58 protein-coding genes (2 of these 58 cut by a window edge) are annotated in these 54,604 nt (G+C 73.2%); 32 read left to right on the top strand and 26 right to left on the bottom strand.

Annotation, left to right across the window (positions count from 1 at the left end; genetic code table 11):
- The 5 genes from EMA17_RS11430 to EMA17_RS11410 form a co-directional block, all read right to left on the bottom strand.
- Positions 1 to 814: the 5' portion of an ADP-ribosylglycohydrolase family protein gene (locus tag EMA17_RS11430; protein ID WP_126636827.1), read on the bottom strand. Its footprint begins 164 nt before the window's first position; 814 of the gene's 978 nt are visible here — the first part of the coding sequence; the start codon lies at positions 812 to 814; its stop codon lies beyond the left edge, outside the window.
- A gap of 84 nt (positions 815 to 898) precedes the next feature.
- Positions 899 to 1,588 (bottom strand): haloacid dehalogenase-like hydrolase, encoded by a 690-nt coding sequence (locus EMA17_RS11425; protein ID WP_160161367.1) that lies wholly within the window; start codon positions 1,586 to 1,588, stop codon positions 899 to 901.
- A 133-nt stretch (positions 1,589 to 1,721) separates the two neighbouring features.
- A complete protein-coding gene (locus EMA17_RS11420) occupies positions 1,722 to 2,690 on the bottom strand; it encodes a LysR family transcriptional regulator (RefSeq protein ID WP_126636825.1) in 969 nt (322 codons plus the stop codon).
- 168 nt (positions 2,691 to 2,858) lie between these two features.
- Positions 2,859 to 3,224, bottom strand: coding sequence for a hypothetical protein (locus EMA17_RS11415; protein WP_126636824.1), 366 nt, complete (start codon positions 3,222 to 3,224; stop codon positions 2,859 to 2,861).
- A gap of 324 nt (positions 3,225 to 3,548) precedes the next feature.
- Positions 3,549 to 4,406: an alpha/beta fold hydrolase gene (locus EMA17_RS11410; RefSeq protein WP_126636823.1), complete on the bottom strand. Its 858-nt coding sequence runs from the start codon at positions 4,404 to 4,406 to the stop codon at positions 3,549 to 3,551.
- Between the two features lie 100 nt (positions 4,407 to 4,506).
- Between EMA17_RS11410 and EMA17_RS11405 the strand changes: the two genes are divergently transcribed.
- Positions 4,507 to 4,905: a winged helix-turn-helix transcriptional regulator gene (locus EMA17_RS11405; protein WP_126636822.1), complete on the top strand. Its 399-nt coding sequence runs from the start codon at positions 4,507 to 4,509 to the stop codon at positions 4,903 to 4,905.
- A gap of 115 nt (positions 4,906 to 5,020) precedes the next feature.
- Here EMA17_RS11405 and EMA17_RS11400 read toward each other — a convergent pair whose 3' ends face one another.
- On the bottom strand, positions 5,021 to 5,755 hold the full coding sequence (locus tag EMA17_RS11400) for an SDR family oxidoreductase (RefSeq protein ID WP_126636821.1): 735 nt from the start codon (positions 5,753 to 5,755) through the stop codon (positions 5,021 to 5,023).
- Positions 5,756 to 5,826: 71 nt separating this feature from the next.
- Here EMA17_RS11400 and EMA17_RS11395 point away from each other — a divergent pair, with 71 nt between their 5' ends.
- The 3 genes from EMA17_RS11395 (at position 5,827) to EMA17_RS11385 (ending at position 8,900) form a co-directional block, all read left to right on the top strand.
- The gene (locus EMA17_RS11395; RefSeq protein WP_126636820.1) at positions 5,827 to 6,771 is read left to right on the top strand and encodes a LysR family transcriptional regulator; all 945 of its coding nucleotides are present in this window, start codon (positions 5,827 to 5,829) and stop codon (positions 6,769 to 6,771) included.
- A gap of 183 nt (positions 6,772 to 6,954) precedes the next feature.
- Positions 6,955 to 8,304 carry an MFS transporter gene (locus tag EMA17_RS11390; RefSeq protein ID WP_126636819.1) on the top strand — a complete coding sequence of 450 codons (1,350 nt, stop codon included), beginning with the start codon at positions 6,955 to 6,957 and terminating at the stop codon, positions 8,302 to 8,304.
- A 2-nt stretch (positions 8,305 to 8,306) separates the two neighbouring features.
- A complete protein-coding gene (locus EMA17_RS11385) occupies positions 8,307 to 8,900 on the top strand; it encodes a cysteine hydrolase family protein (protein WP_126637171.1) in 594 nt (197 codons plus the stop codon).
- A 118-nt stretch (positions 8,901 to 9,018) separates the two neighbouring features.
- On the opposite strand, the gene EMA17_RS53265 is transcribed toward EMA17_RS11385, so the two are convergent.
- Positions 9,019 to 9,240 carry an NAD(P)H-binding protein gene (locus EMA17_RS53265; protein ID WP_218042803.1) on the bottom strand — a complete coding sequence of 74 codons (222 nt, stop codon included), beginning with the start codon at positions 9,238 to 9,240 and terminating at the stop codon, positions 9,019 to 9,021.
- A 138-nt stretch (positions 9,241 to 9,378) separates the two neighbouring features.
- Here EMA17_RS53265 and EMA17_RS11375 point away from each other — a divergent pair, with 138 nt between their 5' ends.
- From EMA17_RS11375 to EMA17_RS11340, 8 genes are all read left to right on the top strand, one after another.
- A complete protein-coding gene (locus EMA17_RS11375; RefSeq protein WP_126636818.1) occupies positions 9,379 to 9,876 on the top strand; it encodes a MarR family winged helix-turn-helix transcriptional regulator in 498 nt (165 codons plus the stop codon).
- A gap of 227 nt (positions 9,877 to 10,103) precedes the next feature.
- The gene (locus tag EMA17_RS11370; protein WP_126636817.1) at positions 10,104 to 10,628 is read left to right on the top strand and encodes an SRPBCC family protein; all 525 of its coding nucleotides are present in this window, start codon (positions 10,104 to 10,106) and stop codon (positions 10,626 to 10,628) included.
- Between the two features lie 200 nt (positions 10,629 to 10,828).
- Entirely contained in the window at positions 10,829 to 12,043 is a 1,215-nt protein-coding gene (locus EMA17_RS11365) for an ROK family transcriptional regulator (protein ID WP_126637170.1), read from the top strand.
- Between the two features lie 124 nt (positions 12,044 to 12,167).
- On the top strand, positions 12,168 to 13,712 hold the full coding sequence (locus tag EMA17_RS11360; protein WP_246126587.1) for an APC family permease: 1,545 nt from the start codon (positions 12,168 to 12,170) through the stop codon (positions 13,710 to 13,712).
- A gap of 60 nt (positions 13,713 to 13,772) precedes the next feature.
- A complete protein-coding gene (locus EMA17_RS11355; protein ID WP_126636816.1) occupies positions 13,773 to 14,987 on the top strand; it encodes an alanine racemase in 1,215 nt (404 codons plus the stop codon).
- 103 nt (positions 14,988 to 15,090) lie between these two features.
- Positions 15,091 to 16,071: an ROK family protein gene (locus EMA17_RS11350; protein WP_126636815.1), complete on the top strand. Its 981-nt coding sequence runs from the start codon at positions 15,091 to 15,093 to the stop codon at positions 16,069 to 16,071.
- Between the two features lie 94 nt (positions 16,072 to 16,165).
- Positions 16,166 to 17,236 carry an SIS domain-containing protein gene (locus EMA17_RS11345; protein ID WP_218042751.1) on the top strand — a complete coding sequence of 357 codons (1,071 nt, stop codon included), beginning with the start codon at positions 16,166 to 16,168 and terminating at the stop codon, positions 17,234 to 17,236.
- 203 nt (positions 17,237 to 17,439) lie between these two features.
- Positions 17,440 to 17,712: a hypothetical protein gene (locus EMA17_RS11340; protein WP_126636814.1), complete on the top strand. Its 273-nt coding sequence runs from the start codon at positions 17,440 to 17,442 to the stop codon at positions 17,710 to 17,712.
- Here EMA17_RS11340 and EMA17_RS11335 read toward each other — a convergent pair.
- On the bottom strand, positions 17,707 to 18,321 hold the full coding sequence (locus EMA17_RS11335) for a GNAT family N-acetyltransferase (RefSeq protein WP_126636813.1): 615 nt from the start codon (positions 18,319 to 18,321) through the stop codon (positions 17,707 to 17,709). The genes EMA17_RS11340 and EMA17_RS11335 overlap by 6 nt on opposite strands.
- A 14-nt stretch (positions 18,322 to 18,335) precedes the next feature.
- Positions 18,336 to 18,515 (bottom strand): hypothetical protein, encoded by a 180-nt coding sequence (locus tag EMA17_RS11330; protein ID WP_174861345.1) that lies wholly within the window; start codon positions 18,513 to 18,515, stop codon positions 18,336 to 18,338.
- 153 nt (positions 18,516 to 18,668) lie between these two features.
- Here EMA17_RS11330 and EMA17_RS11325 point away from each other — a divergent pair, with 153 nt between their 5' ends.
- The 6 genes from EMA17_RS11325 to EMA17_RS11300 all read left to right on the top strand — a co-directional run bounded on the left by EMA17_RS11325 (position 18,669) and on the right by EMA17_RS11300 (position 23,619).
- Positions 18,669 to 19,184, top strand: a complete 516-nt coding sequence (locus EMA17_RS11325) for a winged helix-turn-helix transcriptional regulator (protein WP_126636812.1) — start codon at positions 18,669 to 18,671, stop codon at positions 19,182 to 19,184.
- A 219-nt stretch (positions 19,185 to 19,403) separates the two neighbouring features.
- Positions 19,404 to 19,973: a metallophosphoesterase family protein gene (locus EMA17_RS11320; protein ID WP_126636811.1), complete on the top strand. Its 570-nt coding sequence runs from the start codon at positions 19,404 to 19,406 to the stop codon at positions 19,971 to 19,973.
- Between the two features lie 14 nt (positions 19,974 to 19,987).
- On the top strand, positions 19,988 to 20,269 hold the full coding sequence (locus EMA17_RS11315; protein WP_126636810.1) for a hypothetical protein: 282 nt from the start codon (positions 19,988 to 19,990) through the stop codon (positions 20,267 to 20,269).
- 174 nt (positions 20,270 to 20,443) lie between these two features.
- A complete protein-coding gene (locus EMA17_RS11310; RefSeq protein WP_126636809.1) occupies positions 20,444 to 21,772 on the top strand; it encodes a sensor histidine kinase in 1,329 nt (442 codons plus the stop codon).
- 38 nt (positions 21,773 to 21,810) lie between these two features.
- Positions 21,811 to 22,479, top strand: coding sequence for a LuxR C-terminal-related transcriptional regulator (locus EMA17_RS11305; RefSeq protein WP_170222155.1), 669 nt, complete (start codon positions 21,811 to 21,813; stop codon positions 22,477 to 22,479).
- A gap of 249 nt (positions 22,480 to 22,728) precedes the next feature.
- Positions 22,729 to 23,619 carry a hypothetical protein gene (locus EMA17_RS11300; RefSeq protein WP_246126586.1) on the top strand — a complete coding sequence of 297 codons (891 nt, stop codon included), beginning with the start codon at positions 22,729 to 22,731 and terminating at the stop codon, positions 23,617 to 23,619.
- Positions 23,620 to 23,625: 6 nt separating this feature from the next.
- Here the strand turns inward: EMA17_RS11300 and EMA17_RS53260 are convergent, their stop codons facing one another.
- Positions 23,626 to 23,991 carry a winged helix-turn-helix transcriptional regulator gene (locus EMA17_RS53260; RefSeq protein WP_443093112.1) on the bottom strand — a complete coding sequence of 122 codons (366 nt, stop codon included), beginning with the start codon at positions 23,989 to 23,991 and terminating at the stop codon, positions 23,626 to 23,628.
- A 118-nt stretch (positions 23,992 to 24,109) separates the two neighbouring features.
- On the opposite strand from EMA17_RS53260, the gene EMA17_RS11290 reads away from it, so the two are divergent.
- The gene (locus EMA17_RS11290) at positions 24,110 to 24,661 is read left to right on the top strand and encodes a carboxymuconolactone decarboxylase family protein (protein WP_126636807.1); all 552 of its coding nucleotides are present in this window, start codon (positions 24,110 to 24,112) and stop codon (positions 24,659 to 24,661) included.
- 37 nt (positions 24,662 to 24,698) lie between these two features.
- Here EMA17_RS11290 and EMA17_RS11285 read toward each other — a convergent pair whose 3' ends face one another.
- The gene (locus EMA17_RS11285; protein ID WP_126636806.1) at positions 24,699 to 25,511 is read right to left on the bottom strand and encodes an alpha/beta fold hydrolase; all 813 of its coding nucleotides are present in this window, start codon (positions 25,509 to 25,511) and stop codon (positions 24,699 to 24,701) included.
- A 105-nt stretch (positions 25,512 to 25,616) separates the two neighbouring features.
- Between EMA17_RS11285 and EMA17_RS11280 the strand changes: the two genes are divergently transcribed.
- Positions 25,617 to 26,222, top strand: coding sequence for a TetR/AcrR family transcriptional regulator (locus tag EMA17_RS11280; protein ID WP_126636805.1), 606 nt, complete (start codon positions 25,617 to 25,619; stop codon positions 26,220 to 26,222).
- A gap of 103 nt (positions 26,223 to 26,325) precedes the next feature.
- On the opposite strand, the gene EMA17_RS11275 is transcribed toward EMA17_RS11280, so the two are convergent.
- On the bottom strand, positions 26,326 to 27,339 hold the full coding sequence (locus EMA17_RS11275) for an ArsR/SmtB family transcription factor (RefSeq protein WP_126636804.1): 1,014 nt from the start codon (positions 27,337 to 27,339) through the stop codon (positions 26,326 to 26,328).
- Between the two features lie 97 nt (positions 27,340 to 27,436).
- Here EMA17_RS11275 and EMA17_RS11270 point away from each other — a divergent pair, with 97 nt between their 5' ends.
- A complete protein-coding gene (locus EMA17_RS11270; RefSeq protein ID WP_126636803.1) occupies positions 27,437 to 28,762 on the top strand; it encodes an MFS transporter in 1,326 nt (441 codons plus the stop codon).
- 29 nt (positions 28,763 to 28,791) lie between these two features.
- Here EMA17_RS11270 and EMA17_RS11265 read toward each other — a convergent pair whose 3' ends face one another.
- Positions 28,792 to 30,798, bottom strand: a complete 2,007-nt coding sequence (locus tag EMA17_RS11265; RefSeq protein ID WP_126636802.1) for a lipase/acyltransferase domain-containing protein — start codon at positions 30,796 to 30,798, stop codon at positions 28,792 to 28,794.
- Between the two features lie 217 nt (positions 30,799 to 31,015).
- Here EMA17_RS11265 and EMA17_RS11260 point away from each other — a divergent pair, with 217 nt between their 5' ends.
- Positions 31,016 to 31,531 carry a methylglyoxal synthase gene (locus tag EMA17_RS11260; protein ID WP_246126585.1) on the top strand — a complete coding sequence of 172 codons (516 nt, stop codon included), beginning with the start codon at positions 31,016 to 31,018 and terminating at the stop codon, positions 31,529 to 31,531.
- A 48-nt stretch (positions 31,532 to 31,579) separates the two neighbouring features.
- Here EMA17_RS11260 and EMA17_RS11255 read toward each other — a convergent pair whose 3' ends face one another.
- The 3 genes from EMA17_RS11255 to EMA17_RS11245 all read right to left on the bottom strand — a co-directional run bounded on the left by EMA17_RS11255 (position 31,580) and on the right by EMA17_RS11245 (position 34,758).
- Positions 31,580 to 32,269 carry a helix-turn-helix transcriptional regulator gene (locus tag EMA17_RS11255; RefSeq protein ID WP_126636801.1) on the bottom strand — a complete coding sequence of 230 codons (690 nt, stop codon included), beginning with the start codon at positions 32,267 to 32,269 and terminating at the stop codon, positions 31,580 to 31,582.
- A gap of 218 nt (positions 32,270 to 32,487) precedes the next feature.
- Entirely contained in the window at positions 32,488 to 33,633 is a 1,146-nt protein-coding gene (locus tag EMA17_RS11250; protein WP_126636800.1) for a polyprenyl synthetase family protein, read from the bottom strand.
- 237 nt (positions 33,634 to 33,870) lie between these two features.
- On the bottom strand, positions 33,871 to 34,758 hold the full coding sequence (locus EMA17_RS11245) for a phosphotransferase family protein (RefSeq protein WP_126636799.1): 888 nt from the start codon (positions 34,756 to 34,758) through the stop codon (positions 33,871 to 33,873).
- 219 nt (positions 34,759 to 34,977) lie between these two features.
- Here EMA17_RS11245 and EMA17_RS11240 point away from each other — a divergent pair, with 219 nt between their 5' ends.
- On the top strand, positions 34,978 to 35,622 hold the full coding sequence (locus EMA17_RS11240) for a class I SAM-dependent methyltransferase (RefSeq protein ID WP_126636798.1): 645 nt from the start codon (positions 34,978 to 34,980) through the stop codon (positions 35,620 to 35,622).
- A gap of 146 nt (positions 35,623 to 35,768) precedes the next feature.
- Here EMA17_RS11240 and EMA17_RS11235 read toward each other — a convergent pair whose 3' ends face one another.
- Entirely contained in the window at positions 35,769 to 36,380 is a 612-nt protein-coding gene (locus EMA17_RS11235; protein ID WP_126636797.1) for a TetR/AcrR family transcriptional regulator, read from the bottom strand.
- Between the two features lie 127 nt (positions 36,381 to 36,507).
- Between EMA17_RS11235 and EMA17_RS11230 the strand changes: the two genes are divergently transcribed.
- Entirely contained in the window at positions 36,508 to 38,088 is a 1,581-nt protein-coding gene (locus tag EMA17_RS11230) for an FAD-dependent oxidoreductase (protein ID WP_126636796.1), read from the top strand.
- 73 nt (positions 38,089 to 38,161) lie between these two features.
- Here the strand turns inward: EMA17_RS11230 and EMA17_RS11225 are convergent, their stop codons facing one another.
- On the bottom strand, positions 38,162 to 39,667 hold the full coding sequence (locus tag EMA17_RS11225) for an MDR family MFS transporter (protein ID WP_126636795.1): 1,506 nt from the start codon (positions 39,665 to 39,667) through the stop codon (positions 38,162 to 38,164).
- Between the two features lie 100 nt (positions 39,668 to 39,767).
- Here EMA17_RS11225 and EMA17_RS11220 point away from each other — a divergent pair, with 100 nt between their 5' ends.
- A complete protein-coding gene (locus tag EMA17_RS11220; RefSeq protein ID WP_126636794.1) occupies positions 39,768 to 40,373 on the top strand; it encodes a TetR/AcrR family transcriptional regulator in 606 nt (201 codons plus the stop codon).
- Here the strand turns inward: EMA17_RS11220 and EMA17_RS11215 are convergent.
- Positions 40,326 to 41,027, bottom strand: a complete 702-nt coding sequence (locus EMA17_RS11215) for a TetR/AcrR family transcriptional regulator (RefSeq protein WP_174861344.1) — start codon at positions 41,025 to 41,027, stop codon at positions 40,326 to 40,328. The two genes, EMA17_RS11220 and EMA17_RS11215, sit on opposite strands and share 48 nt — an antisense overlap.
- 94 nt (positions 41,028 to 41,121) lie before the next feature.
- Here EMA17_RS11215 and EMA17_RS11210 point away from each other — a divergent pair, with 94 nt between their 5' ends.
- Positions 41,122 to 41,838 carry an NAD(P)-dependent oxidoreductase gene (locus tag EMA17_RS11210; protein ID WP_126636793.1) on the top strand — a complete coding sequence of 239 codons (717 nt, stop codon included), beginning with the start codon at positions 41,122 to 41,124 and terminating at the stop codon, positions 41,836 to 41,838.
- A gap of 56 nt (positions 41,839 to 41,894) precedes the next feature.
- Here the strand turns inward: EMA17_RS11210 and EMA17_RS11205 are convergent, their stop codons facing one another.
- Positions 41,895 to 43,247 carry a cytochrome P450 gene (locus EMA17_RS11205; protein WP_160161366.1) on the bottom strand — a complete coding sequence of 451 codons (1,353 nt, stop codon included), beginning with the start codon at positions 43,245 to 43,247 and terminating at the stop codon, positions 41,895 to 41,897.
- Between the two features lie 287 nt (positions 43,248 to 43,534).
- Here EMA17_RS11205 and EMA17_RS11200 point away from each other — a divergent pair, with 287 nt between their 5' ends.
- Both EMA17_RS11200 and EMA17_RS11195 read left to right on the top strand, forming a co-directional pair.
- Positions 43,535 to 44,995, top strand: a complete 1,461-nt coding sequence (locus EMA17_RS11200) for a cytochrome P450 (protein ID WP_126636791.1) — start codon at positions 43,535 to 43,537, stop codon at positions 44,993 to 44,995.
- An 82-nt stretch (positions 44,996 to 45,077) separates the two neighbouring features.
- Positions 45,078 to 45,992: a terpene synthase family protein gene (locus EMA17_RS11195; protein WP_126636790.1), complete on the top strand. Its 915-nt coding sequence runs from the start codon at positions 45,078 to 45,080 to the stop codon at positions 45,990 to 45,992.
- Between the two features lie 189 nt (positions 45,993 to 46,181).
- Here EMA17_RS11195 and EMA17_RS11190 read toward each other — a convergent pair whose 3' ends face one another.
- A complete protein-coding gene (locus EMA17_RS11190; RefSeq protein WP_126636789.1) occupies positions 46,182 to 46,784 on the bottom strand; it encodes an NADPH-dependent FMN reductase family protein in 603 nt (200 codons plus the stop codon).
- A 672-nt stretch (positions 46,785 to 47,456) separates the two neighbouring features.
- On the opposite strand from EMA17_RS11190, the gene EMA17_RS11185 reads away from it, so the two are divergent.
- From EMA17_RS11185 to EMA17_RS11175, 3 genes are all read left to right on the top strand, one after another.
- Complete coding sequence (locus EMA17_RS11185; RefSeq protein WP_126636788.1) at positions 47,457 to 47,924, top strand: Lrp/AsnC family transcriptional regulator; 468 nt, start codon at positions 47,457 to 47,459, stop codon at positions 47,922 to 47,924.
- Between the two features lie 193 nt (positions 47,925 to 48,117).
- Entirely contained in the window at positions 48,118 to 49,473 is a 1,356-nt protein-coding gene (locus EMA17_RS11180; RefSeq protein ID WP_126636787.1) for a pyridoxal phosphate-dependent decarboxylase family protein, read from the top strand.
- Between the two features lie 113 nt (positions 49,474 to 49,586).
- Positions 49,587 to 51,380, top strand: coding sequence for a SpoIIE family protein phosphatase (locus EMA17_RS11175; protein WP_246126584.1), 1,794 nt, complete (start codon positions 49,587 to 49,589; stop codon positions 51,378 to 51,380).
- 37 nt (positions 51,381 to 51,417) lie between these two features.
- On the opposite strand, the gene EMA17_RS11170 is transcribed toward EMA17_RS11175, so the two are convergent.
- Positions 51,418 to 52,278: a hypothetical protein gene (locus EMA17_RS11170; protein WP_371862987.1), complete on the bottom strand. Its 861-nt coding sequence runs from the start codon at positions 52,276 to 52,278 to the stop codon at positions 51,418 to 51,420.
- 130 nt (positions 52,279 to 52,408) lie between these two features.
- Between EMA17_RS11170 and EMA17_RS11165 the strand changes: the two genes are divergently transcribed.
- Positions 52,409 to 52,600 carry a hypothetical protein gene (locus EMA17_RS11165; protein WP_126636786.1) on the top strand — a complete coding sequence of 64 codons (192 nt, stop codon included), beginning with the start codon at positions 52,409 to 52,411 and terminating at the stop codon, positions 52,598 to 52,600.
- Positions 52,601 to 52,681: 81 nt separating this feature from the next.
- Here the strand turns inward: EMA17_RS11165 and EMA17_RS11160 are convergent, their stop codons facing one another.
- The 4 genes from EMA17_RS11160 to EMA17_RS55290 form a co-directional block, all read right to left on the bottom strand.
- Positions 52,682 to 52,879: a hypothetical protein gene (locus EMA17_RS11160; RefSeq protein ID WP_126636785.1), complete on the bottom strand. Its 198-nt coding sequence runs from the start codon at positions 52,877 to 52,879 to the stop codon at positions 52,682 to 52,684.
- Between the two features lie 97 nt (positions 52,880 to 52,976).
- Positions 52,977 to 53,846: an NAD(P)H-binding protein gene (locus EMA17_RS11155; RefSeq protein ID WP_126636784.1), complete on the bottom strand. Its 870-nt coding sequence runs from the start codon at positions 53,844 to 53,846 to the stop codon at positions 52,977 to 52,979.
- 113 nt (positions 53,847 to 53,959) lie between these two features.
- Positions 53,960 to 54,244: a hypothetical protein gene (locus EMA17_RS11150; protein WP_126636783.1), complete on the bottom strand. Its 285-nt coding sequence runs from the start codon at positions 54,242 to 54,244 to the stop codon at positions 53,960 to 53,962.
- 127 nt (positions 54,245 to 54,371) lie between these two features.
- On the bottom strand, positions 54,372 to 54,604 hold the 3' portion of the coding sequence (locus EMA17_RS55290; protein WP_281290476.1) for a DUF3099 domain-containing protein. The gene runs 28 nt beyond the window's last position; the window shows 233 of its 261 coding nt (coding positions 29–261); its start codon lies beyond the right edge, outside the window; its stop codon occupies positions 54,372 to 54,374.

The raw sequence follows: 54,604 nt of genomic DNA, 5'->3' as shown, positions 1-54,604 counted from the left end.
CGGTGACCGCGCCGACCGTATCGGTGTCGCCGCCGAGGTCGACGGCGGCGCGCAGGGCGTACTCGTACGACGTCGTCGTCCGCAGCGCCCAAACCGCCGAGCCGAGGCAGGGCCAGACCGCGCCGTTGAACTCGGTGGCGTCGGTGGGGTGCCAGGTCGGGGACAGCACGACGGCGTAGCGGTCGCGATGGTCGGGGTGTACCTCGTCGAGGGTGCGGGGCAGCGCGACCACCGGGTCGTCGCCGTTCAGGGCCACCCGCAGCAACTCGTGGAGGATCGCGGTGCCCTCCCACGCCGCCCGGTCGCCGTGGGTCAGCGCGGCGATGCGGCGGGCGGCGGCCATGGTGGCCGTACGGCCGTCGGCCGCGAACCAGACCGCGGGGGTGGTGGCGCGCATCAGCGAGCCGTTGCCGGCCGCGCGTCCGGTCGTTTGGAAGTGCACGCTCGCGGCGAGGTCCCAGGGCAGGCCGTTGGTGAGTACGTCCTCGGTCTGCAGACCGATGTCCTTGGGTTCGGAGCGGGCCCAGCGGCGGAAGCGGTCGAAGATGTCGGGCAGGTCCGATGCACCGCGTTCCAGGAGGGAGTACGCCACGTGCACGGCCATCTGGGTGTCGTCGGTGGCCTCGCCCGGGTCCCAACCGCCGCCACCGCACATCTCGTTCGCGTAGCGCGCCTCGGTCCGGGATCTTCCGGGCGGTGCCTCGGGAAACCGCGTGCCGAAGCCGCCCGGAAGCCCGAACTCGAAGGGCGCTCCCAGCGCGTCCCCGACCGCCGAGCCGACGACGGCCCCGGCGGCGCGCCGTGTGATGTCCATGTGGGCAGCGTAGAGGGCGGGGCGTGGGGCGGGTTCGAGGGTGTGTATGACGAGGCCGGGTGGGTGGGGGCGCCGTGGTTCGGGCTACGGCGTGGACGGTTCGGTGGAGCGAAGGACCACGTAGGTGGGGCCGAGGCGGGTGTGGATCCGGGTGAGGTGGGTGGGGGAGGGGTCGATCAGATAGCGGTGGGCGGCGGCGGTGAGCAGGGGGAGGTCGACGGAACTGTCCGTGTAGGCATGGGTGATCGGGCCGGTGATGCCGGCCGCGCGGATCCGCTCGACCTTGCGGACGCCCCGGCACGCCGGCAGCGGCCGCATGCCGGTTCGGCTCGCGGTCAGCCGGGAGGCGATCACGTCCACCGGGGCCAGTCCGAGTTCGCGGCAGATGGCGGCGGCGAGGGGCTCGGCGCAGGACGTCGCGACCACGACGCGGTCGCCGGCGGCGAGGTGGGCTCGGGCGCGGTCGACGGTGTGCGGGATTCGGTTGCCCTCGGATGTGCGTTCGGCGGCGAACTCCGTTGCGAGGGCCGCGAATCGGTGTGGGGGGAGGCCGATGGTGGCGAGTCGGAGGAGCAGCGCGAAGGCGCGGCGACGGGTGGGGTGGAGGGCGTACAGGGGGGCGAGTACCGGTACGCACAGGATCGCGGCGACGGCGCGCCAGGGGGATCGGCGCAGCAGGGCGCGGGTGAAGTGGGTGAAGGAGTCGCCTCGGACGAGGGTGCCGTCGAGGTCGAAGACGGCGATGGGGCGGGGGGCTGGTGGGGGCTGAGGCACGGTGCGCTCCTTAGGTGCTGGGCGGGCCGGCGTGGGCGACTCGTGGCGCGGAGCGGGTGGTGGTCGGCGGTCGGCGAAGAAGGAGAGCCGAGCGCGTGTCGACGCCGCTCGCGGGTCGGCCGGATCTTCCCGTTCATCCCGTGGTCGAGGCCGGGTTCCCCGGTCGGCGCGGCCACCTCGCCCACCTCGGGGCCCAGGTCTCGGTATCGGTGTCGGTGCGTCGGCGGGTGTGGAGGTGTGTACGGAGCATCGTGACCGTCGGGTGTGGGCTGTCGCGGTGGGAGAGCAGGGAGTGGGGGTAGATCGGGGTCGGCGCCCGTACGGGGACGCGGCGCAGGCCCTGGTCCGCGGGCCAGACCAGGCGGGTCTGTTCGCCGACGAAGGTGGCCAGGGTCCGGGAGTCGGCGATCGTGTCGAGCAGCGGCTCGGTGCCGAAGTCGGGGCCGGTGACCTCGATGGTGAGGCCGAACGTCGCGGCGAGCGCGTCGTAGTACGCGGCCCACTCGGTGCCGGCCACGATGCCGGGCATCCAGATCCGGTGTCCGGCGAGTTCGGCGGGGGTGACCGCGCGGGCGCCGGCGAGTTCGTGGTCCGGTCCCGTGAGCAGTTCGATGGGTTCGGCGAAGGCCCGGGTGGCCCGGATGTCGTCGGGGAGTCGCCGGCCCGGCATGGTGACGGCGCGGAAGGACGCGTCGATCGTCCCGGCCCGGATGCCGGCGATGGCCGCGTCGGCGTCGAAGAGCGTCACCACGTCGAGTTCGAGCCCGGGGTGCGCCCGATGGAATTCGCCCAGCCGCCCGGCCGGGGCGAGTCGCCGACCGATCACGTCGATACGCAGCGGGCGGCGACCGGGAGCCACCGAGGCCACCGCCCGCGCCTCGGCCCGAACGACATCGCGGGCGTGCGCCAGGAACGCCTGCCCGTCGACGGTGAGCTTCGCGCCGCGCGCGGTGCGGGTGAACAGCCGTACGCCCAGGGACTTCTCCAGCGCGGCGACCCGCTTCGACACGGCCTGCTGGGTGAGCGACAACTCGGCGGCGGCGTCCCGAAACCTCCCCGCGTCCACGACGGCGACGAAGGTCCGAACAGCATCGAGATCCACCCGGCGCATGTTAGGGCCTGTCCGGCACGTCGGTGCCGCTCGGCGCGACACGACGCGACCCACCGGGAACCGCCGAACATGCCCCGGCCGCCCGAGCGGTGGTGCGGTCCGGTCACGCGGACGGACGAGTTCGCTGTCACCCGTCGAGGATGAGGGTGGCCACGGGATCTACAGGCCCAACCTCGTGGCGAAGGTCGAGAAAGCGGGTGCCACGACCCGCCACTGGCACTCGTGAGGGTTCGTCCGGAAGTCACTGCCTACAACGCGGGGATCGGTTGGGTCGGTTCGATAGTCGAGTGCCAGCGCAACGTCGTCCCCAGGGTTGCGATTGACGGCAATCAACACTGCCTGTTCGACGTCGAGCCAAGGGAGTTCGAGGGGGCTGGTGGTGGTGCTTCCGCGTGCCTCGCGAAAGAAGGCGCAGCGGGCATCGTCCGCGAACATGTCCATCGATCGGGACTCGAACTCCATTTGCTCCGCGTTCGATACGAAGACGAGCGGATCCTCGAACCACGGGATGACCTCCGCCAACACGGCATCACCGGGGTGTCGCCAACGGCCGCGATCGATGAGAGAGGTCAAGGGGGTGGGGAGGGCGAGTCCACGGACTGTCGAAGGCGCCATGGTGTGCAGTTTCGCACGGCAGGACGGCTCGACGGCCCATCGGTTCGAGCGGTCCCCGTGCGGCGATTCGTAGTCATCGACCGCGTGCCGTCACACTGTTGAGCCGCAGGTATGGAGCCGGCACCAGTGCGCGGTCGGCGTGCTTGAGAGTGCGCGGCCACGTGGGGACCGGCCGGTTTCACCCTCGGGACGAACGTCCGTGCCGCCGATCGTGATCCTTCGGCTCGTTTCGGCTCAGTCGGGCAGGTCGGGGGAGAGGAAGGGGGTGAGGAGGTCGAGCAATGCGTCGGGGCGGTCGAGGGGGATGATGTGGCCACAGTCCGGGAGTTGGTGTGCGACCAGGTCGTCGGTGACGGGACGGAGTTGGCGTTCGAGCCCGGGGCCCACGGGGTGGGAGCCGACGGCCATGGTGGGCATGGTCAGCCGAGCCGTCGCGACGGCGTCCCGGATCTGGCGCGCGCTGGTGGGCAGGGCCCGGTAGTAGGAGAACGCGCAACGCAGGGCCTCGCTCCCGGTGTACGCGTGGACGAAGGCCGCGCGGATGTCGTCGGGTACTCCTCGCCCGAGTGTTCCCGAGTCGAGGAAGAAGTCGATGTACGCGGCCTCGTTGCCGGCCAGCACGGTCTCGGCGAGGCCGGGGACGGCGTGGAAGCCGAACCACCACGGGGCGCCGTTCGCGACGACGTGTTCGGCTCCGGGCAGGCGGCCGAGCAGTGCCTCCATCACGACCAGGCGCCGGACGAGGTCGGGCCGGCGCAGCGCGAGCAGGACGGCGGGGGCGGTGCCCGCGTCGATGCCGACCACCGCCGCGGAGGGCTCGCCGAGTGCGTCGAGCAGCCCTTCGGCGTCGGCGGCGAGGGTACCCGCGTCGTAACCCTCGACGGCACGCGTACTGGCGCCGAAGCCCCGCAGGTCCGGGGCGATGACCCGGTACTGCCCGGCCAGTCGGTCCATGACGGTGCTCCACAGTCGCCAGGTGTGCGGGAAGCCGTGCAGCAGGAGTACCGCGGGTCCGTCCCCGGCGATCGCGACGTTGAGCTGGACGCCGTTCGTCGCGATGCGACGCTGTCGGTGTGCGGCGGTGGCGGGCATGATGGCTCCTCCGTCTGGTTACCATTGGTGACCATAGAACGATAGGAAACCGTCCGGCCGCTTCCCAGACGGCACTTTCACGGAACGTGGTGAGCCACAGGTGACCACCGGAGGAACCCGGGCCGCCGGTCGCGGGACACGCGGTGACGTGTTCGATCCCCGATGCCCTACGCGGCAGTTGCTGGACCGCATCGGTACGAAGTGGACGTCCATGGCCGTCAAGACGCTCGCCGACGCCGCACCGGACGAGGTGCGCTTCGCGGAGCTGCGACGCCGGATTCCCGGTGTCTCGCAGAAGATGTTGTCCGTGACGCTGCGCAGCCTGACCCGCGACGGACTGGTGTCGCGCCGGGTCGAACCGACCGTGCCGCCGCAGGTCTTCTACCGACTCACCGCACTCGGACTGTCCCTGGAAACCGCGCTCGCGGGGCTGCGGACGTGGGCGGAGGAGCACATGGCCGAGATCGACAGCGCCAACGAAACCGCCGACCGGGCCTGAACGTCAAAGCACGCGGCTCCGCTCGCCGTGACCCGGCTGCGCCGGCCACCGGCGGGGGCACCGCCGAAGGCCGAGGTGGTGAACAGGCTTCGGGTGGAGACGGTGCGGCATGGTCCTACCAGGGAATCGGCCCGTCCTCGGCCAGAAAGGCGCCCGTCGGGCCGTCCTCGCCCGCCGTCGCCAGGGCGACCGCGACGGCCGCGCCCTCCTCCGGCGTGCGTATCCCGGTGTGGCGGTTGAGGTCGGTCGCGCAGTAGCCGGGACTCACCGCGTTGACCAGGATCCCTTCGGCGCGCAGTTCGTCGGCGTAGAGCGCGGTGATCGCGTTCAGCGCGCTCTTCGAGGTGCAGTAGGGGAGAAGGATCGAGGAGTGGGCGGACCACGGGCTGCCCGGGTCGGCCAGGTGGGTGAGGGAGCCGAGTTCGCTGGACATGTTGACGATGCGCGCGGCGGCGGAGCGCCGGAGCAGGGGGAGCATGGCGTGGGTCACCGCGATGACGCCGAACACGTTGGTCTCGTAGACCTGTCGGACGGTGGCGGCGGGGGTTTCACTCGGCTTTCGCGGTCCGGCGGCGATCGCGGCGTTGTTGACGAGGATGTCGAGGCGGTCGAACGTGGCGTCGATGTGCTCGGCGGCGGCCCGGACCGAGGTCTCGTCGGTGACGTCCAGCGTGACGAACCGTACGTCGGCGCCGTCGGCGCGAAGCTCCTCGGCCGCCGCCTCGCCACGCTCGGCGTCGCGGGCGCCGATCAGCACGGTGATGCCGAGCGCCGCGAGTCCGCGCGCCGTTTCCTTCCCGATGCCCTTGTTCGCGCCGGTGATCAGAGCGGTCCTGTGCGAAGTCGTCATGGCGCTCAGCCTCCCTTCACCCATGGGCGGCGGGGAAAGACCGGATGACTCTGGATCTATAGTCCACGGATATGAGTGAGCTGGAGGTGCGGGAGCTGCGGTACTTCATCGCGGTCGCCGAGGAGCTGAACTTCAGCCGGGCCGCGCAACGCCTGGGGATGGCGCAGCCCCCGCTGTCGAAGGCGATCGCTCGGATGGAATCCCGGCTCGGGGTACGCCTGTTCGAGCGCACCACCCGGCAGGTGAGGCTGACCGACGCCGGTCGAGTGCTGCTCGACCAGGCCCGGATCGCGGTCGACGCGGTGCACGCGGCGGCCCGGCGAGCACGCCGGGCGGGTCAGCCGACACCCCGGCTCGTCGTGGCGGTCAAACCGGGAGGCGATGCCGGGCTGCTGCGGGAGATCCTCGCCGGCTACCGGGGAACGGGTTCGCATCCGGCGCCCGAAGTCGTGGTCGGCGGCAGCGGACAGCCGATCGCCATGCTGCGCGACGGCCGTGCCGACGTGGCGCTGCTGCGCAGCCCGTTCGACGGTCGCGGATTGGATTCCCAGACGCTCGTGGTCGAGCCGCGACTGGCGGTTCTCCCCGCCGCGCACCGCCTGGCCGGACGTCGGCGACTGCGGCCGGCCGACCTCGAGGGCGAACCGATCCCGCGCTGGAAGGGGGCCGCCCCCTCCGCCACCGCCTACTACGCCGGACGCGACGGAGCGGAAGCGGGCGACGGCGACCCGGGCTCGGCGCCGGCCGACCCTCCCGAAGGGCCGCTCGTGGCCAGTGTCGAGCAACTTCTGGAGGTGGTGGCGCTGGGACAGGCGGTGGCGTTCCTGTCCCTCTCCACCACCGAGCGGCATCGGCGCCCCGACATCGTGTACCGGCCGGTCACCGGCCTCAGCCCCAGCGCGGTCATGGTCGCCTGGCCGGAGACCTCACGATCCGCGGCCGTCGCCGCCTTCGTCCGAGCCGCCCACGACGTCGCCGCCCACCACCGCGACCGCATGACCGCACTGGCCCACTGACCGGGGCACCGCCCCCGGGGACCCGATCGACTCGATCGGCGAACTCCGCCTCCGGGTGGAGCCTGAAGTACAACTCTTGGTTGTGCGGTGGGTGCCGGCTCGTTGTTTGAAGTCGGGGATCGTCGGTCGCTTTGATGGCTGCGGTCGGTGCTTGGGAGTTCGGGTGGTGAGGGGTGGGCGCGGATGGTGGGTGGGCGGGATCCGGGGCGCGGGTTCGGGTGGCTCTGGGGGGCGTATGCCGTCAGTGCGTATGGGACGGCCTTCGGGTTCGGGGCGTTTCCGCTGATCGCGGTGCTGGTGTTGCACTCGGGGCCGGCTCAGGTGGCGGTGTTGGCGGCCGCGGGGCGGGTGGTGGGTGCGGTGATCGCGGTGCCGCTCGGGCCCTGGGTGGAGTTTCGTCGCAAGCGGTCGGTGATGGTGGCGATGGACCTGGTTCGGTTCGCGGCGCTGACGAGTATTCCGGTCGCGTTCGCGTTCGGCCGGCTGAGCTTTGTACAACTTCTCGTGGTTTCGGTGGTCGTGGCCGCCGCCGACATCGCGTTCAAGGCGGCGAGCGGGGCGTATCTGAAGGCGCTGTTGCCGCCGGCCGACCTGCTCGTTGCGAACAGCCGGTTCGAGTCCACGAGTTGGACCGCCATCACGGTCGGGCCGCCGCTCGGTGGGGCCGCGATCGGCTACTTCGGTCCGGTGACGACCGTGATGGCCGACGCGGTCAGCTATGTGTTGTCGGCGCTGGGCATTCGCGCCATCGGCGGTACCGAGTCGCCGCCCGATCGCACCGGTGCGCCCCGGTTGCGGGCCGGTGATCTGCTCGACGGGTGGCGCTACATCCTCGGTCACCCCGGCTTGCGGCCGTTGTTCTTCAATACGGTCGTGGTCAACGGGTTGATCATGGCCGGTGAGCCGCTGCTCGCCGTACTCCTGTTGGGTCCCCTCGGGTTCGAACCGTGGCAGTACGGGCTGATGTTCGCGGCTCCGTGTGTGGGTGGGCTGGTCGGTTCGCGGTCGGCGCGGCGACTCGTGGCGCGGTTCGGGCGGCGTGAGGTGTTGCTCGTGTCCGGGGTGCTGCGCGCGTGTTGGCCGCTGGGGCTGGCGTTCGTCCGGCCCGGGGTTTCCGGGATGGTGCTCGTCATCGTTCTTCAGTTCGGCCTGGTGCTTTGTTGCGGTGTGTTCAATCCCGTACAGGCCACCTATCGACTGGACCACACCGATCCCGATCGGGTCGCCCGCACGCTGACCGCGTGGTCGGTCAGCAGTACCGCCTCCATCGCGGTGCTGACCGCGCTGGCCGGCCTGCTGGCCGCCGCCGCAGGCACCCGCACCGCGATCGCCGTCGCCGGGATGCTGCTTCTGGCCACTCCGCTGCTGCTTCCGGGGCGCGACGAGCAGCCGGCCGGCGAGGCCATCGATCCGGCGCCTCGCGAAACCGCCGATCAGGCGTCCCACGAAGCCGCCGATCGGGAGCCGAGTGGCAAGGCTCCCGATCGGGCGCACAGCGACCACGCACCATCGGAAGGGAAGACCCCCGCGTGACCATGCTCAACCCCGTACACACCGCCCTGCTCGTGCTGGACTACCAGCCCGCCATCCTCGCCGCGTTGCCCGACGGGGAGGAGCACGGGCATCGCGCCGCCCTCCTGGCTCGCGTGGAAGGGATCGTCTCCGACGTGCGGGCCATCGGCGGTACCGTCGCCCATGTCCGGGTCGGCTTCACCGCGGCCGACTGGGACACGATTCCGGCCGCCAACAAGTCCTTCGCGCCGGTCGCCCGACACCGGCTCATGCACCACGAGGACCCCGCCGTCGCCATCCACGAACGGCTGGCTCCGCGCGACGGCGACATCGTGGTCCGCAAGGTGCGCTACGGCGCGATGTCCACCACCGACCTGGACCGGCGCCTACGCGAGCGCGGTATCGACACCCTGGTCGTGGCCGGCGTCAGTACCGGCGGCGCCGTGTTGTCCACCGTCGTCGACGCGGCCGACCGCGACTATCGGCTGTACGTGCTCTCCGACGGCGTCGCCGACCCGGATCCCGAGGTCCATCGCGCCCTGCTCGACCATGTGTTCCCGACCCGGGCCCACGTCATCGACACCGCCGAGTTGCGCGCCCTGCTGCGGGCCGGCTGAGCCCGCCGCCGACGCGGTCCGCGGTCGGGAGGGTCGCGCCGCGGCGATCCTCCCGGCCGGGGCGGGCGAGGCCCCCGTTTCGCTCCGCCGGCGCCGGCGTACCGTTCCGCCGCCCATGTCAGTACGCCACCGTGAAGCGCGCACGGCGGTGGCGGGGGTGCTCCGCCTCGTCGACCGGGAGTTCGTCGCCCCCGACGCGGAAGGTTCCGGCGCGGGGATCCGGGTCGGGGAGGCGGGCCGGGTCGCGGACCACGGCGGTGACCTCGTGGCCCCGGCACGGGGCCTCGGAGACCGCGCGGCCGGCTACGCCGCCGGCCGCTCCGAATACGGTGATGCGCATGGTGGGGCAATCCTTCCCGGGGTGCGGTCGACCGGACGGTCGATTTCTTAGCGCTAAGGGAAATGTACCTCAGCGTTAAGGTAAATGCGAGGGGCGTCGCGACCCGCTTCGACGGGTGGATTCGGCTAGCCTGACGCCGTGGCAGATCACGTCGACCTTGTGCTGGAGCAATGGGGTACGCAGCGCCCCGATCTGGACGCGTCACCCATGGCGGTGCTCGCCCGACTGTCCCGCGCCGCGCGTCTGGTCGGCACCGAGCTGACCCGGACATTCACCGAACACGGGCTCGACGCCTCGTCGTTCGACGTACTGGCGACCCTGCGCCGCAACCCGCCGCCGCATCGGCTGAGCCCCACCGAGCTGATGCGGTCGTCCATGGTCACCTCGGGCGCGATCACCCAGCGGCTGGACCGCCTCGAGGCGCGCGGCCTGGTGTCCCGCGGCGCCGACGAGTCGGACGGCCGCAGCGTGTTGGTCGCCCTCACGGACGCGGGCCGGGAACTGATCGACGAGGTGCTGCCGGCGCACATCGACACCGAACAGCGCCTGCTCGCCGCGCTCACCCCCAGGCAACGGACCGCCATCGCGGACGGCCTGCGGGTGTTGCTGGAATCGCTCGGCGACGCGAGGGCGTGAGCGCGGGCCGGGGGGTGGGCGCGGGCCGAGGGTGAGCGCGGGTCAAGGGTGAGCGCGGGCCGGAGGTGGGCGTCGGCGGTGGACGGCGGGTCGAACGCCGACCCGACCCGTGACGCCGCGCCGATCCCGTCGGCCGCGCCGCGCCCGGCCGTGCCGCCGCCCGGCCCCGGCTCTCGCCCCGGCGCGATCGCGAATGGAACGCCGTTTGAACGGATAGCAGTACGCGCATGGTTCTTCACACGCGTTCCGTGCAGGTCGCAGCGTCCACCGACCAGGCGTACATGGTGCTGTCGGACACCGACAGGCTCCCCGAATACTTCCCGCCGGTGACCGCCGTCCGGACCACCTCGGCCCACGCGGTCGTGGTGACCGCCGGCGAGGCCGCGCAGTCCGTCGCGGCCGAGGTCGACCTGGATCGGGACGGCCCCGGCACCCGGATCGAGTGGGCCGTGCGCGGTACGCCGTACACCGGCATCGTGATCGTCCAGGACGGCCCCAGCGACATCGACAGCATCGTCACCGTCATGGTCGACGACGGCCGGGATCCGCTCGACCCGGCCGCGGTCGAGCGCGAGCGCGTCCACGACTCGGCGCAGTTCGGCGGCAAGAAGGGCGGCGAGTCGTTGTCGGTCGACGCCCTGACCCGACACCGGGCGGTCGGCACGGACACCGACCTCGCCGTCGGCGACATCCTCGAACGCGGCCTCGACCACCTGCGGATCTACCTCGAGACCGGCCGGCGGCAGGGCTGACGCCCCGCTCGCCCCGCCCCGCGCCCGTCCCCCACCCGCCCCGAGCGAGACCCGGCCCACCGGCCGCCGCTCGGGGCGCACGCGTGTCCGGCCGATCCGGTTCTCCGACGTTCGGCGTCGTCTTGACGGACTCTTGACACCTCCCTCCTCCAGGCTTAATTTTCTCTCACTCTGAAATATTTTCACTCTGAGAGGTGAACATGGCGGAGACGGCGGACGCCCGGTGGGCCAACCGTTCCAGCCTGCTCGCGGTGTTGCTGGCCGGTGGGCGGCACAGTCGCGCGGGCCTCACCCAGCAGACCGGACTCAGCGCCGCCACCGTGTCCCGGGTGGTCGAGGGGCTGCTGGACGAGGGCCTGGTCCGTGAGGGCGCCGTGCTCCAGACCGGCCGGCGGGGTCGTCAGGGCGTGGTGATCGAGGTCGCCGCGGAGCGCGGTGTCGCGGTCGGTGTCGACCTCGGCGGCACGACCTGCCGGTTCCTGGCCACCGACCTGCTCGGCCGCTCGCCGCGCTACCACGAGGAGCCGACGCCCCGACACCTCGCCGCCGACCACCTCGCGGACTGGCTCGCCGAGCGGGTTCGCGCGCTGTACGCCGCCGCCGGGGCCGCGGCCGCCCGGCCCGACGCCGCCGCGCCCGACGTGCTGCGCGCGGGCGTGATAGGTCTGCCCGGAGCGGTCGCGGCCGACGGGCTGGGCGTGCGCGGCGCGACCAACCTCCCGCAGATCGAGGGCGACCTGTTCACCCGCCGACTGCGCCGCGCCCTGGAGGGCACCGTCGCTTTCGGCAACGACGCCGACCTGGCCCTGGAGGGCGAACTCCGGCACGGGGCCGCGCGGACCGCCGAGACCGCCGTGATGTTCACGGTCGGCGCGGGCTTCGGCGCGGGTGTGGCCGTGGACCGGCACATCCGGGGCGGACCGACCGGCCTGGTCGGCGAATTCGGCTTCCTGCCCGTCGACTCCGACGACCACACCGTGGAGGAACTGGTCGGCGCCGAGGGCCTGATGCGCGCCGCCCGCGAGGCCGGCCTCGACGTGGCCACCGCCGCCGACGTCTTCACCGCGACCGCGCCGGCCGCCCGCGCCGTGGTCGAACGTTTCGAGCGTGCCCTCGGCATCGCGCTGACCGCGGTCACCATCGCGTACGAACCCGAACTGGTCGTCCTCGGCGGCCGGGTCTCCGCCTCCATCGACACCGCGATGACCACCCGGTTGCGCGAGCGGGTACGCCGACGACTGCCCGCCTGCCCCGAGCTGGTGCACTCCGAACTGGCCGACCTGGCAGGCGCGTTGGGCGCGGTGTCGCGTGGCCTCACCGCATTGCGCGGGCGCTTCGACGTCGCGCCCGACGCGGCGGCGGCGGTCCGAGCCGACCTCGACCTCGCGGCCTTGCTGACGCCACGCTCGCACTGAGCCCGATCCCCGGTCGACCGTCCGCGCCCCCGAGCGCACCGACCCCCACCGCACAGGCGCGCGTCCCCACCTCCCGCACCCCCGGGGCCCGTCCCGCCCCACCGAACCGCCTGGAGTACCACCCATGTCCACCGCACTGCCCTCGCCGCCCGCGAGCCCGAACCCGAAAGGCGGGTCGCTCCGCCGCAACACACTGTCCGTGTTCGGCGCCGTCGCCATGTGCATGGCCTTCATGGGCCCCGCCACCAGCGTCGCGTTCAACACGCCGCCCGCCGCGGCCGGCGCCGGGTACGCGCTGCCGCTCGCCATCGTGCTGGCCATGGTCGCCAGCCTCCTGGTGGCCAACACCATCGCCGCCTTCGCCCGCAAGCTCCCGGCGGCCGGCTTCGCCTACACCTACAACAGCCACGGGTTCGGCAAGTCCGGCGGCTTCCTGTCCGGATGGCTGCTGCTGCTCACGTACGGCATGGTCGGGCCGATGTTGTTCGCCGCGCTCGGCGGGTACAGCCACGACTTCCTGGACGACCGGTTCGACATCCGGGTGCCGTGGCAGGTGATGTCGCTGGCGTTCGCCGCCGTCGTGTGGGGCGTCAACTCGCTCGGCGTGTCCAGTTCGGCCAGGACCGCGCTGATCTTCCTGGTCCTGGAGGTCGGCGTACTGCTCGGCCTGGCCGGGGTGATCCTCGGCGACGGCGGCGACTCGGGCCTGTCGGTCGCGCCGTTCAACCCGGCCGAATCCATCGACGGGTTCAGCGGCCTGGGTACCGGCATGCTCTGGGGCATCCTGATGTTCATCGGCTTCGAGTCGGTGGCCACCCTCGGCGAGGAGGCGCGCGGCGCCAAGCGCAGCATCCCGCTCGCGCTGTTCACGGCCGTCGCGGTGATCGGCACCTTCTACGTGTTGATGGCCTATTCGACCTCGATCGGCTTCGGCTCCGCACACGGCTCGGACCTGGCCGGCGACGCCGCGCCGCTGACCACGCTGGTCGACCGCTACTGGGGCGTGACCTGGATCCTCGCGCTGACCGTGATCGTCAGCCAGTTCGCCAACGTGGTCTCCGGCTCGAACGCGGCCGTACGGGTGTTGTTCTCGATGGGCCGCGAGGGGGTGCTGCCGCGCTTCCTGGGCCGGACCAACGAGCGCCACGTGCCGCAGTCGGCGATCACCGCGTATCTGGGCTTCTCGCTCGTGTTCGCGCTGGCCCTGGGCAGCGGCTTCGGCGGCGATCTCGGTCCGCTGGGCGTGTACGGGTTCGCCGGCACCGTTCTCGGGCTCGGCATGGTGATCGTCTACATCCTGATGAGCATCGCGGTGATCCGGTTCTACCTGCGCGAACACCGGGGCGAGTTCGCCCTGTTGCGGCACGGGATCCTGCCGGGCGCGACGGTGCTGCTGATGCTGCTGCCGATCTATGGCCAGCTGTGGCCGGTGCCGGAGCATCCGAACAACCTCGTGCCGTACGTGATCGTCGGCTGGATGGTGCTCGGCGCCGCGTATCTGGTGTGGGCGCATCGCTCGCGACCGGAGGTGCTGGCCGCGATGGGGCGGGTGTTCGAGAACGAACCGGGCGCCGACGCGGCGGACACGACGGGCGCGACGGACGCTTCGACCGGGGCGTCCGGGGCCGCGTCGACGGGGGTGGTGTCGGTGCCGACCGGCCGGACCTGATCCGTACGCCCCGTCGTACGCCCCTTCGTCGCAAACCCCGCCCGCGCCAAGGAGACCCCGATGTTCCTGGACCGACTGCTCGCCCACAACCGCCCCCTGATCGACGCCGTCGTGAGCGCCCATCAGGCCGGCGAACTGCTCGCCAACACCTACGTGGTGGACCTGGACACGGTCGCCCGCAACGCCGCCGCCATCGCCGAGGCGGCCCGGGCGCGCGGGTTGTCCACCTACGTGATGGCCAAGCAGTACGGGCGCAACCCCGATGTGACCCGCACCGCGATCGAGGCCGGTCTCGGCCCCGTCGTCGCGGTGGACACCGCCTGCGTGTCGGCGGCGGTGCGCCACGGGCTGCCGGTCGGCCACGTCGGACACCTGGTGCAACCGCACCGGGGCAGCGAGGACTTCGTGGTCGGCGCCGACCCCGAGGTGGTCACCGTGTTCTCGCTCGACGCCGCGCGGCGCGTCGGCGCGGCGGCGCTGCGTCGGGGCGGCCCGCCCGTGTCGGTGCTGCTGCGGGTGCACGGCGAGGGGGACCGGTTCTACTTCGGCCACGGCGGCGGTTTCCCGGCCGCCGACGTGGTGGCCGCCGCGCGGGCGGTGGACACGATCGAGGGCGTCGCGGTACACGGCGTCACCACGTTCCCGGCCCTGCTCGCCGACCCGGACAACCGGCGGATCGCGGCCACCCCCAACCTGACCACGCTCGTCACGGCGGCCGAACGCCTGCGCTCGGCCGGGTTCGACATCCGTCAGGTCAACGCGCCCGGCACCACCTCGGCCCGTTCGCTGGCCATCGCCGCCGACGCCGGGGCCACGCACGTCGAGCCGGGCAACGCGATCCACGGGACCACGCCGCTGCACGTGTTCTCCGAGGACGCGCCGGAGCAGCCGGCGATCGTGTACGTGACCGAGGTGTCGCACGTGGACGGGGACGACGCGTACACCTTCGCCGCCGGCCACTACATCGACAAGGTCCTCGGCGACTTCGGCCTGACCGCGCTGGTCGGCCGGGACGCGGCGACCGCGACCGAGCGGCCGGCGCGCGTGGATACCGCGCCCGACGGGGCGATCCACTACTACACGGTGCTGCGGGACGCGCGGCGCCTGGACATCCGGCCCGGCGACACGGTGGTGATGTGCTTCCGGCCGCAGGTGTTCGTCACGCGTGGGCGCACCCAGGCGGTTTCCGGGCTGCACGCGGGCGCCGAAGGGGGTGCGCCGGTGTGGGGGAGCAGGTACGACGCGGAGGCGCGGGTGGTGGGGGATCCGTCGTGAGGCGTTCGGGCCGGATGGCCCCGCCGGGGTCGTCCGGAGGCCGCGTGTGGCGGTTCCGAACCGAACCCGTATCCCCTCCCGTCGCCCGCCGGACCCAAGGACCGTGACCACCGTGCCCGACACCGCCGATGCCCTCGCCGACCCCCGCGCGATAGTCGCGCTGGACATCGGCGGCACCAAGACCGCCATGGCCACGATCGATGCCGCCGGGGCGATGTCGGCCGGGCGGCGGGTGCCCACGCGGGCGCCGGGCGAGGACATGGGGCACGCGTTCGATCGGCTGCTCGGGGCGGCCCGGGACCAGGTCGCGGCGGCGTCCCGGGGCGGGCGGCACGAGGTGGTGGCCGTGGGTCTGGTGTGTCCCGGGACGGTGACCTCGGCCGGGGTGGAACTGTCGCCGAACCTGCCCGGCATCGAGCGGGTGGACGTGCTGGGCCGGGCCCGGGAGGCGTTCGGGGCGCTGCCGGTGGTGGTGGCCAACGACGTCAAGGCGGCGGGGCTGGCCGAGGTGCGCTCCGGCGCGCTCGTCGGCGCCGATCCGGGGCTGTTCGTCAATCTGGGTACGGGCGTCGCCGCCGCGCTCACCGTCGGCGGCCGGGTCGTGGGCGGCGCCCGGGGCGTGGCGGGCGAGATCGGCTACGCGCTGGCGCCCGGCCGCCCGGACGAGCCGGACCTGGAGTCGCTGATCGGCGGCGGCCCGCTGCTCGCCCGCACGGCGGCCCTGTACGCGCTCGGCGGCACCGGCCCGGCCCCCGACGCGGCGGCGATCCTGACCTCCGCCGACCCCCGGCTGCGTGCGGTCGCCGACCGGGCGCTCGACGTGCTCGCGGGCCATGTGCTCAACCTGTATCTGGCCCTGGACCCGACCCGGATCGCCCTCGGCGGCGGGTTGATGGCCGCGGCCGACCGGGTCCTCGACGCGGTGCGCGGCTTCGTCGCCGAGCACGCGCCAGGCGGCGCCGCCTCGGACGAGGTGATCGTCGCGGCGCGGCACGTCCACGACGGCGCGCTGCGTGGTGCCGCGGCCCTGGCCTGGGACATCGCCCGCGGCGAACGCCCCGGGTGGGCGCTGGTGACGCGATGAGCCCGGCCCCCGAACCGCCCCTCCCGAACCGATCGACCCGGCGCGGACCGAAGCGAAGCCGACCGAAGCGAAGCCGACCGAAGGGACCAACACCGTGACCTCCGCAACCCCGAGCACGCCGAGTACGCCGACCGCCGACGATCCCACCACCGCCCCCGGGGCCGTGATGGCCGCCGAGATGGCCGAACAGCCCGACGTCCTGGGCCGCCTGGTCGCCCGCCTGCCCGAACTCGGCGAGGCCGTGCGGGGCGCGCTGCCGACGCCGCTGCTCGGCTCCACGCTGATCGCGCGCGGATCGTCGGACAACGCCGCCGTGTTCGGCCGCTACCTGTTCGAGCCGGCGTCCGGTCGCCCGGCGGGCCTGGCCGCGCCCAGCCTGGTGACCCGCTACGGCGCGCGCACCGACTACTCCGGCTACCTGGTCACCGCGCTGAGCCAGTCGGGCCGCACCCCCGAGATCGTCACGGCGGTCCGGGCCGCGCGCGAACGGGGCGCCAGGGTCGTGGCGATCACCAACGAGGCGGACAGCCTGCTCGCCGCCGAGGCCGACGTCCTGGTCGCGACCGACGCCGGCACCGAGATCGCGGTCCCGGCGACCAAGACCGTCACCGCCCAACTCCTGGCCGTGGTCGGCATCGCGCTCGCCCTCGGCCCGCTGCCGCCGACCGTCGCCGATCTCGCCGACCTGGCCGAACTCCCCGACGCGGTACGCCGGGTGCTGGCCGACACCGACGCGTGCGAGACGTTGGCCGCCGACTGGGCGCACCACGACCGCCTCGTCGTGGCCGGCCGGGGCCTCGGCGGCGCGGTGGCGCTGGAGGGGGCGCTCAAGATCCGCGAGACCTCCGGCGTATTCGCCGAGGGCATCTCGGTCGCCGACCTGCTGCACGGCCCGATCGCCGCACTCGGCGCCCGCGTTCCGGTCCTGCTGATCGATGTGGGCGGCCCCACCACGCCCGACATCGGCGCACTGCGCGAGCGCCTGGTCGCCGACGGCGTCCCGCACGCGACGGTGGCCCCCGAACTCGGCGGCCTGCGGACGGAAGCCGCCCGGGCCATCGCCACCACCGTGCACCTGCAGAATCTGGCCCGCATGTTCGCGCTGCGCCGAGGCGCGAACCCGGACGCCCCGGCGGGCCTGGCGAAGGTGACGCCGACGACCTGACGCGCCCGGTTCGCAAATCTCGTCCCGAGAACGCCGAACCGTTCGACGCCCCGGTACGTATCTGACTATGTGGTGTGTTGTCACTCGGCCATGTCCGACAACACCCGTAAGACCAGGAATCGACCGGATCGGGGGGCGGTCGCTCGGAGCACAGGGATCCGAGCGATCGCACGGTTCGCGGGAATCGAGGAGAGCGAACGGGCATGAACGGGGACAACGGGGAACTCGGGCGATCGGCAACGGAGTTCCGGGACTCGGGGGAGTCCGGGGAAACGACGGAGCCGGCCCGGCGCCACGGCGACCGGGCCGAGGGCGACACCCGGTCGACGCGCGGCAGCGGATCGATCGGGCGCACCAACGGCGTCAAGCCACCGGGCACGGGACGGCCGGCGACCGGCGCCGCCAACGGGGTCGAGCCGCCGACCCGGCCGGCCGGCGCCCAAGCGGCCGTCGCCGGGGTGGACGCGTCGTCATGACGACGCGTCCACCCCGCGCCTCGTCCCGCGTCGGGAGCGGGAGGAGGAGGGTGGTCGCGGAGCGGGGGTGACGTCGTCGGGTCGGCCGCGGCCGATCGGGCCCGGCCGGTTCGGGGCGCGCGGCAGGTCCACGGCGTAGTGCCACTGTCCGTCCTGCAGTTCCGTCTGGCGCAGGTTCGGAAACGCCGCGTACAGCGCCTTGCGGGCGGCGTGGTTGTCGACCCGGATCTGGGCGTGCAGCACGTGTACCCCGACCGACCGGGCCAGGGCGGCGACATGTTTGATCAACCGGGTGCCGAGGCCGTTTCCCCGGTACCGGTCGCCGACCAGCGCGGCGATGTCGGCGTGGCCGGGGTCGGCGTCGAGTCCGTACTCCGCCCAGCCCACGATGTGACCCCCGCTGTGGGCCACACACGCGTTCCACCTGCCGCGTGCCCGGGCCTCGACGATGTGGGCCCGGTACCAGTCGGGGATCGTGGTGCTCGCCGCGCCGAACCGCGCGGCGAGCGCGTTCGGCGAGAAGTGCGCGGCGGCTCGGGCGAGTTCGTCGACGTCGCCCGAGCGCCACGGGCGCAGGCGTACGGTGTCGGCGGTGGTTGTGGAGGCCATGACGGTCACGGTGATCAACTCCGGGGGCGGCCGGTGATGCCGAGTGCGGCGCCGATGTCGGTGAAGGCGACGTTGACCACGAACACGTCGAGCATCGCCATGAACGCCGCGGCGCACACGACGAACGTGATGGCCGTTGGTCCGTCGGGGACGTGCCGCCGTTCGTCGGCGTCCGGCGCGGCCTGCGTGGCCATGGGGATCCCCCTGTGATGCGGGTCGGATGGTCCGGTCGAAGGCAGCGCCGCTCCGTCCGCCTCCGAGGGGCGCGGCGGGGGCTGACTTTCCTGGAGTATAGATAGCTGGGTCTGGCTATACAAGGAGATAGTCGGGGTGGGTACGATGGGGCCATGCCGGTTGTCATGGAGGGCGCGCTGGCCGATCTCGGCGCGTGGAAGACCGATCACTGCTCGCTGGTCAAGGCGCTGGAGGTGGTCGGAACCCGCTCCGCGCTGCTGATCCTGCGCGAGGCGTGTTACGGCACGACCCGTTTCGGCGGCTTCGCCGGCCGCGTCGGGATCACCGACCGCGCCGCCGCCCAGCAGTTGCGGCGCCTGACCGAGGCCGGCCTGCTCGCCAAGCGCCCCTATCGGGAGGACGGCGGGCGCACCCGCGACGAATACGTGCTCACCGACATGGGCCGCGACCTGTTCCCGGTGATCGTGGCCCTGATGCAGTGGGGCGACCGGTACCTCCAGGACGGCACGGCGCCGCTGCACTACGTCGACCACGAAACGGGCGTGCCGGTCCACGTCGAACTCCGCAGCGAAACCGGCGACACGCTCGAACTCGAACAGGTCGGCGTGCGCAGGAACCCCGCGTGGCGGGCACCGAAGCAGGCGCGGCAACCCGAAACGGCTCCCTGACCGGACGAGCGCACCGGGGCGTGCGCCCGAGATGACCATGGCCGACCGCATCGCCCCGGTGGGGCCCACGGCATCCGCCCGTCGGGCTTGTCGCCGCCATCACGCGGCGGAGCCCGACGGGGGTTCGAAGACACGCCCCGGCGCGGCGAAGTCCTCGGCCGGCGGACGCGAGGGTCGCGTTCGTCTCCGACGCGTGGTCGGCGTCGTACCGTGGTGGGCATGCGCGTTCTGCTGGTGTCCGACACCCATGTCGCCCGTCGTGCCAAGGCCGTTCCGGAGCAGGTGCTGGTCGAGGCGGCGATCGCCGATGTGGTGATCCACGCGGGGGACTGGGTCGATGTCGACGTGCTCGACCTGTTCGAGGCGTCCTCGCGTCGGGTGGTGGGGGTCTACGGCAACAACGACGGCGCGGACCTGCGGGCGCGGCTGCCGGAGGTCGCCCGGGTCGAACTCGGCGGGGTCCGCTTCGCCGTCGTGCACGAGACGGGGCCGGCCGAGGGCCGCGAACGCCGGTGCGCGGCGCGGTATCCCGACGCGGACGTACTCGTGTTCGGGCACAGCCACATCCCGTGGGACACGGTCGCGGACTCGGGACTGCGCCTGCTCAACCCGGGCTCGCCGACCGACCGCCGCCGCCAACCGCATCACACCTACATGACGCTCACGGCCGAGGCGGGCCGGATCGGCGACGTCGTGCTGCACCACCTGGACCGACGCGCGGCACCGGTCGCCGCGCCTGCCTCCCGGTCCTACGGTGGAAAAGGGATTCGTATGCGTTTTCCGCCGTGAATCGAGGAATCGCGATGACGGTCCTGGTCTACAACAAGGGTGTGAGCTGGACGCGAGAGCTGTATCAGACCGCCTTCGACCGCATCATGCCGGACCGGAGCAAGCCTCCGGCGGGCCTGGTCGTTCACATCGGCGCGCCGCTGCCCGATGGCGGCTGGCAGGTCATCGACGTCTGGGAGACGGAGGCGCAGTTCCGCGACTTCATGCGGGACGTGGTCGCCCCCGTGGCGCAGGAGATCGGCGCACCCCCGTTCGAGACGAAGGTGATGGAGGTTCACAACCTGCTGATCCCCTGATCCCGAAACCGGGTGCCGCCGCGCCGGCTCGGGCTACGCGGCGCGTCGGCCACATCGTGGGGTCGTGGTGTCTGGAAGCGGTCCCCGACCCCGGTCCGGCATTCGACGGTGACGGCGCCGGTCCACCGCGAACGGGCCGCTTCCGGGGCCCGGGCGCGGTATTAGCTTTGGTGCATGACCAAATCGCTCTCCGCCGCCGTCCGGGGTCGATCGTGGCCGGGCGTCGGGGTGCTCTCGCGCGTGGCGCGGCGCACGCTCGTGCGGTCGGTATACCTGTTGACCGCGCCGCTGCTCGCCGTCGTCGGGTTGTTCGTGGTGCTGGGCGGGGTGTTCTTCGCGGCGCTCGGACTCGTGCTGCCCGGCGGTGCTCCGCTGGTGGCCCGTGCGCTCGCGCCCGCGCGGTGGTGTGCCGATCTGGAGCGGTGGCGGATCGCCAGGGTGCGTCCCGCCGGCTTCGGGGCCGCGCGTGCCGAGCCGGCGGCGAGCCCGTCCGGTCCCGGCCCCGGACCGTGGCTCGATGCCGCCCATGCCGTGGTGCTGTTCCCGGTCGCCGTGGTCACGGCGCTGGTGACCGCGCTGTGGTGGTTCGTCGGGGTGGCCTGCGCCACCTGCGCGCTGCGCTACGAGTACGCGGCGTCCGAGCCGCTGCGGCCGCTGTCCCTGAACGCCGGCGGCGAGCGATCGCACGTCACCGTGAGCCTCGGATTGCTCTCGCCGGTCGATCGGGTCGCCTTCGGGACCACGGTCGGCCTGCTGCTCCTGTGCACCCTGCCGCTGGTCACCCGCGTCTTCACCACCGCCCAGACCGGTCTCGGCCAGGCGCTGCTCTTTGACGCCTCCGCCCTGCACCGCCGGATCCTCGGCCTCGAACGGGAACGCGACACCGCCCGCGCGCAGACCGTCGCCGCCGTCACGGCCGAGGCGGGCGCGCTGCGCCGGCTCGAACGGGACATCCACGACGGGCCGCAGCAGCGCCTGGTCCGCCTGGCCATGGAACTGGGCCGCGCCGAGCACCATCTCGACCGCAGACCGGAGACCGCCCGGGCGGCCCTCGCCGACGCGATGGTCCAGGCCCAGGAGGCGCTGGACGAGTTGCGCGCCCTCTCGCGCGGCATCGCCCCGCCGATCCTGGTCGACCGCGGCCTGCCCGACGCGCTCGCGGCGCTGGCCGCGCTGTCCACCGTTCCCGCCGACCTGGACATCGTCGCGCCGGCCCGGCGTCTCGACGCCGGCGTCGAGACGGCCGCGTACTTCGTCGTGGCCGAGGCCCTGACCAATGTGGCCAAACACAGCCACGCACACCGGTGCGTGCTCGGACTACGGCACGATGGGGGCGACTTGACGGTCTGGGTGAGGGACGACGGCACGGGCGGCGCGGCCCTGGCCAAGGGCCACGGACTGCGCGGCCTGGCGGAGCGGTCGCTCGCCGTCGGCGGGCGGTTGCGGGTGGACAGCCCGGTCGGCGGCCCGACGACGATCACCGCCGTACTGCCATGCGACTGAACCCGGACGCGGCGCCGGACCGCGCCGAGCGCCGCCCGCTGCGGATCGTGGTGGCCGACGACTCGGTACTGCTGCGCGAGGGCCTGGTCCGCCTGCTCGTCGAGGACGGTCACCGGGTGCAGGCCGCGGTCGGCGACGGACCCGCCCTGGTCGCGGCGGTGCTCGAACACCGGCCGGACGTGTCGATCGTCGACGTGCGGATGCCGCCGACGCATACCGACGAGGGCCTGCGCGCGGCGATCAGCGCCCGCTCGTACGTGCCCGGCGCGCCGATGCTGATGCTGAGTCAGTACGTGGAGGCGTCCTACGCCGGCGACCTGCTCGCGGACGGCACGGGCTCGGTCGGCTACCTCCTCAAGGACCGGGTGGCCAGGGTCGAGGAGTTCCTGGACGCGCTGGACCGGGTCGCGCACGGCGCCACGGTGCTCGATCCGCAGGTGGTCGCCCGGTTGCTGGCCGCGCGTCGCCGGGACGGCGGGGTGAGCGCCCTGACCGCCCGCGAACGCGAGATCCTGGCGCTGATGGCCGAGGGTTGCTCGAACGCGGCCGTCGCGCGGCGGTTGGTGATCTCGGCCAGTGCGGTGGAGAAGCACATCGGCAACATCTTCGCCAAACTCGGCCTGCCGCCCGACGACGACACCCGCCATCGCCGCGTGCTGGCCGTACTCACGTACCTCGGTGGCCGAGGACCGGTGTCGCGGGGCTGAGCGTCCGGACGGTGTCGCGGGGCCGACCGTCGGGCCGGTGTCGCGGGGCTGAGCGTCGGGGCGGTGTCGCGGTGTCGAGCGCCGGGGCGGTGGTGTGGGTGGGAGCGTCGGGCCGGGGTCTCGGGGGTGCGTGGCGGACTGTGCGGCGGTCGTTGCGCCTGATTTGTCTCGGGGGTGTGGCCTGCCATACCTCCGGGTGTCCGGTCTGCTCCGGTGACCGCGCGGCGGCGCTGCGGAAGCGTGGTCGGCATGACAGCAACGCCTCATCTCCCGGGCCGGCGGCGGCAGCGTCCCGCGGCCCCGTCGCGATTCGCGGGCATCGCCGCGCGCCCCCTCGCCCTGCTCGTCGGCGCGGTAGTGGCCCTGCTAGCCGCCCTGTTCGTCGTCCCGCCCGTGGTGGCGGAGCACATCGCCGGCGACGGCTCCGTCGATCAGGACAACCTCGCCGCGTCCTTCCGCACGGCGTTCGTCGAGTACTGGGGCGCCGGTCGGCGGGACTTCACCCCGGGCATGGACCGAGCGGTCGACTACTGGTTCCGATTCCACGTCGTCAAGGCGGTGATCGCTGCGATCCTGCTGGTCGTGGTCGTCGCGCTCGGCATGCTCGTGTGGCGGGCGTTCCTGCGGGCTCGCGATCTCGGTCCGGGACGCCGGGCCGGCCTCGCGTCGGCCGGCGTGCTCGTCACGGTGCTCGGAGCGGGCGCGCTGGCCACGGTGATGGCCAACATCCAGGGCGCGGTGGCGCCCTTCTCGTCGCTGTTGACGCTGCTGCCGAGCGGCGCGGCCGAGGGCGAGGTGGGCGTCACGCTCCGCCGGGTGCGGGAGGGACTGGACGCCCCCTCGGGCGCGCCCACCCCGCCCGCCCTCGACCTGATGATCGACGACTTCGCCCGCTATCACGCGGCGCTGGCCGTGGTGGCCGCGCTCGTGGCGCTCGTCCTGATCGGGCTCGCCGCGGTGTTGTGCCGGCGGTTCGCCGCGACCGAGGCCGCCGATCGGCGAACCCGGCGCCTGCTGGGGTGGTTCGCGGTGCTCGCGGTGGCGTCGGCGCTGGTCGTGCTCGTGGTGGTGATGGCGAACGTGGGCACCACGGCCGACCCGAAGCCGGCGCTCGCGGCCTTCTTCGAGGGCGGGTGGTGACGGGCGTCAGTCCCTGTCCGAATCCAGCTCGCTCGCCCACTCCGCCGACCACTCCAGCAGCGGATCGAGGGCGGCGACGAGCCGGGTGCCGGTGGGGGTGAGGGTGTAGCGGCCGGTCGGGTCCCGGTCGGCGATCCGGGCGCCCACCAACTCCCGCAGGCGGTTGTCGAGCACGCTGGAGGACATGTCGTCGCACCGGCGTTGCAGGGCGCGGAAACCGGCCGGTTCCCGGCTCAGCTCCCAGATCAGGCGCAGGATCCAGCGCCGGCCGAGCAGGTCGAGCGCGGCCATCGGGGCCCGGCCCGTGGTCGACCCGCGCACCGGGCTGCCGGGGCGTGGATGCGGGGCATCCACCTCGTCGTGCCGGTCCACGGCCGCCTCCCTTGTGCTTCGCTTTCGAAAGCAGCATAGTGCTTTCGAAAGCGAAGCACCCGAGTGGCCGGCCGCCGAGGCGCACGAGCGGTCGTCCCGGCCGATGGAGGAGCACACCATGTCTCGGATCACGCCGCTGTCCCCGCCCTACGCCCCCGAGACCGAGGCGTCCCTGGCCCGCTGGATGGGCGCCGCCGGGGGCCGTGAGCCCCTCGCCCTGTTCCGGGTCCTGGAGCACCACCCCGACCTGGCCTCGCGGATGCGGGTGCTCGGCTCGGGACTGCTCGGGCACGGTACGTTGCCCGCCGTCGAGCGGGAGACCGTGGTGCAGCGGGTGTGCGCGCGGGCCGGCTGCTCGTACGAATGGGGCGTGCACGCCGAGGTGTTCGCGGGGCGGGTCGGCCTGACCCCGCGTCAACTCCGGGCCACCGTCGTCGACGACGAGGCCGCCTGGACGCCCCGCCAGGCGATCCTGGTGCGCGTGGTCGACGAGTTGCACGACGACGCCGACCTCGGCGACGGCACCTGGGCCGAGTTCCGGGCCCGGTTCGAGGAACGGCAGATCGTGGAGGTGCTGGTCCTGGCCGGTTGGTATCGCACGATCGCCTACGTGGCCAACGCGCTGCGCCTGCCGGACGAGGAGTGGGCCGCGCCGTTCCCGAAGGCGTGAAGGCACCTGGGCCCGAAGCGCCCCGCCCCGCCGCCCGCTACCGAACCGCGTCGCCCTCGACCTCGCCCAGGAAGTCGGTGATCGCCGCCAGCCACTGCGCCGGGCGCTCCGCGAACGGCAGGTGGCCCGAGTCGAGTTCGACCACGCGGGCGGTCCGCAGGGCGGCCGCGACGGCGCGGTGGTGGTTCGGCTCGACGAGGCGGTCGCCGGTGGTGGACACCACCAGCGTCGGGACCTCGATCGCGGCCAGGTCGGCGCGCACGTCGACGCGCTCGACCAACTCGGTGTGCTCGGGCGTGCCGACCGGCGGGGTCTCCGAGGTCGTCCGCAGTACGCCCGCCAGCTCCTCGGCGGAGAGCGCGTCGAGGGCGGCCGGGCCGAGCGCGAACGGGGTCAGGAAGGCGGCGAACGTGGCCCGGTCGCCGGACTCGTACAACCCGCGCCAGACGCGCGCGGCCAGTCGGAGACGGGTGTCGGCGTGCGCGAACGCCGAGGTCAGGATCAGCGAGGTGACCCGCTCGGGGTGCCGGGTGGCGGCGCGCACGGCGATCGCGCCACCGAGCGAGTAGCCGGACACCGCGAAGGTCTCCAGGCCCTCGGCGACACCGGCCGCGACCAGCTGGTCGGCGAGTTCGTCCGGGTCGAGCGGCCCGGACGAGCGCGGGGTCTCGCCGGAGCCGGGGAAGTCGACGCCGACGACGCGGTGTTCGGCGGCGAGGCCGGCCAGGATCGGTCCGTAGTTGGCGGCCACGCCACCGCCCGCGCCGTGCGCGAGGAGCAGGCCGGGACCCGAGCCGCGGACGGTACGGGCGAAGGTCGGGACGGGCAGGGTGGCGGTGGTGGTGGACATGGTGCTCCCCGGGGATGCGGCGCGACGAGTTTCGTAGCGGTCGCTACAGATTTCACCGTAACAGAGATTCCCCACTTCCATAGCGAGCGCTATAGAATGGCTCGCATGTCCGGTACCCAAGGCCGCCCGCGCGGCTTCGACCGCGAGGCCGCGTTGGATCGCGCGGTCGTCGAGTTCTGGCGGCACGGCTACGAGGCGACCTCGGTGTCCGGGCTGACCACCGCGATGGGCATCAAGCCGCCCAGCCTGTACGCGGCCTTCGGCGACAAGCGCACCCTGTTCAGCGAGGCGATCCAGCGCTACGGGGCCACCTACGGCGCGGTCGCGGGCCGGGTGTTCGAGGCCGAGCCGGACGCGCGCCGGGGGATGGAGCGCATGTTGCACACGCTGGCCGAGGTGTACACCGAGCCCGGCCACCCGCCCGGCTGCATGGTGATCACGGCGGCGGTGAACTGCACGGCGGCGGCCGAGGAGGTCAAGGCCGAACTGCGCGCGCTGCGCGAGGCGTCCAAGGCGGTGTTCCGGCGCAGGATCGCCGCCGACGTGGCGGCCGGCCGACTGCCCGCCGACACCGACCCGGACGACCTCGCCACCTACTACGCGGCCGTCGTCCAGGGCATGTCCACCCAGGCCGTCGACGGCGTCGGCCGCGAGCGGCTGGAGCGGGTCGCGGAGCTGGCGATGCGTGGTTGGCCCGACGCCGAGGGTTAGGGCGGGTCTTCGAACCCCGCCGAGTTCCACGACGCCCGGCACCGCGCCTCGCCGCCCCGGGGGAACCGCGAACGGAACCCGCCCCTCGGGCTCCCCGCTGTGCTTACGCCGCGAAGTCCGCGGGGTTTGAAGACCCGCCCTGGGCCGAACCCGCCGCCGCCAGCAGCGTCTCCGCCGCCCGCGTGCGGGCGTACAGCACCACCCGCCCGGCCCGATGCGCGCCGACCAGGCCCGCCGCGCGCAGCGCGGACAGGTGTTGCGAGACGCCGCCCGGGCTCAGTCCGGTACGCCGGGCCAGGTCCGTGGTCGAGGCCGGCGTGGTGAGTTCGGCCACCAGCGTGGCGCGGGAGCGGCCCAGTACGCCGGCGAGCGCGTCGGGCACGGCGGTGGGCGCGGGTGCGGGCGACCACAGCGTGCCGATGCCGCGCGGCGGATAGCGCAGTGTGGGCTGCCAACGTCCGTCCAGCACGGAGAACACGCGCGGCCAGACGAACGCCGACGGTACGAGCAGCAGCCCCCGGCCGCCGAGCGTGCGGCGATCGCGACAGAACCGGGTCCGCACCTGGAGCGTGCCCGCGTCCCAGGCGACCTGCGGGTCCAGGTCGTTGAACAGGCCGCGCGCGCCGCCCTCGACGAGCCGGCCGGCCCGGAAGAGGATGTCGCCCTCCAGGAAGGCGAGGACGCGCGGCCAGTACGGCGCGAGCGCCACCTCCCAGTACGCCCGGATGGTCTCCGCGAGCCGGCCCAGCTCTCGATCCGGGTCGGCGCGGATCTCGGCGATGCGTTCCGGGGTGATCGCCGACGACGTGCGCAGCAGTTCCGGGGGCGTCGCGCGCAGCGCCGCCAGTTCGACCTCCAGCGAGGTCAGCGGGGTGGTCGGCGGCGGGGCCAGGAAACCCGCGAGCGCCAGGGTCGGTACCGGGATCAGGTCGGTGAGCGGGGTCAGGTCGACCTTCGCGGCGGCCAGCCGGTCGCGGACCTGCTCGCTCCAGACCCGGTGGATGCCCTGCTCGTCGGCGCCCTTGAGGACGCGCACGCTCGCCACGACCTCCCACAGCGGGGAGATCGCGAAGCGGGTGCGGGCCACGTCCTCCGGGGTGAACTCGATCTCGATCACCCGGTTCAGGCTACCCGCGGCCACACGGACTCGGTCGAGGATTCGGCTCCGGCTGAATCATTGCGGTGCCGGTGGGGGAGCCGGGCAGGCTGCCGGCATGAGCCACGCGCACTCCCCCTGGCGGATCGCCGACTTCCGCACCCTGTTCACCGCGGCGGCGCTCAGCGAATTGGGCACCAACATCGGCTACGTCGCCATCCCGCTGATCGCCGTCGAGGCGCTGGACGCGAGCCCCGGCCGGGTCGGCGCGCTGGCCGCGCTCGGCACGGTGGCGTTCCTGCTGATCGGCCTGCCCGCCGGCGCCTGGGTGGACCGGATGCGGCGGCGCCGGGTGATGATGGTCGCCGACCTGGTCCGCGCCGCGCTGATCGGCTCGATCCCGCTCGCCTGGTGGCTGGACGTACTGACGCTGCCCCAGTTGTACGCGGTGGTCCTGCTCAACGGGTGCGCGACGGTCTTCTTCGACGTGGGCTCGCAGAGCTTCGTCCCGCACCTGGTCGGCCGCGAGGCGCTGGTGCCGGCCAACGCCGCCATCGTCAGCCTGATGGCCACGGCCAATATCGCCGGGCGCGGCGCGGGCGGGTTCCTGGTGCAGGTGGTCGCGGCGCCGTTCGCGGTGGTGTCCACGGTGGTCGGCTACCTCGCGTCCGGCCTGGGGCTGGCCCGGATCCGTACCGACGGCGCCCCGACCGCCGCCGAGGGCCCCGCCCGCCGGTTGCGCGCCGAGATCGGCGAGGGGCTGCGGCACGTGTGGCGCGGTCGGGAACTGCGCGCGCTGATGTGCACGGCGGCGTTGACCAACTTCGGCTCACAACTGGTCACCGTGCTGCTTCCGGTGGTCTTCGTTCGCGAACTCGACCTCCCCTCCGGGGCGTTGGGTCTGTTTCTGGCGATCGGCGGGGTGGGCGTCCTGGTCGGCGCGCGCTCCGCGCGGCCGATCTCGCGCCGGCTCGGCTACGGCCGCACGATGGGTCTGGCCGGACTGTGTCTGGCGCCGGCCGCGCTGGTGATCCCCCTGCTCGATCGTGGGCCGTGGCTGGTGGTCGCGGGCGTCGGGTGGTTCCTGTGCACGGCCCGGATGGGCGTGGACAACGTGCTCGGGGTGAGTCTGCGGCAGCGGCTGACCCCCGACGCGCTGCTCGGCCGGATGAACGCCACCTTCCGCTGCCTGCTCACCGGCGCGGCGGCGATCGGGGCGGTGGCGGCGGCGCTGATCGGCGAGTTCGCGGGGGTGCACGCGGCGATGTGGGTCGGTGGCGTCTGCATGGCTTCGGCCTTCCTGCCGGTGTTCCGCTCACCGATCCGCGCGCTGCGCACACTTCCGGAGGGGCCGGCGGTGGTGGTCGCCGCCGCCGGGGAGCCGCCGCTGCCGCGCGATCCCGCCGAGGCTTCGGTGCGGGCCGATCGGGCCGCGCGGGACTGAGGGGTCGCGCGGCAGCGGCGCCCTCGTGCCTACCCCGGGTCGGTCGGGTCGAAGGCGGCGCTGGGGTCGGTGGCCAGGACGAGTCGGCTGACCGGGGACTGCTCGCGCGCTCCGGCCAGGACCCGGAACAGGCCCTCCACGGGCAGGATCTGGCGGATCGTCACCCGGCCGTCGCGAGCCACCGGCAGGGCCCGGGGCAGCGTGACGCCGGTGGCCACGTCGACCACGCGCACGCTGATCGCGGTCGGGTCGTCGACCCCGTCCAGGACGATGTCGAGGGTGCCACCGGCCGCCACCGAATCCGCGACGTCCAGGGCCAACGGGACGACGTCCCCGACGCGTTCGGGGGCCGGGTCCTCCTGGCGCAGGACCGCGCACACGTACCCGATCGCCTCGCGGGAGCGGGCCAGCGCGCCGTGCGTCTGGACCACGGCGAACGGTTTGAGCGCGGCCGGGGCCGCCACTCGGCGACACACCGTATCGTCGCCGCGCCGGTCGGCCCGCACGATCCCGCCGTCCCCGTCGCTCGCGCAGGTCACGAAGCGCGGCCGGACCACCCCGTCGCGGATCACCAGGGACTGTACGGTCGGCTGCTCGACGCCGACCACCGGCCACAGCGTGTCCCAGGATCCGGTACCGAGCAGGCGTTCGCGCCGGGCGAAGGCGTCCTCGGCCAGGCACTCGTCGCCGCCGACCGCCGCGACGTCGGCGGCGGTCGGCCGGCGGACCGCGGACCCCTCGTCCAGGCAGCGATACGACGGCAGCAGGTCGTACAGCCCGGGCACGGTCGCGGCGAATCGGCGCAGCCGGGCCTCGGGCAGGTGCGCCGCGGACGGCGACGACGCGGACCGGCTCCCGGGGTCGGCGGGCGCGGCGCCGAGCAGGTGGAGCGCCTTCGGCGCGCCCAGGAACGGCGTGCCCAGGGTGACCAGCGCGCGCAACTCGGCCGCGTCGCCCAGTACTTCGGTGAAGTAGCGGGCGACCAGGCCACCCGTCGAGTGGGCCACGAGCACCAGACGCGCGTCTCGGCCGCCCAGCGGGTGGCGGCGCCAGCGGCGCAGGTGTTCGTAGGCGGCGATGGCCAGCAGACCGGCGTTGTAGTCGACGGGCAGCCGCCAGTCGTACGGGAATTCGTGCACCGCGGCCGGATCGGCGGCGGCGCCGCGCAGCGCCCGGACCAGTTCGGTGTACGGCTCGAAGCCGCGCAGCAGCGGTGCCCACGCGGGGGTGTGCAGCAGCCGGGTGGCCCGGATCCGCCCCACGCGCCCGGAGCGTTCCGCGTCGGTGACGGCCAGTGCGTCCAGTGCGCCGCCGGTGGTCCAGGTCCCGGCGTACCAACTCGTGTCGGCGGGCCCCCACAGGGTTCGACCGGTGGACACCTCCACCAGTTCGCTGCCCATCATCCCCGGCAGCACGATCACCGCGTCGTTCATCGTCGCCCCGATCCCCGGCCGAAGCCGTCCCCGGCGCGCAGGGGACGGGCCGTCGGGCCCCTCCGTCGCGCACCTCGCGGTCCCGCGCTCCCACCGACCGCGGGCCCCGCCCCCACCGCCGCGACGCACGCGGCCGCCTTCCCCCGGCAGCCGGTACGTGCCCCACCCGCGTCGGTGCCGCCCATCCATCCTGGCCGGCGAAACGGCGGGCGCGCAGGCGATTTCCGAAGTCGTTGCGGCACCGGCCCGCCACCGGAGGCGGGAGCGGTCGGCGTCGGGGTCCCGCGAGAGGGCGATCACGTCGTCGAGCCGGTCGTGCACGGCGAGCAGGTCGGTGACGCGTCGGGTGAGGCGGGCCCGCTCGGCCACCGGTCGGTCCGGGAGCGCCGGCGGCGACTCACCCGAGTCCACGCACGGCAACACGTCACGGAACACCTTGCTCGGGCGGCCTGCGGCGTACAGCCGTCGGATCGGCCGGACCTGGCCGACGGTGGTGTCGGGGCCAGTGCCGCCGGCCGCCGGGAGCAGCCCCTGCTGCTCGTGGTGGCGCAGCGCCCGGACGCTCACTCCCGCCTCGTCGGCGACCTCACCGACGCGATCCACGCGTGCGGCGCCTCGTACCGGGGTGTGGTCGCCCGCGTGATCGGCGCGGCGTCGGCCGACCACGAGCCGCACACGACGGCCGGCCACCGGCGTTCGTGGAACGCGCCGGTGCCCTCGACATGATCCGTTCGACTTCTCGTGGTCGTCATGTCGCGGCCATACCGTCGCAACACGGGCCGGCCACACTGAGGGCATGCGAAACACCGACACATCGGAGATGCCTGTGACCCGACCGAACGACCTGCTCGACCCCGAGCGCCACGAACTCCGCGAGGTATCGGAGGCCCCCGGGCCCCACGAGCCCCGCGAGCGCGGCATCGCCCTGGTGGCGCACGACCGCTGCAAGCCGGAGATGCTCGCCTGGGCCCGGATCCACCGCGAGACGCTGGCCCGGCACCGCCTGTACGCGACCGGAACCACCGGCGGCATCCTCGCCGACGAACTCGACCTGGAGATCATCCGGTTCCGCAGCGGCCCCCTGGGCGGCGACCAGCAGATCGGCTCGCGGATCGCCGAGGGCGACGTGGACCTGCTGGTGTTCTTCTGGGACCCGCTCAGCCCCCAGCCGCACGAGCCCGACGTTCGGGCGCTGCTGCGCCTCGCGGTGCTCGCGGACATCCCGGTGGCCTGCAATCGGGCGACCGCCGACTTCGTGATCACCTCGCCCCTGCTCGTGGCGGCCGACGATCCGGATCGGCCGGAGTCGCCGGTGTTCGCGCCGCTGGCCGCGTAGGCGCCGCCGTACGTCGGCGGAGGCCGCCCGTCGGCCCTTCGGCCCGGCTCAGCCGCGCGACAGTCCCTGGCGGTCGACGTAGTGCACCGCGTCGGCGCGGTTGCGGACGTTGATCTTGGCGAAGGTGTTGTTGATGTGCGTCTTGACCGTCGCCGCGCCGATCCGCAGGGCGGCGGCGATCTCCGCGTTGTTCAGGCCGGACGCGATCAGGCACAACACCTCCACCTCCCGATCGGTGAGCCGATCCGGGTGCCCGGTGCGACGGCGTGGGCGCCCCACGGTCGCCGGGTCGATCGCGGCCCGCCCGCGTGCGGCGTCCCGGATCGCCGTCGCGATCCGCTCGCCGCTCGCGTCCTCGGCCAGGCGGCCGTACGCGGCGACGGGTGCGGCCGGATCGGCCGCGGCGGCGGACACCACGAGTAGCGCGGCGCCCGGATGCCGGGCGAGGACGTCGGCGGGGCTCTCGGGGCGGCCGTCCGGGCCGAGTGCGCGCCCGTCCGTCAACACCACCTGCGGTGCGCGCCCGTCGCCGTCGGCCATCACCTCCATGTCGCCGCACGCGCCGATCAGCGCGGTCAGGCGCTCGCGCACGGACGCCCGGTCGTCGGCGACCCGGATCGACACCCGGGTGCGCGGCCGAAGTCGGCTCGGGTCCGGACCGCCGCCCGGATCCGCGACCGGTGGTCGCCTCGGTGTGCCGGCGATCGGGCGCGCCGTCGGCTCGGGTCGGTTCGTCACGTAGGTCAACCTTTCGACTCCCGCGCCGATCACGGTACTTCGGTCCGTGTACGCCCGATTGCCCTGTTAGAGCCGGTCCGTACCCCGGCCGGCGCCGTACAACCTACCCGGGAAGGGGCGTTCGCGACTCCGCTTTCGCCATGCCGAGGCGTACTTTCGGTGACGCAGCGACGCGGGGATGAAGCGGACGGTGTGCGGGGTGGTGTGCGGGGGCGGGGTCAGGCGCCGGTGGGCGGTGTCGGGTCGCGCCGGGACCACTGGCGCAGTACCTCCGTGTACGGGTTGACCGGAAGCCAGGAGATCGCGTCCCGGGCGCTCTGTTCGTAGCTTTCGGCGAGTGCTCGCGCGTCGGCCGCCGCGCCGGTCGCCTCGACCAGCGTGCGCATGCGGCTCAGCGCGATCTCCGGGTTGCGCTCGTGCAGCAGCGCGTGCCGGATCGCGGCGCGCTGGTCGAGGGTGCCGCGCTCGTGGGCGAGCAGTACCGGAAGGGTCGGCCGGTGGTTGCACACGTCGCTGTCGGCGGGCTTGCCCATCGTCGCGGCCGAGGCGTCGGCGTAGGGGAGCAGGTCGTCGCGGATCTGGAAGGCGAGCCCGACATGGCGCCCGAACGCGTTCAACGCCTCCACCGCCGCGTCGTCCCCGCCGCCCAGGATCGCCCCCACCCGGCACGACGTGGCCAGCAGCGCGCCGGTCTTGCCGCCGGCCATCGCGAGATAGTCCTCGACCGGGCAGTCCAGGTCCCCGGCGAAGCCCAACTCGTCGAACACGCCCCGGCACATCGCGTATCCGCCCTCGGCCTGGGCCGCCATCGCCCGCGCGATCCGCTCGGCCGGCACCCCGTTGCGGGCACACTCGGCGAGGGTGGCGAACCACGTGAAGTACAGGCCGCTGCCCGCGATGACGGCCCGCTCGGGGCCGTACGCCCGATGCACCGCGGGCCGCCCGCGGCGCTCCTCGTCGGCGTCGATGATGTCGTCGTGGACCAGGCTCCCGGTGTGCACGCACTCCATGCCGACCGCGGCCGGCAACGCGTGCTCGACCTCGCCACCCACCGCCAGCGCCGCGTACATCACCAGCGCGGGCCGCAGCAACTTCCCCGTCGGCAGCAGCGCGTAGCGATGCACCGCCTCCATCCCGTCCGCCTCGCTCGGCCAGCGGCGGGCGAACTCGGCGGCCAGCACGGTCGGTACGTCCACCACCGGGCGATCGCACGGCTCGTACGGGGTGGGCGCGTTGGCGGTCGCGCCCGCCGTGCGCGCCCGTCGGCTCGGACGACGCTTGTGCGGCGACTGCGTCGAGTGCGCCGTCTGGACCGGCTGCGCCGCCTGCGCTGTCGAGGAAACCTGCGGTGTCGTCTCGGTCACGGCCTGCGAACCCCCTGTGTCGCCCCCGGGACGTCGCCTCGCGACGCCGAGGCGCGGTGGGGGCGACGCATGATGCGGACGCTGGACGGCGCCCGGATCAACCCAACAGAGCGCGACCGGTCACCGACAGTCGAGTGCGGAAGCACCGCTGCGGCGTGCGTACACCCCGAACGGGGGACGCGTGCTTCCAGTCCCCACCATCGCGTGGTTTCGCGGCGGTCGCGGCCCGGCGGGGCGTCAGCGGTATGCGCTCAACCCGTCGGCCAACTCGTCACGATCGCCGTCGCGGAGTGCGGACAGCGCCTGCTGCAACGCGAACGTGCCCCGGATCGCGGCGATTCGGGTCGAGGTGGCGGCGTCGCGCCGGCCCATCCGGTCCAGGACGTCCGCGACGAGCGCGTCGCCGTGGGTGGCGGCGATCGCGGCCAGGTCCTCGGCCGGATCGCCGAGCGAGACCTCGTCCCAGTCCAGGACACCGCTCAACCGCGGCGTGCCGTCGACGGTCGTCCAGAGCAGGTTGTCGCCGCCGAGGTCACCGTGGACCAGGGCGGAGACCACGGGGGACAGGGCTTGTACGGCGCCGAGTTCGGCGTCGGCGCGGCCGCGGCCGGTCGGCGACATGAGGGGGTACAACTCGGCGCGGACGTCGGCGGCGAAGACGGACCACGCGGTGGGCGCGGGTACTTCGCTCCTGTCGGCCGCGAATGCCGCGCGCACCTCGGGATGCGCGGCGGCCCGGGTCAGCGCGGTGAGCAGGTCGGCGTACTGCGCGGCGGCGCCGGAGGGAACGGCCGCGTCCGGGGCGAGCGGCACCCCCGGGAGCCGGTCGAGCAGCAGGTATCCCGGATCCTCGCCCGCGTCCAGCAACCGCGGAGTGCGCACGCCGAGCGACAATCCGCCCAGCAGCCGGATCAGGGCGGCGCGCCGGGGCAGTCGCCGTTCGGCCGCGTCGGTGCGGGCGAGGCAGACCACCCGCGACGCGCCCATCACCACGTGGTGGAACTGGCCCTGACGCACCGTCAACGCGGCCGGGGGGTCGGTGGGCAGCAGGCGGGCCAGCAGCGCCGCGTGTCGGGTCAGGATGCGGTCGGCGGCGGGCGTACCGCCGGGCTCGTCCTCGGTCACGATTCCCCTTCGTGCGTACGTCCCGCCGTGGTCCGTGCCGGCGAACCGGGCGGCGGGTGGGTCCGGATCGGCCGGGGTGAGTCCCCGCACCCGAATTATCGCGTCGGCGCGGCGAAGGTCGGGCCACCGGAACACCACGTGCCACCAGCGGTGACGAGCGCGCGGTGGGCCGGAGAAACCGGGTCGTGGGGTTCCGGGCGGCGTGGAATGCTGACGGGCATGTCCACTACGAGTGATCACGGTCGCGTGCGGCGCAGCTACGACGTCGTGGCGCAGGAGTATCGAGTGCGGATCGGCGACGAACTCGCGCACAAGCCGCTGGATCGCGCGCTGTTGAGCGCGCTGATCGAGCAGAGCGATCCCGACGCGCCGATGGCGGACGTGGGCTGCGGCCCCGGGCACATCACCGGCTGGCTCGCCGAGCGCGGTGCGCGGGCGGTCGGGATCGACCTCTCGCCGGCCATGGTGGCCATCGCCGAGCGCGAGCACCCGAAGGCGGAGTTCCGCGAGGGCGACTTCCTGCGTCTGCCCGCGTCCGACGGCGAGTTCGGCGCCGCGATCGCGTTCTATTCGATCATCCACCTCGACGCCGGTGAACTGCGGCCCGCCTTCGTCGAGTTGCACCGCGTGTTGCGTCCCGGGGCGCGACTGCTGCTGGCGTTCCACCTGGGCGTCGAGGTGCGGCACCTGGCGGAGTGGTGGGGACGGGAGGTCGACGTGGACTTCCACTATCTCGAAATCGAGGCGGTGGTCGAGCAGTTGAGCGCGGCGGGCTTCACCGTGGAGGCGCAGTTGGAGCGTGCGCACTATCCGGAGGAGGCACAGACGCGACGCGGGTATCTGCTGGCGCGGCGGAGCGGGTGAACGCCGCTGCACGAGCGGCCATCCGCCCGCGCCGTCCGAGCCGAGCGCGGCCCGGGAGCCGTGCGACGCCCCGGGCCGGCCGTGGCGGCGGTAGGCCCGTGGTCGCGCCGCGGTAGGCCGCGCTCGCGCCGGCGCCCCGCCCCGGGTCAGCCGGGCGTGACCCCGTGCTCGACCGCGTCGAACGCCCGGTCGAGTCGTTCGAGGTGCGCGGCGACGATCTCGGCACGATCGTCCCCGGCGAGCCGGCGCCGCGCGGTGTCCACGGCGACCGTGCGGTAGGCGGCCACCATCAGTGCCGCGACCAGGTCCGCGTCGCCCGTGAAGCGCGGATCCTCGCGCAGGTCGTCGGCCAGTGCCGCCTCGACCTCGTGCTCGAATTCGCGGAGCCGGGCGAGGAGGGCGGGGGAGCCGGCGACCGTGCGCAGGACCGGCTCCACGCCGTCACCGAGTCCGGTCAGGGCGCGCCGCTGCTCCGCGAGGGTGACCGCGAGAGTGCGGAACGCCTGTACCGGGCCGACGCCCTCGGCGCGCTCGCGGATCGCGGTGCGCAGGGTGTCCATCGCGGCGGGAAGCCGGTCGAGCAGGAGGTCCTCCTTGCGCTCGAAGTGCGAGAAAACCGTCACCTTCGAGACGCCGGCGGCGGTCGCGACCTGGGCGACCGTGACCTCGTCGAAGCCCCGCTCCAGGAACATCCGCGTCGCGACGTCCGCGATCCGGGCGCGTGTTTTCGCGCCTCCTCGGTCTCCTCGGTTCGGCATGCCCCACCTCTCGTGTTACATTTACCGGGTAAGGCTTACTCGGTAAGGCTACTGAGTCAGTCTACTCGGTAAACATGCTGGGTAAGGCTACCGAGTCAGTCCACGGACTCAGTCTAAGGGGTGCACCATGCAGCGGAGCGATGTGATCGTCGTCGGCGCCGGGCCCACCGGGCTCCTGCTCGCCACCGAACTGGCCGTCCAGGGCGTACGGGTGACCGTGCTCGAACGCCTCGCCGAGCCCGACTCCACCATCAAGTCCGGCTCGATCAACGTGGCCAGCGCCGAGATCCTCGACCGGCGCGGCCTGCTGCCGGCGGCGGAGGAGATCCAGCGCCGCCGGATGGCCGCCGCGGGGCGGTTCACCGCCGGCGGCGGCACCGCCGTCACCCGCGGACTGGTCGGCGCGTTCGAGGACGGCGCCCCGCGCTTTCCGGTGATGGGCCACTTCGCGGGCATCATGTTCCGCAACGACCTGGTCGACCAGGCGGACCCGGTGCTGGCCTCGCACACGGCGGTGGCGGGCGGGATCGCGGTGCCACAGTACGACCTGGAACTGCTGCTCGCCGAGCGCTGCGCCCGGCTGGGGGTCGTCGTCCACCGGGGTGTCACGGTCGAGGGCGTGCGCGGCGACGTGCTCGGCGACGGCGACGGTCGTGTCGTCGTCGACACGGACGCGGGCGAGTGGATCGCCGAGTGGGTCGTGGCGGCCGACGGCGGACGCAGTGCGATCCGCAAGCAGCTCGGCGTCGAATTCATCGGAACCGCACCGGAGTTGGTCGGCCATCAGGCCATCGCCGACTTCGACGCGACCGGTCTGGCACACGGGTGGAACTGGACGCCCACCGGCGTCTACGCCTACGGCCCCATCGCCGGCCGCATCCTCGTCGCCCGCTTCGGTCCGCAACCCGAGGACCGCGACGCGCCCGTCTCCCTCGCCGAACTCCAGGAGGCGGTGCGCGAGGTCACCGGGACGAACGTGACCATGAAGGGGATACAGGGCCGCGCGACGCGCTGGTCGGACAACGCCCGACGGGTCGAACGCTACCGCCGCGGCCGGGTGTTCTTCGCCGGCGACGCCGCCCACGTGCACTCGCCGTTCAGCGCCCAGGGCCTGAACCTCGGCTTCGGGGACGCGGTGAACCTGGGATGGAAACTGGCCGCGACCGTCCAGGGCTGGGCGCCGCCCGGACTGCTGGACACCTACCACGCGGAGCGCGCCCCGATCGCCGACTGGGTGCTCGACTGGACCCGGGCCCAGGTCGCCCTCATGCGCGGCGACGAGCGCACCGAACAGCTGCGCAAAGTCGTCGGCGACGAACTGTTCGCCGTACCGGGCGCGACGAACCGCATGGTCGCCCTGTCCTCGGGCATCATGCAGCACTACGACGTCGCGGACGACGCGGCCGCGCCCGTCGGGTCCATCGTGGGCGACGTCCCCCTGACCTCCGGCCGCCGCCTGGCCGACTTCGCGCACGACGGCCGCTTCGTCCTGGTCGACCGCACGGCCGACGGCCGCTTCGCGGAAGCGGTCCGGCTGCTCGACGACCGGATCGTGCACGTCGCCGATCCGACCGCGGACCCGGACCGGCCGAGCCTGCTGGTCCGTCCCGACGGCATCGTGATCTGGGCCGCGCACGAGACGGACGAACCGGCCGCCGCCACCGAGCGATTCGCCACCGCCAGGCTCCGCTGGGCCGGCACCCACTGACCCGGCGCCTTCGAGGTCGCCCCGAGCCGGTCCCGAGCCCTCCCCGAGCCGGGCTTGTCGGTGGACGGATCGCTCAGACCGCGGCGGAGTCCCCGGCGGACGCGGCGTCCCGTTCCGGCTCCCGCGCCGGCGGGTCGGCGGGGCGGCCGGGCAGGAGCAGGCACAGCGGGACGGCGGCGGCGGTGAACGCGGTGGCCCACCGGAAGGCGTCGCCGAACCCCGAGGCCAGGGCGGCGGGCGTGTGGGCGTCGGCGGAGGCGCGCTGCAGGATCATGACGAGGAGCGCGGTGCCCGCCGAGCCGCCGATCTGCTGGGCGAGGCGGCTGATGCCGGAGCCCTGCGGGATCTCCTCGGGCGCGAGTCCGATGTAGGCGGCGCCCAGGATCGTGGTCATCGCGCCACCGAGTCCGACACCGCGCACGAACAGCACGGCCATCAGCACGACGTTGTCGGTGGAGGCGGTGACGAAGGCGAAGGGCAGGGTGGCCGCGCAGGCGAGGGCGCACGCGACGACGGCGACGGGGCGGGCACCGAAGCGGTCCATGTACCGCCCGGCGAGCGAGCGGGAGACGAGGGTGCCCACCCCCTGCGGGATCAGGAGCAGCGCGGCGCCGAGCGCGTCCGCACCGCGTACCTGCTGCCAGTACAGCGGCAACAGCAGCATCGTGCCGTACAGGGACGCGCCGGACAGGAAGACCAGCACCGACGACGAGGCCAGGGCGCGGTGACGGAACAGGCGGATGTCGACCAGGGCGCGCGGTCCGCGCCGCAGCGCCCAGCCGACGTAGCCGAGCAGGAGGGCGAGTCCGGCGAGGAGGGGCAGCCACACCGCGGGGTCGGCCGGCCCCCGCGAGCCGCCGATCCGGGACAGGCCGTAGATGACGGCGGCGACGCCGGGCGAGAGCAGCAGCATGCCGACGACGTCGAGCCGGGGACGGGAAACGGGCCGGTCCCGGGGCAGGTCGCGGGCGGCGAGGAAGGCGCCGACGACGCAGAAGGGCACGTTGAACAGGAAGATCCAGCGCCAGTCGCCCAGGTGCAGGATCACCCCGCCGAGCACCGGGCCGAGCACCGGTCCCAGGGCCGCGGGCACGGTGATCAAGGCCATCACCCGGCCGATGTTGCGGCCCTTGGCGGCCTGCATGATCAGCGTGGTCATCAGCACCATCATGATGCCGCCGCCGAAGCCCTGGACCACCCGGAAGGCGATCAGGCTCGGCGCGTTCCATGCCGCGGCACACAGCAGCGAGCCGACGAAGAACACGCCCAGCGCCGCGATCCACAGGCGTTTGCCGCCCAGGGCCGCCTGGAGCCAGCCGACGGCCGGCATCACGGTGGCCAGGGCCAGCAGGTAGGCGGTGCTCACCCACTGGACGGTGGACACCGAGGCGTGCATCCGCCCGGCGAGGTCGTCGATGGCGACGCTCATGATCGTGGCGTCGAACATGACCGCGAGCGCGCCGATGATCAGGGTGAAGGTCAGCCGCCGCAGGGCGGGGTCGATGCGGTCGGGGTCGGCGGGGTCGGTGGGATCGGTGGGGTCGGCGGCGGGTGGCGACTGGGCGCCCGAGGCGGTCATGGACGATGCTCCTTAAGAAAGGGCCTCTATCTTACGATTCTCAGCGTAGGGCGCCGCGATAAGATAGGCAACCTATCCAATGAGGACGAGGAGGTCGCGGATGACCGAGCGGCGCCGCGGGGCGGCACTGGAGAAGGCGCTCCTGGACGCGGCCTGGGCGGAACTCACCCTGCACGGCTACGCCAAATTCACCGTGGACGCCGTGGTCAAGCGGGCCGGCACCAGCCCGCCGGTGCTGTATCGCCGCTGGTCGGACCGCGACGAACTGGTCCGGGCCGCCATCGCGCACACCATGAAGGAGGCCCGGCTGGCCATCCCCGACACGGGCAGCCTGCGCGAGGACGTGCTGACCCTGATGCGCGAGATCAACAGCACCCGGGCCGAGTTGGCCACCATCGTGATCGCGCACCTGGCCGCCCACTACCAGGCGACGGGAATCCGCCCCGGCGACATCACCGACCCGCTCGTGACCGGCCGCAAGGAGGCCGTCGACGTCCTCTTCGCCCGAGCCGTGGACCGCGGCGAGATCGACCCGGCCCGCCTCACCGAGCGGATCAAGTCCCTCCCGTTCGACCTGCTGCGCCACGAATTCCTGACGACCTTCGCCGCCGCCCCCGACCGGGCCCTGGAAGAGATCGTCGACGAGATCTTTCTTCCGCTACTGGTCGGCGATGCCGGCGGCGGGGCGAGTGCCGGTCGGGTGTAGGGCGTCGAGGATCAGGGTCAGGCCGTAGGCGAATTCCCCGGCCGGGTCGTAGTCGGGGGTTCGGGCCAACTCCGTGGCCAGTTCGGTCAGATGCGGGTAGGTGTCGGCGGGGAGGTCGTGCAGGAATTCGTCGGTGATCTCGGTCAGGTCCGCCGTGCCGGCGAACGGCAGGCTCAGTTCCTGGATGACGTATCCGTACACGTAGCTGTCGATCAGGGAGACGGCGTGCGCGGTCATCGGGACGGAGAAGCCCGCCGTGCGCAGGGCGCCGACGACGGCGTCGTGGTGACGCAGGGTCGCGGGGCCCGGGTGGGCGCGGGAATCGAGGAGGGCCACCGCCCAGGGGTGGCGGCGCAGCGCCGTGCGGGCCGAGGTCGCCCGGTGGCGCATGGCGGCTTTCCAGTCGGTGCCGAGCGGCGGTAGGTCGATCTCGGCGAAGACCGCGTCCACCATGCCGTCCAGGACCTCCTCGCGACCCGCGACGTGGTGGTAGAGGGACATCGCCTCGACGCCCAGGGGTTCGGCGATGGCGCGCATGGTGAGGGCGGCCGTGCCCTTCTCGTCGGCCACCGCCATCGCCGTGGCGATCACCCGCTCGCGACTGAGCGGCGTGCGGGTCGAACGGCCGCCGCGTCGCCTGGCTGCCTCCGTCATGCACCCCTCCTTGTTCGTTGCCGTTGACCACCTTACGACATAAGGCTAACTTGCCTTACAAGATAAGGTCGGCATTGCGACGAAGGGTTGCGCCATGGGTGCGGAAGGCATGAGGAAGGTCTGCGTCGTCGGAGCCTCGGGCAAGCTCGGGCAGTACATGGTTCGGCGGTGCCTGGAGCGCGGCTACGAGGTGGTCGGTGTGTGCCGGGAGCAGAGTGTGCCGAAACTGGCCGCGTTCGACGGCAGGATGACCGTCGTTCCCGGGCCCACGAACGACCCGGACGTGATCCGGCGTGCGGTCGAGGGGTGCGATGGGGTGCTGACGGTGCTGGTGCCGTGGGGTGTGCGGCAGTACGCGTCCGGCACGGCGCAGGCGGTGCTCGACCACGCCCGACCGGGCGCGCGCCTGGTCTTCTCCTGCGGTTGGCACATCACGCGCGACGGCGAGGACCGGTACTCGCGGATGTTCACCCTGGGCGTGCGGATCGCCACCGTGCTGGGCAGGCTCGTCCGGGCCGTGGAGATCGACGACCAGGTCGAGGCGTGCCGGCGGGTGTTCGACAGCGACACCCGATGGACGGTGGTGCGCGGCAGCACCCTGAAGGAGGGGGACAGCGAGGGCCTGCCCGTGTGGAGCCGGCACGTGGGCGACCCGGTGCTGGCCAGCGACCGCACCCGCCGGGTGGACTTCGCCCTGTTCATGGTGGCGGCGCTCACCGACGACGAACTCGTCCGGGAGGCGCCGGCGATCGTCGGCTGCCGGACCCCCAGCGCGCTCGCCCACGCGCGCGGCCCGGCGTCGGGCGGGTGAACGCCGGGCCCCGCGTGGCCGGTTCGTGCACCGGCGAAGCCGCCGCCACGCGCGGGTCAGATCGGCTCCGGAACCAGCATCAGTCCTCTCGGGCCGGGGATGGGCTCCCGTAGGGATGTTCGCACCCGCGTGTCGGGTCGCAGGGTCAGGCGCCACGAACCGCCGACCGCCACCAGCGTGGCCATCATCTCGGCGACGGCGAAGTTGTCGCCGATGCACTTGAACCGGCCACCGCCGAAGGGCACGAAGGAGTGCCGCGGCGGTTTCCAGTCGCTGCCCGGGAGCCAGCGCTCCGGGGAGAATGCCTCCGGCCGGCGGCAGAAGCGCGGGTCGGTGTGCAGGGAGTGCTGGCTGTACGCGGTATCGGTGCCGCTCGGCAGCATGAAGCCACCCAACTCCACGGCCGCCGTGGTGCGTTGGGTCACCAACTGCACCGAGTGCAGGCGCATCGCCTCGTACATCACCGCCCGCGTGTACGGCAGCGCCCGGGGATCGGTCGACGTCGTCACGGCGTGGCCCGGTTCGGCGGTCCCCGCGATCCCGGCGATCTCGGCGAGCATCCGCCGCTCCGCTCCCGGGCGCAGGGCCAGGTGGTACCACGCCCAGGACAGCGTGGTCGGGACGTTCGCCACCCCGCCGATCAGCATCGCGATGACCTCGTCGCGGATCAGGTCGTCGGCCAACGGCCGCCCCGTGTCCGGGTCGCGGGCGGCGAGCAGGTGCGCCACCACGTCGCCGCCGCCCTCCGGGGACCGCTCACGGCACGCGGCGACGGCCTCGTCCACCAACGCGCGCATCCGGGCCATGGCCTCGTCCCCGCGCCGGACGTACGGCAGCGGCAGCCGATCCACCACCTTCGGCAACATCGGCCGCTCCACCGCCGCCCGCTCGATCACCGGCAACACCCGGTGCAATTGGGCCAGGACGCCCTCGGGCAGACGGTTGGAGAACAGGGTCTCCGCCGTCACGGCCACCGAGAGGGCCTTCATCACCTCGAGGACGTCCACCGGTCGGCCCGGCTTCCAGTCGGCGCACGACTCCTTCGTGCGCCGATGGATCGAGGCCACGTGCCGCTCGATGTGCGCCGGGGTGAACGCCTTCTGGATGACCCGCCGTTGCCGGTGGTACAGCTCCCCGTCGGAGGTGATCACGCCGTGTCCGAGAAGCGGGATCATGCGTTCGAACTGTTTGCCCCGCCCGAAGCTGCGGCCCTTGGACGACTGCACCTGATGCACCAGAACGGGGTCGGTCACCACGTACACCGGCGCGGTGCCCAGTCTGATCCGCACCAAGGGCCCCACCCCGGGCAGTGATTCGAGGAAGCGCAGCCGACGACCGGCCAGGAGGTGGAGGTGTCCTACGCCGGGCAGAGCGCCCGGTGCGGTGGGTACGTCCTCGATGGTGTGCACACGCCATCCCTTCACGTCGGGCCAGGCTGCCGGTGACCCCCACCACTGTGCCGAGGGGATCGCCGGTTCGGCAGGGTGCACCCGACCGACCTCCTCGCGCCGTGAATTCGCTACCTCGCACGCCCTTACCGGCCGTGCCGGGCGAACGCTAAGCATGGGACGGCGAGCTCGCGAACCGCTCCCGAAACCCGCGCACGCCGCCGCCCTCGCCCGCCCCGACACGGGCGACGGCACGGGCGAAGGCAACGGCACCGCCCGGAACCGAACGCACCACCAAGGAGGGCTTCATGACCACCCTCACCCCACCCGGCGTCCCACCCGTGGCCCGCAGGGTGCTCCCGATCCTCGGGCACACCCTGCCCATGTGGCGCGACCCGATGGCGTTCCTGCTGGAGCAGCACGCGGTCGCCCCGATCGTACGGCTGCGGCTCGGCCCGAAGGTCGCCTACCTCATCACCCGGCCCGACCTGGTCCGCAAGGCGCTGGTCACCGAACAGCACCGGTTCGACAAGGGCGGCCCCTTCGTCGATACCGCCCGCACCCTGATCGGGGACGGCCTCGGTACCTGCTCCGCCGCCGACCACCGCTACCAACGCCCACTGATGAACCAGGCGTTTCGACAGCCGAGCATCGTCTCCTACACCCACGCCATGACCGAATGTGCGCGGGACGTGGTCGACTCGTGGCAACCCGGGCAAGTCGTCGACGTATGCCGGGAGATGCGCCTGCTCGCGTGCCGGGCGCTGACCCGCACGCTGTTCTCCGATCCGGCCCAGGCGCATCTGACCACCCGGATCGAAGAGGCGTATACCGTGCTGATGCCCGGCATGTGGTGGCAGATGGTGATTCCCGTCGCCCTCGTGCACAAGGCGCCGATCCCGGCCAACCGCCGCTTCGAAAAAGCCCGGATCCAGGCCCGTTCGCTGATCAAGCGCATGGTCGAGGCCTACCGCGTGCGCGACGCCGACCGGGTCGACGGCCTGTCCACGATCATGGCCGCCGAGGACGAGCGCGGTCGCGCGTTCACCGACGACGAGGTGTGCGACCAGATCGCCACCTTGATGATCGGTGGAATCCCGGCCACCGCCGACCTGTTGGCCTGGACGTTCGGCGTTCTGGCCCACGACGGCCCACTGGAGCAGAGCCTGCACGACGAGGTGGACACCGTACTGGCCGGCCGCATGCCCGGCTACGACGACATCCCGCGCCTGCCCCTGCTGAGCCGCGTCCTGACCGAAACACTGCGCCTGTATCCGTCGGTGTCGGTGCTCAGCCGGCGGGTCACCGACTACATCACCCTCGACGGCATACACCTGTCCCCGGGCGACGAGGTGATGTTCAGTCCCTATTGTCTGCACCGGGACGCGAGCGTGTTCCCCGACCCCGACCGCTTCGACCCCGACCGCTGGTTGCCGGGAGCGGTGACCCAGGCCCGGCGCGAGGCGTTCATTCCGTTCGGATCCGGCACCCGCAAGTGCATCGGCGATTCCTACGGAATCACCGAGGCCACCCTGGCCGCCGCGAGCATCATGTCCAGGGTCTCGCTGGCCCGGATACCCGGCGCCCCCACGCCGAGGCCCCTGCTGCGCATGACGCTCTCCCCGGTCCCCCTGGAGTTGACGGTAGAGCCACGCGGTCCGCGGACCCCGGCACCCGAGGAGGCGGCCGATGTACCGACCGACGAACCCGCGACGCCCCACTGCCCCGTCCACCCCGCCGCCGGCGCCACGTCCTCCGACGGCGACTGACCCGGCACACCCGGCGGCCCGGCTCACCGCGCCGCACCTGTGGTGCCCGGTGGAGCCGGCCCGCCACCCGGACGAGCGCGAGGTGATCGAGCGTACGCTCGCGTGGATGCGGCGGTTCGGATACGTCACCACGAGTACCGAGGAAGCGGCGGCGCGCGCGGCGCAATTCGGCGAACTGGGCGCGCTGACCTATCCGCACGGCGACCCGGAAGGAGCGGTGCTGGCCGCGCAGTTGATGGTGTGGCTGTTCCTCCAGGACGACCGCTTCTCCGAACTGGCCCCCGCGCAGGGCCGAATCGAGGACCTGGCCGATCACATCCTGTGGTCCCAGCGGGTCCTGCACGGCGGGACCGAGGCGGTGCCCGAACCGTATCTGGAAGCCCTGATCGACCTGCGCACCAGGCTCGTCCGGATGGCGGTGGACGCGGAACAGGTGGAGCGCTTCGCCGACGGCTTCAACCGCTACCTGGGGGCGGTGGCGGCGGAGGCGATCTATCGGGCCCGCGGCATCACCCCGAGCCTGGGGCAGTACGTGCGGCTGCGTGAGTCCACGATCCTGATGCGCGGCATGTGCTTCGTCGTCATCGAACTGGCCGACGACTGCTACCTGCCGGGCCCGATCTGGGCCGCCCGCGAGGTCCGTCGCTGTGAACAGGCCGCCGCCCGGGCCATCGCGTACACCCACGACATCCTCTCCGGGATGCGCGAGTTGTACTGGCCCGGCCACACCAACCTGATCACCGTGCTCGCCGACCACTTCCACTGCCCCCTCGACGAGGCGCTGCGCAGGGCGGTGTACATGTACGAGGACCAGATGCGCCGCTTCGATCGACTGGCCCGACCCCTCCTGGAATCGGGCGACGCCCGCCTGGCCCGATACGTGCGCGGGATGGGCGCCTGGATCCGCGGCAATCTCGACTGGTCCATGAACTGCGGTCGCTACCACGTCACTTCCCCGCGACCACCGGACAACCTGCCCTCTCTCTTCGGTACCTGAATCCCGCTTGTCCAGGCCCGCCGACGCCGATGTCGCAGCGATCGGCCATCATGTGACGCGGCCGTAGTCTGCGACCGGTCGAGCCCGCCGCAGGGAGGTGGGCAGGCGGCCCGGTCCGCTACCGAAGACCGGGCCGTCCGGCGGCCGCCCGCGGGGCGAACCGACCGCCCGGGTCCGCCCGTTCGCCGCTCAGGCCACCAGTACTCGTTCGGCTCGGAGCAGGGCGGCCATCTCGACGCAGCGGCGGGTTTGGATTCGGGCCAGGTCGAGGGACAGCAGGGTCGGGTCGTCCGTGGCGGATGCGCGGGCGGTGAGTCCGGTGGGGGTGGCGATCGACCGGCGCGGGCCGAGGGTGTCGTTCTCGGGGGACCGGGGACGGATTATCGCGAAGCTGCGCATCAGGCCGCCGTGGCGGGTGTCGGGGGCCGGGGTGGTGACGAAGACGCCGAAGACCTGCTCGCAGGACCGCCGCCGCCAGGAGTCGCGCATGTCCCGGGCGGCCGCGTCGGTCGCCGACGCGGCCGCCGAGCGGGTGAGACGGCGCAGCAGTGCGACGACGTCGCCGTCGCGTGCCGGTGCGCCCAGGATCACCACGTCGGGCCAGGTCAGGTCGCCCACCGTCGCGAGCGGGTCGGCCTTGGTCCCGTCCCGTGGCGCGGCCGGTTCCGCCTCGGGGAGTCTGCGCAGCCGGATGTCGGCGCCCGTGTTCCAGGCGACCGCGGCGACCGCGTCGGCCAGCGCGCGTACGCACGTGTCGGTGTCGTGATAGATCACGGTGACCTTGATGCTCATGTCGTCTCCCCGTATCGGATGTCCGGAAAGGCCGGTGCCTTCCCGGTCTGTCGGCCAGTTCATGATCAACGGGCACTCGTGCGTTCTGCCGGCCACTTCACGCTAGGCGCGGGCGCGCCGTGGTGCCGATGGCCGTTCACGCCACGAAGCGGACTCCCGGCGCCACCCCCGGTCCGGCCGTCCGCCGAGGGGACGGACGGGGACGTCCGACCCGCCGGCGCCCGGGGCGACCCGGTCCCCGTGACCCGTCGCCGGCGCGTCGGCCGCCCTCGCGCCGCCGGACCTCGCTCCGTTCGTCCACCGCACTCCCGAGCCGTCCTCGATCAACGCACACCAGCACGTCCGTGAAGTGAACCGCCGGACAACAAACGGCATTCGACACCCGACGAGGGCCCGGGTCGGCGGCGCGTCGACGACCCGCCGCGAGCGACCCCCGGTGTACCCGCGTCGACCGCGGCGAGCGGCTGCCGCGAACGAATCGGATCCGGGCACCCGCGTGGGCTACGGTCACTGTGCCCGGCCCACCGGACCCGGGCCCGCACACACCCGAACCGGGCGAACCCGAGCCCACCGGCCCCGAGTCCCGCCCCGACCGAGCCGCCCACCCCCGACTCGCCACCGACCCCCACCCCGACCCCCCCACCCCGCCGACCGCACCCAGGAGAGCCACCGATGGCGTTGGACCCGCTGGACAGCCGGATCATCACCGCGCTCATCGAGGACGCGCGTTCGACCTACGCCGAGATCGGCACCCGGGTCGGCCTGTCCGCGTCCGCGGTCAAGCGCCGGGTGGACCGCCTCCTCGCCTCCGGCGTGATCACCGGCTTCTCCGCGTCGGTCGAACCCGCCGCGCTCGGGTGGACCACCGAGGCGTTCGTCGAGCTGTACTGCGTCGGGCGTACCTCGCCCAGCGAGATCGGGCGCGCGCTGGCCAAGTTCCCCGAGGTGGTCTCGGCCAGCACCGTCACCGGCGACGCCGACGCGGTGATCCACCTGCTCGCGGCCGACGTACAACACTTCGAGCGAGTCCTGGAGCGGATCGCGGCGGAGCCCTTCGTGGTGCGTTCGAAGAGCTGTGTCGTGCTTTCGAGGCTGGTCAGGCGCAATGGAACGACGTGGCAGGGAGTGGAGACGCAATAGATCGCCACGAACGCGCATGATCACGCTCTTGGCCGGATCGCCCGCCCGTACGTAGTGTTTGAGCTGCCGGTGCGGACCCCCGGCGCCCCGAATTCCGTCGTCGCGACCCCGCCGCCCCCGGGCGGGGACGCCGCGCGACCGCGCCGAGAGAATGCCGAGCACCGCCATGCCGACGTCGAGCACCCCCATGTCCATGTCCATGCACCGGTACGACCCCGCGCTCGCCGACCTGGTCTTCGACTACATGCGCGAACGGCTCGCCCTGGACCCGGTCCCGCTCGACCACCCCGGCCGCAAGGACAAGCTCGACCGCGCGCTCGACGGCCTGATCGGCGCGCGGGGCAACGACCCGGGCGAGGTGCTGGCGATCTACGCCGACCGACTCGCCCCGGCGGTGATCTCCTGCGACAGCCCGCGCTTCCTCTCCTTCATCCCCGCCGCGCCGACCAAGGCCGCGCTGCTGTTCGACATGGTCGTCTCGTGCGCGTCGCTCCAGGGCATCTCGTGGCTGGAGGCGGCCGGTGCCGTGGCCGCGGAGAACCAGGTGTTGCGGCTGATCGCCGACCTGGCCGGGCTGCCCGCGAGCGCCGGCGGCTGCTTCGTCAGCGGCGGCTCGGCGGGCAACCTGTCCGCGCTCGTGGTGGCCCGGGACATGGGCCGGCGGCGGACCGGGACCGGCCCGCGGGACCGGCTGCGGATCGCGGTCAGCGATCAGGCGCACTCCTCGATCGGCAACACGCTGCGGATCATCGGCATGGACGCGCTCGTCGTCGAGACCACCGACCACCGCCTCACCGGCGAGGCGTTGCGCGCCGCGCTGGCCGCCGACCCCGAGGCGCACGACGTGGTCGGCGTGGTGGCCACCGCCGGCACCACCAACGCGGGCATCATCGACGACCTGGCCGGGATCGGCGCGGTGGCCCGCGAGCGCGACCTGTGGTTCCACGTGGACGGCGCGTACGGCGGCGCCGGGCTGCTCGCGCCGAGCGTGCGGGCCCGCTACGACGGGATCGAACTCGCCGACTCGTTCGTCGTCGACCCGCACAAGTGGCTGTTCGCGCCGTTCGACTGCGCGGCGCTGATCTACCGCAACCCGGGCCCGGCCCGCGGCGTGCACACCCAGGACGCGTCCTACCTCGACGTCCTGCACACCGACGCGCCCGAGGAGTGGAACCCGACCGACTACGCGTATCACCTCACCCGGCGCGCCCGCGGCCTGCCGCTGTGGTTCTCCCTCGCGGTGCACGGCACCGACGCGTACACCGAGGCCATCGAGACCGCGCTGACCCTGGCCCGGGACACCGCCGAGCTGATCCGGGCCACCCCCGACCTGGAGCTGATCCGCGACCCGGAGCTGTCCGCGGTGCTGTTCCGGCGCACCGGTTGGCGTCCGGACGACTACCTCGACTGGTCTCGGCGACTGCTGGCCGGTCAGGTCGGTTTCGTCACCCCGACCGGTTGGGAGGGGGAGACCGTGGCTCGCTTCGCGTTCCTGCACCCGGGTACCACGATGGCGATGGTCGAGGAGATCCTGGCCACGATGAGGTAACGCAGTGCGGCCTGCCGCTCGCGCGTTCGGGTCGCCGTGGCCCAGACTGGAAGCCGATGGGACGGCTTCGGGGGCCGGGCGCCCGATCGGCCTCGGGGCCGGAGAGGACAGGCGTGGCGCTGGACGAGTACGCGGACCCGCCGATGATGGTGCCGGAGGTCGACGCCGTGACCGGCGCGGTGGCACGACTGGTGGGTACACGCGCGGGGGATGTGCGGGATGTCGGCGCCTACGCGGTGTTGCAGGGCCTGCTCGACGGCACACCGGCGGCGGTGGGGGTGATGAGCCCGACCATGCGCTACCTCTATGTCAATCCGGCGCTGGCCCGGATGAACGGCCTGCCGGCCGAGGTGCACCTGGGCCGCACCATCGGCGAGGTGCTGCCCGACGTGGACGCCAAGGAGGACGTGCTCCGGGCGGTGCTGCGCGACGGCGTGGCCCGCGAGGCCACCTCCTCCGGGACCACGCACGCGGGTCCGCCCGGCCGCCGCTGGTGGCACGGCGCCTATCACCGGCTGGAGCACGAGGGCGAGGTGGTCGGTCTGGCGGCCGTGCTCCTGGAGGTGTCCGAGTCCCGGCGCACCCAGCTGGAGCTGGACGCGGCCCGGCGCCGGCTCGCGGTCCTGGACGCCGCCGCCACCCGGGTCGGCACCACCCTCGATCTGGTCGAGACCTGCGAGGAGTTGGCCGAGCTGTTCGTCGCCGAGCTGAGCGACGTGGCCACGGTGGACGTGTTCGCCGTCGAGGGCGCCAACGGCACCCCGCACCAGCCGCTCGACCTGGTCCGGATGTGGCGCGCCGCGCTGTCGCATCGGCCCGGCATGGCCGAACAGGCGGCGATCCTGCGCCAACCCGGCGAGAACGTGGACTACCAGCAGGGCTCGATGGTGCCGCGCGCGCTCAGCGAACGCAGCCCCGTGGTGGTCAACCGCGCGGCCGACGAGGAGATGGCCCGGCAGGTGTCCAGCCCGGACCGGCTCGCCGTGTTCCGCTCGGTGGGCCTGCACTCGGTGGTGGCGCTGCCGCTGGTCGCCCGGGGCAGCGCGATCGGCATGGTCACCATGTCCCGGCACGGCGCGGCCGACGAATTCTCCCCCGAGGACGTGATCCTGGCCCGCGACCTGGCCCGGCGCGGGGCGATCAGCGTGGACAACGCCCGCCGCTACGCGCACGAGCACGACATCGCGCTCGCGCTCCAGCACGCGCTGCTCGCCGCGCCCGACGCGCCGCACCCGGACATCGAGTTGGCCTCGCGCTACCGACCCGCGGGCAGCAGTGTCGAGGTGGGCGGCGACTGGTACGACGCGGTCGCGCTGAGCGGGGGCCGCACCCTGCTCGCGGTCGGCGACGTGATGGGGCACGGCGTACAGGCCGCCGTGGAGATGAGCCAGTTCCGGGCGCTGCTTCGGGTACAGGCCCGCTCCGACCTGGAGCCGCACGAGATCCTGGCCGCGGTGGACCGCACCAGCACCAAGGCGGGCATCGAACGGGTGGCCAGTTGCCTGCTGGTCCTGGTCGACCCGGCGACGGACACGGTCACCTTCGCCAGTGCCGGCCACCTGCCGCCGCTCCTGGTCGGCCCGGGCGACGCGGCCGAACTGGTCGACGTGCCGGTCGGACCGCCGCTGGGCACCGGCTTCGGCGGCTACGGTTCGGTGCGCCGGCGCAGCGATCCGGACCGGGTCCTGGTGATGTACACCGACGGTCTGGTCGAGCGCCGGGGCGAGGACATCGGCGAATCGTTGCAGCGGTTGACCAGGGTGGGACTGACCGCGGAGACGCCGCTGGTGCGCCTGGTGGACACGGTGATCGCCCGGATGATCACCGACAAGCCGGAGGACGACATCGCGGTCCTGGCCGCCCGCAGGCGCCCGGCGGCCCGGGGCGGATCGACCTCGACGCGCTGATCCCCGCCCGCCGGGCGCAACCGGTGCGCGCCGGGCGTCAGTTCGGGTCCGCGGCGGGGCGGGTCCAGGTGTGTCGGGTGCCGGTCACGGTGACCCGGTGGCGGGGTTCCGGGGGCGGTGCGGGGGTGGGCGGGGTCGGGATCAGGGCGCCCGCGATGGTGTCCTCGAAGCGGCGGCGGATCGGACCCCAGCGGGCGTTGTGGCGCGCGGCCCGGGCCTGGGCGCGGCGGAGCTTTCGCGGGCGGTCGCGGTAGCGCCGGCGGGCCCACGGGGAGCCGGGACGGGCCAGCCGGATCGCCGCGACGATGTTGACGACCGGGACGAACACGCCGATCACGCCGGTACCGACCTTGCCCTTGGCGAAGGTGATCGCGGCCATGGTGATGTCCAGGAGCAGCACGATCAGCCACACCACCCGGTCGTCGACGCTGTCGCCCTCGGGCCGCGCGTCGAAGGGCACGAACCCGCTCGCCGCCAGGCCGACCGCGGCGATCGTCAGCACGGTGGCCTCGATCGAGATCCGGCCCTGCTCGGACCAGTACACGTCGGCCAGGTGCACGATCATCCCGAACTCGTCCAGGACCAGCCCCGCGCCGATCCCGAGCAGCACCCCCGCGACTGCGCGGCCGACCAGGTGTTCGCCGGTCCCGACGCCGACGAAGCCGCCGATCAGGGCGAGCACGATGCCCGGGACCACGTGGTGGATGTGCACCCCGCCGCTGTCGAGGTTGCGGAACGGGCCGCGCCCGGCCCGGATCAGCCGGGTGATGGTGCGGGTGATCAGGAAGGTGAGCAGCAGCGACGCGAACGCCAGCGCCATCGGCAGCCGGCCCTCGCGGATCATGGTGTCCTGCCACCATCCGGCCAGTTCCGGGTGGGTCGTGTGCGCCGCCGGCATCGGCCCTCCTCCTCCGTGTCGGTGCTCCGGTTCCCCCTCGGGAACGGGCTACCGACGCCGAACAGGTGAACCGGGGCCCGCCGGCGCGCGGCGCGGTGACCAAGTGGGCGGGCCCCTCGTTGGGTGGGGCATGATCAAGCGCATCACCGCGGCCGCTCTGGCCGGCACCGCTCTCGCCGTGACCTTCGGCGCGTCCGCCGCCTCCGCGCAGGAGCCCACTCCGAACACCGGCCGGGTCGCCGGGGTTCCCAGTGCGGTGTATCCCGACGGCCTCAACAACCTGAACCAGGTCAACCAGCTCGCGGGCACGCTGCCGCTGTAGGCGCGTGCTCCGCGTCACGGGCGGGCGTGGTGTCCCGGTCCGGCCCCGAGCGGGGACACCACGCCTCCGGGTCCGGCGGGCTCACTCGTCGTCCAGGGCGCGGCGCAGTTCCTCGCTCTCGCGGTTGGCGGCGGCGAGGTCGTCCATCATCCGCCGGGTGCCCTCGGCCACGCCCGCGTCCCAGATGCGGCGTACGAGAGCGCTCGCGCGATCCTGGGGCAGATCGGTCTCGCGCATCAGTAGCTCGGTCAGCTCGATGATCGGGTGTCTGGGGTGCATAGCCCCAGCAGACCCGTCCTCCCGGCGCCCCGCACCCGGGCGCGGCCGGTCGGGGGAGCGGCGCGGCCGCCGGGGCTCGAAGCCGGCCCGGCGGGGCTCAGGGCTTGAGGTGGCTCCAGGATTGCGGGTGGGTGGTCAGCCAGCCGGCCAGGTTCTGCGCCGGGCGGCCGGTGAGCATCGGTACCGCGTTGGAGACCTTGCTCATCTCGCCGGTCGCGATCGCCTCGTAGGAGGTCACCCAGCCGGCCATCTCCCAGGCCGGCGCGTCGTACCGGGCGCGTGAGGCGTAGGCCTCGTCGCGGGTCTCGGGCACGTAGCCGATCGGCCGGCCGGTGAAGCGGGTGAGCACCGCCGCGGCCTCGGTCAGGGTGATTGCCTCGGGGCCGGTGAGGTCGTAGGTGAGGTCGTCGTGCGCGTCGCCGCCGAGCAGGACCGCCGCCGCGGCGTCCGCGATGTCGGCGTGCGCCACCGCCGAGACCCGACCGTCGCCGGCCGGACCGCGGATGATCCCGTCGGGTCCGACCATGGCGGGCAGCCCGGCCAGGTACAGGCTGTCGCGCAGGAAGGTGTGGCGCAGGCCCGAGTCGCGGATGTGCTGTTCGGTGTGCCAGTGGTCGCGGGCGAAGGTGAAGGTGGCGTCGGGGGCGGCGCTCAGGAAGGACACGTAGACGACGCGGTGGACCCCGGCGGCGACCGCGGCGTCCACGACCGAGATGTGCTCGCGGACCCGATCGGCGCTCTCCCGGGCGGAGACCAGGAACAGTGCGGTCGCGCCGTCCAGCGCCCGGCGCATCGCCTCGCCGTCGGCGTAGGTCGCCGGCGGCGCCGGGGTCGCGCCGGTCAGTTCGGGCAGTCGGGACGGATCACGTCCCACCAATCGTTGCGCGGCGCCGGCTTCGGCGAGCCGCCGGGCGACCCGGCCGCCGATCTGCCCGCTCGCTCCGGTGACCGCGATGACTGGTGCCATGACGACGTCCTCTCCCGACTCGCGCGATCGGGCCCCGCCCGGCCGCTCGGCCACCGACCCTACTGCGCGGTTGCCGCTCTCCCGTCGAACCACGCCCATCCGGCGTGCCCGGTTCAGCGCACGTCGCCGAGCGAGCCGAGCATCAGGTCCAGGACCGGTCGCGACCGGTCGAACGCCTGGTGCGCCTGGTCCGGGTACACCGCGGCGAGGCCCGCCGCGACCACGACGAGCAGCAGCAGGAGCAGCCCCTGTCGGGCGGCGGCGCCGAGTCGGCGCACCCCGCCGGGGTCGATGCGCTCGCCGAGACCGGCGCGCTCGCCGGGGATCGTTCGCCCGAGCGGGTCGTCCCGGAGCGTCGCGCCCCGTCGTGCCGCATGTATGCCCGCGTCGCCGGCCATCTCCGCCCTTCCCCCACACACCCGCGCGTTCGCGGGTCGTCGGGAGGGACGGACCGGGAGGGGGCGATGGTTCGTCGCCTTCCGGGTTGTCACCGCGTCGGAACCGATCCGTGACCGACGGGGTGTGTCACTCGTCCCACCAGCGGTCGCCCCGCTCGCGGCGGTTGGCCACGATCGCGGCGAACGGGGGGATCGCCATCGCGACGATCGTCATGCCGGCGGCGGCCGGGAACGACCAGCGGTAGACCACCGTGCCGGCGAGCAGGAACAGCAGCAGGCACACGCCCATCATCACGAAGTAGCGCTTGCGTCGGCGGCGCTGGGACGGGACCGGCCCGTTCGGGGTGGCACCCCCGGGAC

Origin of the sequence: Embleya hyalina (genome assembly GCF_003967355.1) — a bacterium.
Lineage (GTDB): Bacteria > Actinomycetota > Actinomycetes > Streptomycetales > Streptomycetaceae > Embleya > Embleya hyalina.
The sequence above is the reverse complement of the archived record's forward strand: the minus strand, read 5'-3'. Positions and strand labels throughout refer to the sequence as shown.

Coding starts and splice junctions, on each gene's coding strand:
- EMA17_RS11410 (WP_126636823.1), bottom strand. CDS start 4,406: ATGCCCGCCACCGCCGCACACCGACAGCGTCGCATCGCGACGAACGGC.
- EMA17_RS11400 (WP_126636821.1), bottom strand. CDS start 5,755: ATGACGACTTCGCACAGGACCGCTCTGATCACCGGCGCGAACAAGGGC.
- EMA17_RS11395 (WP_126636820.1), top strand. CDS start 5,827: ATGAGTGAGCTGGAGGTGCGGGAGCTGCGGTACTTCATCGCGGTCGCC.
- EMA17_RS11390 (WP_126636819.1), top strand. CDS start 6,955: ATGGTGGGTGGGCGGGATCCGGGGCGCGGGTTCGGGTGGCTCTGGGGG.
- EMA17_RS11385 (WP_126637171.1), top strand. CDS start 8,307: ATGCTCAACCCCGTACACACCGCCCTGCTCGTGCTGGACTACCAGCCC.
- EMA17_RS53265 (WP_218042803.1), bottom strand. CDS start 9,240: ATGCGCATCACCGTATTCGGAGCGGCCGGCGGCGTAGCCGGCCGCGCG.
- EMA17_RS11370 (WP_126636817.1), top strand. CDS start 10,104: ATGGTTCTTCACACGCGTTCCGTGCAGGTCGCAGCGTCCACCGACCAG.
- EMA17_RS11365 (WP_126637170.1), top strand. CDS start 10,829: ATGGCGGAGACGGCGGACGCCCGGTGGGCCAACCGTTCCAGCCTGCTC.
- EMA17_RS11360 (WP_246126587.1), top strand. CDS start 12,168: ATGTCCACCGCACTGCCCTCGCCGCCCGCGAGCCCGAACCCGAAAGGC.
- EMA17_RS11355 (WP_126636816.1), top strand. CDS start 13,773: ATGTTCCTGGACCGACTGCTCGCCCACAACCGCCCCCTGATCGACGCC.
- EMA17_RS11340 (WP_126636814.1), top strand. CDS start 17,440: ATGAACGGGGACAACGGGGAACTCGGGCGATCGGCAACGGAGTTCCGG.
- EMA17_RS11335 (WP_126636813.1), bottom strand. CDS start 18,321: ATGGCCTCCACAACCACCGCCGACACCGTACGCCTGCGCCCGTGGCGC.
- EMA17_RS11330 (WP_174861345.1), bottom strand. CDS start 18,515: ATGGCCACGCAGGCCGCGCCGGACGCCGACGAACGGCGGCACGTCCCC.
- EMA17_RS11325 (WP_126636812.1), top strand. CDS start 18,669: ATGCCGGTTGTCATGGAGGGCGCGCTGGCCGATCTCGGCGCGTGGAAG.
- EMA17_RS11320 (WP_126636811.1), top strand. CDS start 19,404: ATGCGCGTTCTGCTGGTGTCCGACACCCATGTCGCCCGTCGTGCCAAG.
- EMA17_RS11315 (WP_126636810.1), top strand. CDS start 19,988: ATGACGGTCCTGGTCTACAACAAGGGTGTGAGCTGGACGCGAGAGCTG.
- EMA17_RS11310 (WP_126636809.1), top strand. CDS start 20,444: ATGACCAAATCGCTCTCCGCCGCCGTCCGGGGTCGATCGTGGCCGGGC.
- EMA17_RS11300 (WP_246126586.1), top strand. CDS start 22,729: ATGACAGCAACGCCTCATCTCCCGGGCCGGCGGCGGCAGCGTCCCGCG.
- EMA17_RS11290 (WP_126636807.1), top strand. CDS start 24,110: ATGTCTCGGATCACGCCGCTGTCCCCGCCCTACGCCCCCGAGACCGAG.
- EMA17_RS11285 (WP_126636806.1), bottom strand. CDS start 25,511: ATGTCCACCACCACCGCCACCCTGCCCGTCCCGACCTTCGCCCGTACC.
- EMA17_RS11280 (WP_126636805.1), top strand. CDS start 25,617: ATGTCCGGTACCCAAGGCCGCCCGCGCGGCTTCGACCGCGAGGCCGCG.
- EMA17_RS11270 (WP_126636803.1), top strand. CDS start 27,437: ATGAGCCACGCGCACTCCCCCTGGCGGATCGCCGACTTCCGCACCCTG.
- EMA17_RS11260 (WP_246126585.1), top strand. CDS start 31,016: ATGCCTGTGACCCGACCGAACGACCTGCTCGACCCCGAGCGCCACGAA.
- EMA17_RS11240 (WP_126636798.1), top strand. CDS start 34,978: ATGTCCACTACGAGTGATCACGGTCGCGTGCGGCGCAGCTACGACGTC.
- EMA17_RS11235 (WP_126636797.1), bottom strand. CDS start 36,380: ATGCCGAACCGAGGAGACCGAGGAGGCGCGAAAACACGCGCCCGGATC.
- EMA17_RS11230 (WP_126636796.1), top strand. CDS start 36,508: ATGCAGCGGAGCGATGTGATCGTCGTCGGCGCCGGGCCCACCGGGCTC.
- EMA17_RS11225 (WP_126636795.1), bottom strand. CDS start 39,667: ATGACCGCCTCGGGCGCCCAGTCGCCACCCGCCGCCGACCCCACCGAT.
- EMA17_RS11220 (WP_126636794.1), top strand. CDS start 39,768: ATGACCGAGCGGCGCCGCGGGGCGGCACTGGAGAAGGCGCTCCTGGAC.
- EMA17_RS11215 (WP_174861344.1), bottom strand. CDS start 41,027: ATGACGGAGGCAGCCAGGCGACGCGGCGGCCGTTCGACCCGCACGCCG.
- EMA17_RS11210 (WP_126636793.1), top strand. CDS start 41,122: ATGGGTGCGGAAGGCATGAGGAAGGTCTGCGTCGTCGGAGCCTCGGGC.
- EMA17_RS11200 (WP_126636791.1), top strand. CDS start 43,535: ATGACCACCCTCACCCCACCCGGCGTCCCACCCGTGGCCCGCAGGGTG.
- EMA17_RS11190 (WP_126636789.1), bottom strand. CDS start 46,784: ATGAGCATCAAGGTCACCGTGATCTATCACGACACCGACACGTGCGTA.
- EMA17_RS11185 (WP_126636788.1), top strand. CDS start 47,457: ATGGCGTTGGACCCGCTGGACAGCCGGATCATCACCGCGCTCATCGAG.
- EMA17_RS11180 (WP_126636787.1), top strand. CDS start 48,118: ATGTCCATGCACCGGTACGACCCCGCGCTCGCCGACCTGGTCTTCGAC.
- EMA17_RS11170 (WP_371862987.1), bottom strand. CDS start 52,278: ATGCCGGCGGCGCACACGACCCACCCGGAACTGGCCGGATGGTGGCAG.
- EMA17_RS11165 (WP_126636786.1), top strand. CDS start 52,409: ATGATCAAGCGCATCACCGCGGCCGCTCTGGCCGGCACCGCTCTCGCC.
- EMA17_RS11160 (WP_126636785.1), bottom strand. CDS start 52,879: ATGCACCCCAGACACCCGATCATCGAGCTGACCGAGCTACTGATGCGC.
- EMA17_RS11155 (WP_126636784.1), bottom strand. CDS start 53,846: ATGGCACCAGTCATCGCGGTCACCGGAGCGAGCGGGCAGATCGGCGGC.
- EMA17_RS11150 (WP_126636783.1), bottom strand. CDS start 54,244: ATGGCCGGCGACGCGGGCATACATGCGGCACGACGGGGCGCGACGCTC.